Below are 57,671 nucleotides of genomic sequence, written 5' to 3'. Positions count from 1 at the left end.
TTTTGGGAAAACTGTAACAAGGAGAGTTGCTTATGCAGATCGCAGAAACTGGAGATATCATCGAATTTAAAGGTGGAATGCAAGGCCGTGTTCAAAAAGTAAATCAAAACTCTGTTATTGTTGATATAACAATTATGAAGAATTTTAGAGAACTAGATATGGAACCTCTTACAGTTGTAAGTCATAAAAACTATACTGTCATTAATCAAAATGCATAATATAATAGAAAGAAAGGGCCTGTATAGTATACAGGCCCTTTCTTTCTATTAACGATTATCAATTGTTTCCGGATATAGATCGTGGTTCATCATGCGGTAGTCAGCCATTTGTTCATACTTCGTACCTGGGCGCCCGTAGTTGCAGTATGGATCAATTGAAATGCCACCACGTGGTGTGAATTTCCCCCATACCTCAATATAACGCGGATCCATTAATTTAATTAAATCGTTCATAATAACGTTCATGCAATCTTCGTGGAAATCACCATGATTGCGGAAACTAAATAAATACAACTTTAAAGATTTACTCTCTACCATTTTTTGCTCTGGAATATAGCTAATATAAATTGTTGCAAAATCTGGTTGTCCTGTTTTCGGGCATAAACTTGTAAATTCAGGACAATTGAATTTTACAAAATAATCACGGTTTGGATGATTATTATCAAATACCTCTAATATTTCTGGGCTATATTCAAATAAATATTTTGTATTTTGATTCCCTAGTAATGTTACATCTTTTAAATCTTCATCTAATCTTCCTGTCATTTTAAACATCCCTTCTCGTTATACGCCGCGCTTATTTCCCCATACTAACGCATGAAGCTGAGGCAATACTTTGGCATCATTCATCTCTTTACAATTTACAGCTTTATCAATCAGCCATTCATACTTATCTAATAAATTTTTTATAAGCATCGCATCATCCACTGTTTTTGTATCATCGTTTCCTACTTGTAAGAAAAATGGTACCTTTGGATAACGTTCGTGCATCTTAACTGCATATTCAAAATCATGATCATCGAATACTACTACTTTTAAACTAATATCTTTTCCTGCTAGTTTCTCAATAATAGCATCTAACTTATGAAAATCTGTTTTCATCGTTGAACTTGGTGGTTTTGGAGAAATTGTTACCTCATCAATTTGAAGTAACCAATCTTGCCATTTACTCCCTTGCGTTTCAATTGCCGTTCGCATTCCATTTTCTTTTAATATAGAAAGAAGAAACTCAATATTTTTCAGCAATGCCGGATTTCCACCTGAAATCGTAACATGAGAAAAATTTTCTCCTCCAATTGCAACAAGCTCATCCCAAATATCTTCTGGTGTCATCTGTCTAATTTGATCTTTAGCTGATCCATCCCACGTAAAAGCAGAATCACACCAAGCACAGCTATAATCACAACCAGCTGTACGAATAAACATTGTTTTTTGCCCTACAACCATTCCTTCACCTTGAATAGTCGGACCGAATATTTCTAAGACAGGGATTTTACTCATCAAGCATCCACTCCCGTCTTACTTCCGCATAACTAGTCGGCGTCTCAAATAGACGAACAAATTCAACGCGAGCTCCTTTATATTCGTTCACTCGATTCTCTTTTGTTAGTGCTTCTGCCATCTTTTCATAAATCCAAACGACCATATTTTCAGCAGTCGTATTCATTGCAGGTAACGTTTCGTTTAAATAACGATGATCTAGATAAATTTCGATTTCATTTTTCCAAATTTCTTTTATATCTCCAAAGTCAATTGCAAGACCTATTTCATTTACATATCCACTAATTCCAAATACAACTTTATATGTGTGACCGTGTAAGTTTTTACATTTCCCTTCATAACAGTGTAAATGGTGTGCTGCATCAAATGTAAATTCCTTGCTGACCATTACTCTTTTATTATGGTATTTGAGTTGTTTACGCTGAATATCCTTGTCCATTTTTTGCAAATTCTCTACGATGCGAAATCCAAAAAAGTTATCCATTAGTTATTCGCTCCTTCGCGTTCTTGTAGGTACGTATCTAATCCTGCTTTACGAAGTTGACATGCTGGACATTCACCGCAACCATCACCAATGATTCCGTTATAACATGTTAATGTTTTTTCTCGAACAAACTCAAATGCTCCAAGTTCATCTGATAATTTCCATGTTTCAGCCTTATCAATCCACATAAGTGGCGTGTGAATGACAAACGGGTAATCCATAGATAAATTTAAAGTAACATTTAACGATTTCACAAACACGTCACGGCAGTCTGGATAACCACTGAAATCAGTTTCACATACACCCGTTACAATATGACGTGCTCCAACTTGTTTTGCTAATACAGCAGCAAATGATAAGAAGAGTAAATTTCGTCCATCTACAAATGTCGATGGCAATTCACCTTCTTCATGTGTAATCTCCATATCCGTTCTGGTTAACGCATTTGGAGCAAGTTGATTTAATAGACTCATATCTAGTACCGTATGCTTTATTCCTAGTTCTTTTGCAATTTCCGCTGCACAATCAATTTCTAGCTTATGACGTTGATTGTAATTAAACGTTACAGCTTCTACCTCTGCAAACTGCTCTATTGCCCAAAATAAACATGTCGTACTATCTTGTCCTCCACTAAAAACAACAACTGCTTTTTCTTTTTTCATTTCACTCATTCTCCTTCTCTACTATAAATAAGAAGAAAGAACGTTCTTGAACTGTCACAATAAAAAAACAAAACAATACCTAAGGATATTGTTGTTTCCATAGTTTTTTATAGAGGGAGTTCGCGAACCTCTCCCGCGCGATGCACGGAATTTCTTCTTTCATTGACACAGCTTATTGTAACATATTGTATACTAGCGTAAAAATTTCTGATTTTTCCGCTATTTATTATTTCATTTCTTTCATTTTATAGTATGATTAATTTAATCTAAGAAGAGAGGAGGCATCCCACTGAAATCCTTTATTATTTATCTCTTTTTAAATATATTATTCATCCTGATTACAATGCTCGTATATCATTTATTTTGGAATCAAAAAGGGAAACGCTCTCCTAAATTAAATTCAGCTATATTCATTGTACTCTGTTGCCTTGCTACCGTACTCTGTATTACATTTGCAGCAAAAACAAATAATGGTTTTCAATTTGATATGCGCCATATTGTATTAATTGTCGGTACATTAACGGGAGGGCCTATTGCTGGTGGTTCTATCTTAGTTGTATTAAACATATATCGCTTATTATTAGGTGGGGTAGGTGTTTTCCCATCTCTTATCGGTTCTGTTCTTCTATTTATTGTTCTACTATTAACATATAAATTTTTTAATCAAACTTCTAATCGTATAAAAATAACACTTGCTATTATCTACAGTCTCACATACGGATTTAGTTGGATACCCTTCTTCCTTTCAAAGGTTACAAATAAGACTGATTATATACTGCATATTATTGTGTATGAGTTATGTTCAATGCTTGGTACGATTCTAATTTTATATTTACTGCACATATTACAAACTCAAGTTCGTCTCCAAAACGAACTTATAAATGCTGAAAAGTTTCATTTAATTGGTGAAATGGCAGCGTCTATCTCTCATGAAATTCGCAATCCATTAACTTCAACGAAAGGTTTTTTACAACTGTTACAATCAGATACCTGTACTGAGCAGGAACGAAAATTGTATATCGACATTGCCATTAACGGCATCGAACAAGCAAATCATGTTCTTACAGATTATTTAACCTTTGCTAAACCAAGCATTGAAAAAGAACAAACATTACAGTTAGAAGAAGAATTACTACATGCATTGTCGTTAATTACACCGCTTACTAATTTAACAAATGTACGTACTCATTATATAAAGCAAAGCACTTCTTTTTTTATCGCTGGTGAAAAGCAAAAACTAAATCAATGTTTATTAAATATTTTAAAAAATTGCATTGAGGCTATGCCAAAAGGCGGTGATCTTTATTTCACATTAGTTCCTGATCATAAGCATATTCAGTTATATATAAAAGATACAGGAGTCGGTATGGATTCAGAACAAGTAAAACGTCTTGGCTCTCCTTTTTATTCAACGAAAGAAAAAGGTACTGGACTTGGAATGATGGTCGTATTCAGTGTTGTTCAAGCTATGAATGGAAAAATTGATATTATAAGTGAAAAAGGAATCGGTACAACCTTTTTATTAACTTTTCCACTCATACAAAAAACGTGATGAAATACTCATCACGTTTTTTCTGTTCCTTCAACTAATTCAGCAAAAGCTTTCACTTTTCCGTGCGGTTGTTGATTTTCTTTACGTGCTTTCCAGGCGCGCTCTTCTTCTCGCTTCTTCTTAGACATGTTTTTTCAACTCCTTCTTTTCTTTCTCCATGTAGTATTCCAAAATAAGAAAGAAAACTATGCACGTATCAAAAAAGAAGTGGTTTCCCACTTCTTCCACTTTAGCGTTGCAAAATTGCATGTTTCGCCTCTTTTAACTGCGTAAGATGTCTTTGTTCATGCAAATCAAGAAATTGAACCCATTGATACAAATTCAGATCATTAAAAACAGGATGCTTTAATCCATTTTCAAATAAATCTTTTTCATCTATAACACTATGAAGCGCGTGTAATAGTTCTTGGCGTGAATGTTCTAGCAATTGAATTCCTTGCTGTTTTTTCATTAAAGTTTCTGTTGGTTGCATTTGCTGAGGAGCTTCTCGTTTATGTGTGCGATCAAGCGTAAGTTGGAGGTCTTTAAATGGAGTCATGTTTCTTTCCTTTTTTTGTAAAGCATATACAAGGGCAGACGTGACAGATTGTTCAACTAAATGCAAGTGGTGTAAAATTTGAATAATGCTCCATTTATCACGGCGTGGCTTTACATTCACTTCTGTGTCATTTAACATTTCAATTTCTGATAATAGCGTGCTTCGAGTAGACTGTAATGAGTTTACTAAACTTTCTAAACTTACATCCATATTAGATTGAAGCATACTTGTTCCCCCCTTTTGTTTGTGAAAAGAGGTGCTCCTTATTAGAAACACCTCTTTAGTATTCTGAATTTTCTTTTATTATCTCATCATTTTCCCATTATGTCGATGTTAAACATGTGAAAAAAAGCGCATGTTTTTTACAATTTTGTGTCGTCAATCGCATGTAACCATGCTTCAATTTCTGTAATAACACTTTTCACACAGCCTTCAGCAAATGGTGATGTTAAATTTGCAACTTCTACTAATTCTAAGAACGATTTACTTCCACCTTGTTGGCACAGATTCACATAATCTTCCCAAGCCTCTTGTCTATTATCTCTTGCACGTTTCCAAAATTGTAGCGCACAAATTTGAGCAAGCGTGTAATCAATATAATAGAACGGTGAGCTATAAATATGCCCTTGACGTTGCCAAAAACCACCGCGCTCTAAATAATCATTATCCTCATAATCACGATGTGGTAAATATTTCTTCTCTATGTTACGCCATGCTGTCTTACGCTCTTCAGGTGATGCTTCAGGATTTTCATATACATAATGTTGATATTCATCAACAGATACACCATAAGGTAAAAACAGAAGTGCTGAACTTAAGTGAGAGAAGTAATATTTATCTGCATCTTCTTCAAAGAATAGCTTCATCCATGGCCATGTAAAGAATTCCATACTCATAGAGTGGATTTCACATGCCTCATATGTTGGCCAATTATATTCTGGAATTTCAAATTTACGACTTTCATATACTTGGAAAGCATGACCTGCTTCATGTGTTAATACATCAATGTCACCAGATGTTCCATTGAAGTTTGAGAAAATAAATGGCGCTTTATAATTCTCAATATATGTACAATATCCGCCACCAGCTTTTCCTTTTTTCGCAACTAAATCTAATAAATCATTATCTAGCATGAAATTGAAAAATTCATCTGTTTCAATCGATAACTCTTTATACATTGTCTTTCCATGATCAACAATCCAATCCGCATCTCCTTTTGGAGTTGGGTTACCTGTAGCAAACTCAAAGTTTTCGTCGTAATAAGCTAACTTCTCTACACCGATACGTGCTTGTTGTCGCTTTCTTAATTCCGTTGTAACGGGAACGATATAATCTAGCACTTGCTGACGGTAATTAGCCACCATCTCCGCATTATAATCTGTACGGTACATTCTTGCATATCCAAGTTCAACAAAGTTTTTGAAACCTAAAGATTTTGCGATTTTCGTTCTCACTTTAACAAGCTCATCATAAATACGATCTAGTTCTTCCTCAATTCCAGCTAAAAATCCGTAGTATGCTTCACTTGCTGCTTTACGTTCGCTTCTTTCTTTTCCTTGCATAAACGGAATCAGTTGCGATAACGTTCTTTCTTCTCCAGCAAAGTCAATTTTTGCAGATGCTAATAACTGTGTATATTGCGATGATAATTTATTTTCTAATTGTAAATCTTTCACGACTTCATCTGAATATGTTTTTAAATCACATTCTGCTAGAGCAAATAATTGTTTTCCATAATACGCCTCTAATTCTTCACGAAATGGAGAATTAATGAGTGCCTTATAATATTTTGTACCATATCCTTGTACAACTGGAGAGAATTCATCAAAGAAATCCTGCTCCTCCTTATAAAAAGTATCCGTCGTATCAACAGAATGGCGAATGTAACAAAGGTTTCCCATTGTACCAAAATCGTTGCGAATCTCATTAATTGAATGAATGACTTGTTTTTGTTCTTCTACAGTTTTTGCGTTATCAAACTTCTCTAAAGCAACAGTAAATTTCTCTTTTAACTCTTCAATATTTGGGCGTTTATATTCATAGTCTTTAAATGACATGAACGAGCCTCCTCTCCATTACATACCTTTATTATAATTCAATACGTATTCTCGAATCCCCTCTTAATTTCCAACAAATTTCGGCAGTGACTGCCATGAGTTCATTACAAATAAAAAAGCCTTGGATTTATTTATCCAAAGCTCCTTTGGAACATATTATTTTTCATACTTCCCAATTTTTTTTAATAAATCAAGTAATTCATCTTTTTCATCTTTCGTTAACATTTCAAAAGACTGATGTATAACTTTCTCATGCCCCGGAAAAATAGAAGCAATAAAGTTCTCGCCAGACTCAGTTAATTGCGCGTAAATAACACGTCTGTCATTCGGACATGGGATTCTCTTTACTAATCCCTTTTTCTCCAACTTATCTACAACATATGTAATGCTGCCACTAGCTATTAAAATGCGCTCACCAATTTGCTGGAGTGGTTGACCGCCTTTATGATATAGCAGTTCTAATACAGCAAATTCAGTTGGATTTAACCCGTTACTTTGTATAGATTTATTTGTAGTATCCATAACAGAACGATGTACACGAGATAATGCAATAAATACTTTTAAAGATTGAGAAATATCTTCTCGTTCATTATTTGATGTCATACAACTTTCAACCCTTCACTTAAATTCTCAGCAATAAAAAGAAAATACCACTTCATACTTCATGTGAATTCCGAATGAGCATTCACTCATCCATTTCCTCTCCCCTAATATATTAAAAATCATTCTTGAATAAAAACATGACAATTTTAACATAGTTTATATATAATGATAATAAAAAAAGAAGGAGTACCACATTTGAAAGTCAAATTCCAAAGCATAATTATATATATATTGCTTGTTATCCTACCGACAATAGGGATTGGTGCTACATTTTATTCGTATCATACATATAAAATGAAACAGGAAAACAAATTATCTGCTCATACAGTTCTCTTTTTATATAGAGATTATTTGGATCATCATCTTGGTGAAGCAATTTCTGCTTTAGACATGCTTGCAAAAGTTGTAGGCACCGAGACTGGTAATATAAATGGCATTAAACAAATTGTACATGATACAGATGGAAACGATGCACGCTTTTCTGGTCTATATTACGCTACACCAGAAGGAGTCATTACAATCGCATCTGAAGATGAATCAAAGCCTATAGATGTTTCAGACCGTAAATATATTCAAGACGCGCTCCAAACTAAAAAAACCACTGTATCATCAGTCATTACTGATCGCGTTCTTGGACATAAAGCTATTATGATTGCTGCCCCCATATTTAATAAACAGAAGGAGCTCTCAGGATTATTATTAGCTAGTTTACGCTTTGATTACATTTCCTCTTCTTTAAATGCCATTAAACCACAATACCATTTTGAGGTAACTGATAAACATGATGTAGTTTTTCTAACCGATGATAATAACGACACAAGTGATACGCATTCTAATATGCTTACTACCCCACTCCAAAGATTAAATTGGAAGGTCTCTGTTTCTCCATTACCCATTCATCAAAAAACCTTATACCAGTGGGTTGCAATAGAGTGTATAGCTACTTTATTTTTAATGTCTATTTTATTTTTGCTTGCTCAATATATGTTGTTAAAACGTCAAACAAAACTTGAAAGACAACAAAATGAACTACAGAAAATTGAATTAGTTGGAACTTTTGCAGCGAGTACAGCACACGAAATCCGTAATCCTCTTACTGGAATTAAAGGACTCGTCGCTCTATTAAAAGAGAAATATAAAGATGAACAAGATCAGTTCTACTTTTCCGTAATTGAACAAGAAATAGAGCGAATCAATGAAATTGTAAGTGAATTTCTTATTCTAGGAAAGCCAACCGCCATCATCGAACAAACATATGATGTAAGAACAATTCTAAATGAGGTAGCATTAATTATTCAATCTGAGGCGAATTTACATAACATTGTATTCCATTTACATTTGCCAGACCATCCTGTTCATATCCGTTGTTCGAAAGACCATATGAAACAAGTGGTTTTAAACATTACCAAAAATGCAATTGAGGCCATGACTTCTAATGATACACTAACCATTGTAGTAAAAAACAATGAAACACACGCACAACTGCATATTACAGATACTGGAAAAGGGATTCCGCAACATATTCAAAAACACCTCTTTCATCCGTTCTTTACTAATAAAGATACTGGAACAGGTCTTGGACTTGTCATATGTAAACGAATTGTAGAGATGTATAATGGGCATATTTTTATCGACAGTACAGAAAATGAAGGAACGACAGTTCATATCGAAATTCCGTTACACATAGTATAATTATCCTTATCCTATAAGGGTAATTATACTTATTTCATAAAACCAGCCACAAGCATTCGCCAAAAATTATTTGATTTTCCTTCATACCCGATTTGGAAAATAGGTATTTTTATAATTGAAAACCATTTCGGTGTTTGTTTTTCTTTATAACATTGATATTGTAAAATAAGCTTGTCCAATTCTTGACTAACTTGAATTGTCTCCCTACTATTTAGCCCACTTGTTAATCCTAGTTGAATCATTTCTTCACGTTTCATATGAATATCACGTGAAAGCTTTTCTAATGTGTACTTCCTTTTTACAGTAAACATCCATATCCCCCTTATTATACTTCCATGCTCTTAACTTCACTTCTCCATTGACTTTTTTTAACTACTTAATCATATGCAAATTTGAAGAATCAGAAAATTTAACATTTTCTCCCTGTAATTTACAAATCTTTACCCTCACTTTGAGAATTATTACAAATTATTCTATCTTTGTAAATACATTCGCAATAATAGACATTTTTTTCATCTTCTTTTTTTATAAATTCTACGTAAACCGGGGATTCTTAATTTTCCACCTACTTTTCTTCGACATTTTTTGTTTAATTTATATAAAAAAGCAAAACATAATGATGATTGATAAAGTGAAACTTTAATCAGTGTTTTTTTGTTCAGCCCCCACTGATAATTAGCATTCACCAATCGGGTAGGCAGTTAATCTCCCACCTATCCAGCCCAATGTTGAGGTGGGAGTCTTACTACCCACAAATAGCAGGATAACAATAGAAAGGAAATATTTATATGCGAAAATATACGATTGCATTATTCATCATTGTTTTGTTTTTACCGTCTTTCTTATTTCCTATTCAAGCAAATGCTCATACGAATAAAGTTGCTATTGTCATTGATGATTTCGGTAATAATATGAAGGGGACTAATCAAATGTTATCACTTCCCATTCCACTCACTGTTGCTGTTATGCCTTTTCTTCCTTCCACAAAAGAAGACGCAATAGCTGCCCATAAGAAAGGCCATGAAGTTATTATACATATGCCAATGGAACCTATAAAAGGTAAAAAAGAATGGCTTGGGCCGAAAGCAATTACAACTGATTTAAGCGATGAAGAAATAAACAACCGACTTGAACAAGCCATTCAAGAAGTACCGCATGCAATTGGAATGAACAATCATATGGGGTCAAAAGTAACAGCGGATGAAAGAATTGTTCGCCTTATACTTGCTGCTTGTAAAAAACACGGTTTATTTTACTTAGATAGTAAAACGAATCCTAATAGTGTCGTCCCAAAAATCGGAAAAGAATTAGGAGTTCCTATTATTGAAAACCAACTATTTTTTGATGATGTGTATACAGCAGGACATATTTCAAAACAAGCCCAATTACTCATCAAAAAAATTCAAGAAAAACCTATTATGGTAGCTATCGGGCATGTGGGCCCCCCAGGTGAAATTACATCACGCGTTATTGAAACTTCTATCCCTAAAATTCGTGAGCATGCAGACTTTATTTTCTTATCTGATCTAGCATTATCCCCGCCTCCTGTTTCAAAATAAAGTTCATTACTCACATATAATCAGCCTCACCAATTGGGCTTTTACAGGTAACACCCGCCCACCTAACTTCTTTGCTTTCACCAAATTTTGAGGCGTGGATTTTACTACCCACAAATAGTGGGACAAAAAAGTACCTATCTATATATAACAGATAGGTACTTTTCTTTTTAACTTAAATATAATCTACGTGACTCACTCTGAATCCTTTTTTCTCTATTTTTCCGATTAATTGCTTTAATTTTGTTTCATCTAACTCATCTGATATATTTACAATAACGCGGCGGATATATTGATCACCGTTATCTAGCGTAAATAGGCCACCGATATTATATGCTTTTAACAATGTCCCAAGCTCTTTAATCGTTCCCTTACAATCTTGTGTTGCAATTGTTAATATATAACCACCTGTTCGCATACCAAATGAATCTTCAATAACATCAAATATATTCGAATGCGTTAACATACCGACAAATTCATTATAATCATTTAGCACGGCTAAAAACGGAAGCCGACGAATTACATAAAAGGCTCTGAAGAAGGAATCCTTTTCAAAAATAAATGCATTGGAATCGTAGAGCATATCCCCTGCACTTACATGCTCTAATCCGCTATTGCATTTTTTTCTAATAAATCTACTTTATAAATAATCCCCGTGAATTTCTTCTCATCTTCTGCTAATACCGGGATGGCTCGAAATCCCGTTTCGTTCATCATTTGCAGTGCCTCTTCACCAGAATCATTTATTTTGCAAAATGTTACTTGCTGCTTTGGCAGAAAATGATATTTAACTCGCAAAATATGTTCCTCCTTACATGTCAACATGTAATCTATATATAATAAGGAGACCTATATTTTATGAGTGAAATTATTTTTAAAACGCTTTCATTTATTTATTAACTTGTAGCTATATCACATCCATTTTTATATAACAGAGCTCCTTGCCCCCTTAATCATTAATAACTTTACATGATAGTTCATTAAATATTCTATACCCTCTAGCCATTTTTTCGCCTCTTCTGGCGTTTTTCCCCACACAATCATGCCGTAATTATGAACAAGAACTACTCCTCCACCTTCAATGAAATTCGGAACATTCCTTTCTAATAAATCAGCGAATTTTTTTTCATCTTCTACAATTGGAATTGTCATTTCTGTTATACCTTCTTTTCCGAAAACACGCTCCACACTGCGTTTATCGAACGTTACTTCTCCTTCTTCCCCATATAACTCTGATATTAAATGACTATCTACAGTCTGCACTTGTAAAATACATCCTGCACTACTTTTTTTATAAATATCCGCATGCATAAATGACTCTGCAGCTGGTTTTTCTTCATTTTCAAATACTGACTCGCACATGCAATTTACGACAATAAAATCTTCTTCCGAAAATAGCCCTTTATCTCTTCCTTCAACATTTACTAAGAATGTTAACGGCTCTTTTGACGTACATAGCGATAAGCTAATTTTGGTACCATAAAACCAATCACGAAGTGCCAATTCAGATTTCACATCTTTTAATTCATTCCATTTCTTCAGAAAAAATAACATTTCGTCACCCCCGGCATAATATTCATATAAGGTTCGAATCCTTTCTATGTAAAAGGAATATTTTTTGATTATTCTAAAAATTAATTGAATTATCACATGAGAACGCTTTTTTGTCAATATAGTTTCGTGGTTCTTCTTTAAAATAGGCTATTCATATGTCTATACTCCTATCTATTTCCTATTTCATTTTGTACATAAAAATACGCTACTCTTTAATTAAAGAATAGCGTATTTTCCTCATTTTTTATTCCGCATTAACGGGCAGCCCGATTAGTGAGGGCTAATAATCAGTGGGGAATGAACAAAACCCCCACTGATTAAAGTTTCACTTTATTTCTTTATTGCATTATATAAAAACTGTGCATATTGTTCACGTGTTACGAAATTATCTCCTAAAAAATTCCCTTCCCCATCGCCTTTTGATATTTTATTATCCACTAAAGCTTTCACATATCCTTTCGCCCAATGGTCATTTGGTATATCTTTAAAATTCTCTGCACTATTTTCATTTTCTTTTAACTGAAATACTCTTTGTAATACTACTGACATTTCATATCGAGTTAATACTCCATCTGGACGGAACATACCATTTCCATAGCCTGTCATAATTCCAGCTTGAACCACTGCATCAATAGCCGTTTCATACATATTTCCTTTCGTATCTGTAAATGCCGTTTTTGGTACTAGATTATTTTCTAATTTTAAATACCTTTGTATTAGAAGAGCTACTTGTCCACGAGTAATGTTATCACCAAATCCAAATTCACCATTTCCATAGCCTATAAATAATTTTTCTTTCGCTAAGTAATTAATTGCTTCTTCTGACCAATGTCCCTTTGGTACATCTTTAAATTCTACCACTTCTGTTTTCTCATCTTCTTTAGACGTATTACCGTCTTTACTTTCTACTACATTTTGAATAACAGACCCTGTAAAGAAAATTCCTGTATCCGCGAATGGATCTTTCACACCAAATTCATATATTTTCTCACCTGGTGTACTCCATTTCACTACACCATTACTATACGTACCGTTATCGCTCTTCAGACGGATTTTCGTAGAAACCTCACCATCTTTTTCATATATAGGTACTTTTACTTCTTTATTTACTTCTGTTTCCTCTAAAAATACTTTTTGATTTTGGACATTAATATAAGCCGTCTTACTTAGTTCTATAACTGGTCGGACATCACGGATTTCATTTGCAACAAAACTTAGAAATACTAATTTTTTCAAATTACTAACTGGTGATAAGTCTGAAATATAATTCGCTTCTAAATCAAGCTTTTGTAAGTTTACTAAACTTGATAATGGCGTAATATCCTTTAACTCATTGTTAGGTAAGTGTAATTGTTTTAACTGTGTCATCTTACTTAGAGGAGTAACATCTTTTATTTCATTTTTCCCGATCCACAATTCTTCTAATTGCTTCATTTGCTCAATGCCGGATAAATCTTTAACTTTATTACGTGTTAATACTAAGTCTGTTAAAGGTAATGAATATAACGCTTTAATATCTTCAATTTGATTACCTGCTAAAGTTAAGTATGTTACATTTTTCAAAGCGCTTAATGGAGCAACGTTCGTAATTTTATTATTTGCTAAATTCAAGTAATCTAGTTGTTCCATTTTCGCTAATGCTGTTACATCTTCTATTTGGTTGCCTGATAGAAATAAACTTTTTACATTTTTCATTTCAGTTAGTGGTGCAACGTTTGTAATTTTATTATTACTTAAATCAAGAGATTCTAAATTATCCATCTTAACAAGTGGCGTTACATCTGAAAATTCATTACCACGCAAAGCTAAATGACTTAATTGCTTTAAGTTCGCAAAGAACGACGGATCTTTTATCTTCGCATTCGCAACTGTTAAAGATTTTAAATTTGGCATATATTTTAATGCACTATAATCAAGTATCTCATTCGTATTTAAAAACAAATCCTTTACTTGTAATAAATCTTCTTTCGTAATTGGTGTATTTAAATCTTTTCTATTAAATACTTTTTTATTAACAAGCTCTCTTAATTTCTTATCTGTTATCATATTTTGATTATCAACTGGATTATCCGTTTCCGTATTGCCTGAATTAGAGTTATCATCTGGTTTCTCTGTTTCTTTGTTACCTAAAGTTGGATCTTTAATTTCAAATTGAACTTGATATTTGTGATCATATCCAATAGCTGGAATAAGTATATGCATTTGCATATTGTGCTTCTTCTCAAACTCACCAATTTCAAATTGAACTACTTTCGTTCCATTCTTCCTCTTATCTTCTGACAAAACCTTCACATCATGAAATACACCAGGCTGGTTTCTATCTTCTATTCTAAGATATTGAAAATAATCACTATCTTGCATTGTTACAGTGACAATTTTTTTGCCAGCTGCAATCGTTACTTTAGGATCTTTTATATATTGAGAAACCATAGATGGCTCATCTTTTTGGTCCTTATATATTTTAATCTCAGTATCATACGTGCGATTACTCGCTGCTGCTACCGATTGATTTGCTTCAACTTTTAATGCCGCTAATGCTGGAGTAGAGTACGTAGCAAATGGAATTGCTAATGTTGTCGCTACTACTAGCGCCTTCATGTAATTTTTTTCAAAATAATATCCCCTATCATATATAATCTTTACAATTGATAAGTATTATCAATTTTCCACAAATAAATGATAATGAATATCATTATCATTGTCAATGAGAATATTACATTAAATTTATATTTTTAAAGATATAAAAATAAAAAAGCCCTTTATTCAAAGGGCTTTTTTACCTATCGTATGAAGAATTTCACTTTTTTCCTTCTCATTGATGACACCGATTTTTTGCAAAATATTCGCGTACAATACAAGTTTATTATATATTCGTTCTGACATGTTCTCCCTTCTTTCCTTCGACCAACTTTTTTTGTATTGGTAAATTATATGAAAGAGGTGAGAAAATGTGTCCACTTTTTGCATAACTGCAAATCTTTTATTTTACGATTTACAGATAATAAAACTCCCTCCTAAAAATTAGGCGGGAGTTTATGTGCTTTCACTGTATTTAACAAACTGTCCACTGAATATTATGCTTCTTAAGTTCTTCTTCAAAGCTATATGGCATTTTTTTATCACAAATTACGTGTTGAATACGCGAAATTGCTGCTATACGATAATTCCCTTTCACGCCTACCTTCGTATGATCACATAAAATATATGTTTTCTCAGCTAATTTCATCATCGCCTCTGACAATTTCGCTTTCTCTAATTCAAAGCTGGAAACTCCAAAACTAGGTAATAACCCATCAATCGAAACGAACGCTTTATGAAAATGAAATTGCTGTATGACTTGCTGAGAAATAGACCCTGATACACGCGAATGCTTTGGAGATACTTTTCCACCTATAAACAAAACTTCACCGTGAAACATCTTTTTATTAATAGAAGAAATTAATTGTGTTGCGACTGGAAATGAACTTGTTACAATCGTTAAGTTTTTACGATGAACAAGGTATGGAACCATTTGAAGCGGTGTACTTCCATCATCAATTGCAATGACATCACCGTCTTCTACAAATGTCGCTGCTTTATAACCAATTCTTTTCTTCTCTTCTATATGTAGCATTTCTCTTTCTAACATTGGTGCCTCTACTCCAGCGCCTGGAAGTTGAACAGCTCCACCATACACTTTTTTCAGCTTCTTTTCACGATCTAATTCTTCTAAATATCGACGAATCGTTTCTGTTGATACAGCAAATTCTCTCGCTAATTCTGAAACCTTTACTTTCCCTTTAAATTCTACCTTTTCAAGAATGGTTCGCTTTCTTTCTTCTCCTACTACAGACATAGCTTCACCTCATTTATATCTCCCTTATAAACGTCCTTACTTATACAAAGCTATAATTTTCTTTATAAGTAGAAACTTCTTCATGAATATGAATACCGCGCTTTGCTAGCTCATCAAAAATCAATTGTGGATTTTCAAAGGCTTCTTCAGGCGTAACAACACCCACCCTATTTACATTTCCATTTGCAATTAACTCTGCAGCAATCCCAAATGGAATACCGACGTTTCTCGTATACGCTCTTAATTTTTCCCATCCTACAACAGAACCATCAGATAACGGATGTGTATGATATAACACATGTCTTTGCTTCTCATTATTTTTCATACCTATTACTTCTACATGAAGTGCATAACCATAAAGCTCTGTTTCTTGCCCTTCTTTCGATTGCAATAAATACTGTGAAATACAATCCATAATGCCTATTTCTTTCCCGTTTATTTCAATCTGATCATTACGCAATATGCCGTAATCATATAAAGCACGTACAAGTTGCATATTTTGCTGTGGCCAAGTTCCTCTCGTCTCTATCAGTTTGACACCTTTATTTTCTAATGCCTTTGCTAGCGTAATCGTTTCAGAATGCGGAATGATATACTGCGTTGCCTTACCATAAGGCTCTGGCAATTCTATTTCTCTCGGACGCGCAAACGGAGGTACTTGCTTAAATTCACCATCTTCATACACTGTACGCGATGGTAAATATGGATCATATTCATATGTCGTTGTCTCTGTAATTGATGCAGAAAAAGCAATCGGACGATACGAACCGTGACTTACACGGACAGACTCTACAGTATCCAATTGATTTGCTGCATGCATTGCCATCATTTGCGTTACACCCGGCGTCATGCCAAATCCAGGTAAACATATCTTTTCATTTTCAACAAATATAGCATGCGATTCATTTTCTTCACCAAATCCATTTAAGTTCACACCGTGACATCCTGCTTCTGCAATACAGCGGGTCGACAATCTGTTTAACTTTATCGTCGTACCGTCCATTACAATGTCATAACCAATCATTTTTGCAACCGTATCCTCGTGATCCGTTACATCTACTTTTACAAAATCAACACGAGGGTCGTTGAGCCATTCTACTACTTTACGGCCCTCTACCTCGTTAAAATCAGCTACTGTAATTGTCTCAAAAGATGAAAATTGAACTAAATCCAAAATAGCTTCGCGACAAATTTTACCTGCTCCACCTAAGCAAAATACTTTCACCCAATAACAGCTCCTTTAGCAATACTATCAACTAAGCGATTAATATCTTGTTCATGTACATCACCGATATTTCCAATGCGGAACGTATCTACTTTCGAAATTTTCCCAGGGTAAATAACAAATCCATAACGCTTTAATTCGTTATATAACTGTTGAAACTCGAATCCCTCTTTTGGATAAATGAAAGATGTAATAATAGGAGATTGGTATTCCTCATCTACTAGTGGCTTAAATCCGATTTCTCCCATTCTATTTACTAGTAGTTTTTGATTGTTGTAATATCGATTGTAACGCGCTCTTACTCCTCCCTCTTTTTCTAGTTCAAGTAGTGCTTGATAAAAAGCATGTACAACATGTGTAGGTGAAGTAAAACGCCATTTCCCATTTTGTTTTTCCATCGTTTCCCATTGATCATATAAATCAAGAGATAAAGAGCGTCCTTGCCCTTTACACTTCAATAATTCATCACGTTTTGCGATTACAAATCCGAATCCAGGAACCCCTTGAATACACTTATTCGCACTACTAATTAAAAAATCAATTTGTAAATCAGCAATGTCTATTTCAATCCCGCCGAAACTACTCATCGCATCAACAATTGTAACCTTTCCATACTGTTTTCCTAATTTACATACATCTACAATTGGATTTATAATGCCTGTCGTCGTTTCGCAATGAACAACTGCAATATGCGTAATCTCTTTATCTTCTTGCAATAACTTCTCTACTTCTACAATATTAGTAGGTTCCCACTCTTCTGTTTGACTGACCACTACATCAATCTGTAACATCTCTGCCATTTGCACAATGCGCTTACCGTACGCACCATTTGTACAAACGAGAATCTTCCCATTTGCCGGAATAACAGAACCAATTACTGCTTCAACTGAAAACGTACCGCTTCCTTGCATTAACACTGTTGTATATTTCTCTTCTTCCTTCGTCGCTAACGATACAAGTTTAGCTCTTACTTCTTGCACCATCGTATTATATTCATCATCCCACGTACACCAATCGTATAGCATAACTTCTTTTACTGATTTTGTTGTCGTTAATGGTCCTGGTGTTAATAATAAGTAGTGATTTTCAGTCATGATCCTATTCCCCTTTTATGAAATAATAAGTTCTTGTTTCTCGATATGTTCCATTACGCTTTCGAGTTCCTGCATCGTTTCTATCGTAAAGTGCGCCCCATTTTCAACGAAACGATTGCGAACTACTTCTATTTTTTCACGAAGTTCTACCGAATCCATATTCTCCACTTCCTCTTCCGTTAAACCGAGCTCGCTACTGCCAAGAATTACACCAACTGTCCACATTCCAGCATTTCTACCTTCTTTCATATCTGATACTGTGTCCCCAACTTTTATCATATGGTTCATCGGATACACACCAAGTTCCATTGCATTTTTATAGCACATCCATGGATATGGACGGCCTGCTGGAACATCATCTGGCGTAACAAGAAAATCAGGTTTATATCCTTGTAACGCTGCTTCCTTTGCTACAATATCCATCATTTCTCTCGTATAACCAGTCGTTGAACCAATTTTAATTCCTCTTTCACGTAAAGAAGCAATCACTTCTTTTACTCCATTAATCGGCGAAGCATAGCGCGGTAAAATAGCGAAGAGAATCTCTTCAAATTCTTCATACATCTCCTGAATGTCTGCTTCTGTTGGTAATTGTCGGAAAACACGATTCCACTCACTCGCAATACGAGGCATCTCAGTAAGTGCCCTTACATGATCTATTTTTAATAACCCCATTGGCTTACGAGCTTCTTCTGCTGTAATTGCTACACCCCGTTTATGAAAAATCTCCATGAATACTTCTAGTGGTGCAAAACATCCGTAATCAACTGTTGTCCCTGCCCAATCAAAAATAACTGCTTCAATTTTCATTCTGTCCATCACCTTTCTTACTTATCTTTTTTGCCATTGTGAAGTTCGGTTACGAAGTGCTTTCGTTCCCCATTCATATACAACTCTTACTACAATATTTGTAACAACAATAAGCACACTCATTGCAGCTGCTGGCGCCACATTTCCTGCATCATCCATATTTACGATTGATACGGCAGCTAGTTTAAAATCAGCTGCATATAGGAATACAACTGCCGATACAGTTACCATTGAATTTACGAAGTAGTACATTACCATTTCTAAAATTGCTGGTAAACACATTGGTACCGTTACTCTAAAGAATGTTTTATAAAACGGAATACCCATCGACTGCGAAACAAGCTCAAACTCTCGATCTAATTTCTTTAAAGCAGTCGTTGCCGTGACAAATGTTACAGAATAAAAATGAATGATATTTACTAGTACTAACACAGCGATTGTTCCGTATAAAGAATGAAACGGGTTCGTTACTGATAGTCCCAAAATTTGAATCGTTGGTTGACTAAAGAAAAAGACATATCCTAATCCGAGTACTAAACCTGGTATGGCTAAAGGAACGATAGAGAAAAAGTAACCTGTTTTTCGGAAGAATTGTAGCTGGTCTATTTTCTCAATTGCATATGCAAATACAAATGTTAAAATCGCCCCAATAACTGCTGTAACTGCTGAAACAATTACGCTATTTTTAAATGCTTCAAGTCCATCTCCTGTTAAACTCGAAAAATTAAAATGCTCAAATGTAAAACTCATATTATATGGCCATACTTTCACACTTGCAGCAATACCAACTGCCACAAATAACAGAATGATCATAAATGTAATCACACTACAGTATATGAATGAGATGACATCTCTTTTCTTATTAGCTATTATTCTGTATGGTACTGCTTTTGAAGATAAGAAATTCGCCTGCTTTCTTTGCGTAATACGATCAACTGCAAATGCGAATATAGCTGGGATTAATAAAATCATTCCAACTGTTGCACCCATCGACATATTTTGCTGTCCAATTACTTGTTTGTATACGTCAGTAGCAAGCACATTATATTGTCCACCAACAATTTTTGGTGCCCCAAAATCAGTGAAACTAAGTGTAAACACAACAAACATTGCACTAATTAATCCGTACTTTACACTAGGTAAAGTAACCGTGAAAAATTGTTTTGTTTTACTCGCCCCTAGCATATTAGAAGCTTCATATAAACGATAATCGGATCCTTGAAAGGCAATTAGTAATATGAGAAAGGCTTGCGGAAATGTATACATAACTTCAGCTATTACAATTCCTACTGGTCCATATAAAGGGATTTGTATACCTTCAAATAACCCAAACATTCCTTTCGTTACTAGCCCTTGATTACCAAATAAATATGTAAGTGCTATACCGTGCATCATCGTTGGTGCAAACAATGGTAATAACGCTACATACTGAAATACACGCTTTCCAAAAACATTCGTACGGGCAATTGCATATGCGTAAACGAATGCAATTGAAACTGAAATAATTGTTGTTGCGCCCGAAATCCATACCGTATTTTGTAAAGACTGAACTAAAGTTGGTGTTGTAAAATATTTACTGAAATTCGCTAAACCAATGAAAACTCCATCTTTATTATAAAAAGCTTGTGTAAATAGTTGTAATAGTGGTAATACAAGTATGACAAGGAAGGAAAGAATCATACCGATAATTACAAGCCTTTGGATCCATTCCTCTTTCCCTATACTTCTCTTAATCTTTTTTTTCGCACTTTCTACCTTGTAGTTTTCTAACATCTCCATCTATACAATGACCTTCTTTCCATATGACAACATATGATTTTCTGAGAAAGAGATTTGAATCGGCTTTCCTTTTCTAATATCAGCTACTTCTACTTCTGATGCTAATATATCCACTACAATTTTCTCATTATAAAGGTGTGTGTTTTCTTCTACGACTCGCACTTCCGTTCGATATACAGATCCACGAAATTCCATACTTTCCACAACTGTTTTAATACCGTCCTTTTGTACAATTGTTACATGTTCAGGACGAATTGCATGCTCTTCGTTATTTTTCGAAAAGAAATTAATAGAACCAATAAAATCTGCCACAAACGGATTGGCTGGTCTTTGATAAATCTCCTCTGGTGTTCCAATCTGCATAATTTCCGCATGATTCATTACAACAATTTTATCAGCCATCGTTAATGCCTCTTCTTGATCATGCGTGACCATAATAGTTGTTACTCCTACTTTCTCTTGCAAATCACGCATTTCTCTACGTAACTTTTCACGTACTTTCGCATCTAAAGCAGATAACGGCTCATCAAGTAACAAAATATCTGGAGACAGAGCGAGCGCACGTGCAAGTGCCACTCGCTGCTGTTGTCCACCAGACATTTGAGCAGGATATTTATCTTTTACATTCAGTAAATCTACAAGTTTTAACGCCTCTAGCGCTTTCTCTTTTACTTCTGCTTTTCCATATTTTTTTGTCTTTAAGCCGTATTCAATATTTTCAAGTGCTGTTAAATTCGGAAATAATGCATACGATTGAAACACCATTCCGAAGTTTCTCTTTCCAGGAGGTAATGCTGTAATATCTTTTCCATTCACAGCTATACTACCTGTTGTTGCCTCTTCTAGACCTGCTAAAATTCGAAGCAATGTCGTTTTCCCACAACCACTTGGGCCTAATAAACATACAAACTCATTTTTGTTCACAGTAAAAGAAATATCTTTTAACGCTGTAAATGCATCAAACTGTTTTTGAATGTGTTGAATTGATAAATATTCGCTCATTTTTTCTCTCTCCCACTCACTTACTTTTTCGGTTCTGCTTTTTGGCCAAACTCTTTTTCCCATTTTTCTAAAATTTTGTCACGATTTTCTGCTGCCCACTTAAAGTCATTTTTTTTGTATAACTTTTCTGTTACATCTTTAGGGAATCCATCTGGAAGTTTATAATCATTTTTAATTGTCGCAAATCCATTTTTCTCGAAGTATAACTTCATTACATCATCAGTAATCGCCCAATCTAAAAATGCTTGCGCTAATTTTTCATTTTTTGCATTATCTTTTTTAATAAGTGCGTTCGCTTCTACTTCCCAACCTAATCCTTCTTTCGGCAATACAACTTCAACTGGTGCACCTTTTTGTTTCTCTTTCAAAGCACTATAAACCATTGATACGCCAACTGGATATTCACCCGCTCCTGCTAATTTCGCTGGTTTTGATCCTGAATGCGTATAACTTGCCATATTATCATGAAGTTTCTTCATGTAATCCCAGCCTTTATCTTCACCCATGATTTGTAGCCATGCAGAAACTGTTAAAAATCCTGTTCCAGATGATGCTGGATGTGGCATAACAAGTGTTCCTTTATACTCTGGTTTCGTTAAATCTTCATATGATTCTGGCATCGGTAAATTTTTCTTCTTTAACTCTTCTTTATTTACAGCAATCCCCGTCATAAATGCAGTATTTCCTACCCATTTTTCAGGTTGCTTATCATCTTTAAATTGTGGAAGAACACGATCTGCTCCTTTTGGAGAGTATCCTTTTAACATATCTTTTTTATCTAAAGCTAATAGACTTGATGCCGCAGTTCCCCATACAACATCGGCTTGTGTATTTTTCCCTTCAGCTAGTAATTTCGCAGTAATAACTCCTGTTGAATCACGTACAATGTTCAATTTCACATCAGGATATTTCTTTTTAAAGGAATCAAGATAAATTGGTACAAGCTCTTCTTCAATTGCTGTGTAAACAGTTAATGATCCAGATAATTTGTCATCTTTCACTTTCGCTCCAGCACTTTCTTCCTTCTTTGCACCACACCCCATTAATAACGAAAATACCATTCCAGTCGCTACAGCTTTAAAGATTGTTTTTTTCACTGTTTCTCTCTCCTTTTACAAATCTTATGTACAACTCAAATATAAACAACTAGTGTAAAAGCAGTATTAAACCAACATTAATCTTTTGTTTGTTGTTTGTTTTTGTGTAATACGTTGCTACTTCTATGTTTTTTCGCATTTTTCTGCTAATAGAAAACACTAAATTTACAAATAATTAAAAAAACCTTTATAATCCCACAAAAAAATGAGGCGTTTGTAAAAAACGCCTCATTTTTGTTTCCCTTTTTTTGAATTACGATTCGCATACTTTGCGCTATTTTCTCCTTCATACTCTAATGCAAATTCTGCATCTGGTAAGCTTTCTTTCGGAGTTTTATTATTATTGATTGCCGCATTTTGTTTCACTTTTCTTTTTACCAATACATTCACCTGCTCTCAAGAAATCACTTTCTACTCTAGTTTGAAACAACTTAAAATAATTATTACTGGCAAGTGTTAACAAGTACATAAGAGGCGTTAGATGGAAATACTACATATGAAGAAATCATTATAAAAAGGAGCGATAATTTTGAAGAAAAAAGAAAAGATTCAATCACCCATTTTAGACGAAACGCTCCCGCATCAAATGAATTTTCCATCTTTTAAAGGAACAGGAAAAACGATGCAACAACCTTTTGTGAATCAATATAATGTTGTAATTGGAGACAGTAAATATAATTCCGAGAACAGTCCGCTTAACAATTGGAGTGATGAAGTAGATCCTGCCATTATGGCTGGCGATGAGTGGATCCATCCGACAAATGATATTGGGTGGATTTCAGAAGAAAATCAAGAGTTACTAAAAAACGAAGTGGATAATAAAAATGAAGCTTTTATGCATCCACAATTTGGCATTAACGACTAAAAAACCATTCTACCTAACGTAGGTAGAATGGTTTCATACTATCCAATAATAATCCGCTCTTTCGGGTATTTATAGCGAGGTGGTTGTTCCCTTCCACCACTAGCTAAAATAAATGTTAAAATACCAACGCGTCCGATAAACATAAGCACAATAAGTACAAGTTTCCCAACAGTTGTTAAATCAGGCGTAACACCTGTTGATAGTCCCGTCGTTCCGAAAGCAGAACAAACTTCAACAATTAAGCTCATAAGCGGTACATTTTCCGTAATAGATAAAATGAATAGCGCAGTAGCACATAACAAAATCCCCATCGTCATAACGACAGATGCTTTCAGTACATCCTCTTCATGTAGCTGACGTTTGAAGACTCTAACTGTTCTACCGCCCCTTGCAAAGGTGTATAGTGACAATATACTAACAGCAAATGTAGTTGTACGTATTCCGCCCCCAACCGAACTTGGAGATGCCCCTATAAACATTAATATACTCATAAATAAAAGCGTCGGTTGTGATAATTCACGTATATCCATTGTTGCAAGTCCACCACTTCGCGTCGTCACAGATTGGAATAATGTATAAAATACAGTTTCATGCCATGACTTTCCTACTAAAAAATGATTTCTCTCCAGTAAAAAAATCATAATTGTACCAACAACAACGAGTGCAAAAAATGTTGTTGTCGTCAATTTTGTAAATAATGAAAAACGGAATAATTGTTGTCTCCTTTTACTAAGGAATTGTTTCACTTCCATTAGCACAGGGAAACCAATCGCTCCTAAAATAATTAGTAACATATGAATCATTTGAACAATATAATCTTTTTTATACGGAATTAATGATTGTCCTGTTAAATCAAATCCGCCGTTCGTAGTGGCACTAACAGCTGCAAAGAAACCGTGAAAATAAGCTTCTTGCCAAGTCGGAAAGTAAAGTAAAAATCTTGTCCCCAATAAGATTGCTCCAATAAGTTCTATTGAAATAATTACAATTAAAATAGAACGCATCAATTCTACGAGACCCGATAAATTTCCTTGATTATGGTCTGCCATAATTAATCTTCTTCTTTGCAAACCAATCTTTTTCCCCGTAATGATCCAAACAAATGTCCCAAGCGCCATAATTCCTAAGCCGCCTAATTGTAAAATAAGGGCTAAAACAATAATTCCTGCTGTAGTAAACGTATCTGAAATCGTAATAACAGACAGTCCCGTAACACTTACCGCACTAACCGATGTAAAAAGCGCATCTATAAATGTCCATTTCACACCAGGCTTCGTAACAAACGGTAAACTAAGCAATATCACCGATACAACTACCGCTAATAAATAAAACAAAACGATGAGTTGTACAGGACGTAATTTTTGTAAAAACTTTTTTATATCTCTCATTCCATCACTTCGCTACCTTTTTTCTATCGATTAAATAAAGAAAAATCTTTACTTTCTTTATTTGTAAATAACTGCTCAAATAATTTGGCAAAGACCATTCCATATACAGTTCCATTACCTCCATACGGCAATGCATAAAACAAATTATGTATCTTTTCGTCTTCTTTTAAAATGGGGAGACCATCATGAGTACCACCAAATGCGGCTGCCCAATAGTAGTCTGCCTGTATATTTTTATACTGCGGGAACATCTCTTTTACAATATTAATAAGGATATCACGCTTATGCAATAATTTCGTATCACCAATTGTTTGAATTTGTAGCGCTTCATCTAATCCGCCTACAATAATGCGGTTTCGATACGTTCGAAAATATAAGTAAGGCCGTGCCGTTTCCCAAATTAACGATCGCTCATGCCAGCCTTCAAATTGATCTATTTCATTTGTTACAATTGCATAAGAGGTGTCTACTGTTGTATTTTTTTCTTTCTTTCCAAAAAGCGCCTCATAACCTGTCGCCATAATAATATTCTTTGCTACAATTTGATTTCCTGTTTTCGTGTAACAAATTAAATCATTTTTGCGTTTTTTTATATGTATTGCCTCTGTATGTTCATATATATTAGCTCCCATTTGGTTTGCTTTATGCAAAAAACTATACGCTAGTAAATACGGATTCACCTCAGCATCACCTTGCGTATATAACGCTGCTTGTTTTGCAAAAGAATAACGTTTCTTAATATCAGCTTCTGTAAAATATTCAACTGGAAATCCATAATTCTGTAACGTATTATATTCCTCTTGTAAAAATGAGACATCCTCACTTTTACTTGCATAATATAAACTATTTCGCGGAATAAAATGGGGATTAATATCAAGAGTCGGTATAACCTCTTCCATTGTTCTTAGCGCTTCATAACAAAGCTTATATGCTCGTACCCCTTTTTCTTTACCAAATGTATGGATAAGAGAGGTTAACGATTTATCATGAAGAAATTGTAGTAAACCTGTATTAGCAGCTGTGCTACCACACGCAATTGCTCTTTTTTCAATAAGTGTAACACTCATGCCAATTTTCGCTAACGAATGCGCTATATGAGCACCGGCTTCGCCGCTTCCAACTACGAGCACATCACATATCATATCATTTTCTAACAGTGGATAACAAGGTACAGAAACTCCTGTATTCCAAAACAACTTACCCATCATAAGTTTCATAATTATACTCCTAAAATATAAATTTCTCCTTTCTATGTTTTGTTATTTTTCATAAAAAAATCCAACTAACATAGGCTAGTTGGATTTTTTTATTTTTAATTAGAACGCTCTTCAAGCCAATTTCCAATCGTCGGATATGTTTGTTTTACAGCTGTTCCACCGTAAACGATAGACATATGCCCTGTTGGTAAACATACATATTGTTTATCTGTGCTAGAAATATGGTCTAGTAATGCTTCTACTTGACATGGCAAAGCGATATGATCACGTTTCCCGGAAATATTTAAGACATTCGCCTTAATATTTGCAAGGTCTACCTTTTGTCCGCGAATAACGAGTTCACCCTTAACCAACTTATTATTTTGATAAAAATCACGAATCCACTGTCTGTATGATTCACCTGGGAACGGAATACCATCACCAACCCACTTTTGAACCAATCTCCAGCTTTCGACGAAGCGCTCATTCTCTGAACGATCTACTAAAGCAACATATGGACCAACAAAGTTCGTAATTGGCTTTAACATTTTGTTTCCGAAATCAATCATTTCTGGCGGAATATTTCCAAATGTATCAACCGCTTTATCTAAATTGAAGTATTTCTCATCTAATAAAGGGCCATACAATCCTGTTTCAGAGAAATCAAAAGGACTTGTCATGAAAATTAAATTACGAATTGGCATGTGCGGATGAAGTGCTGCATAAATAGAAGTTAGCGTTCCACCCATGCAATAACCAAGTAAAGAAATCTCGTCCGATTTTGCAGTTCGCATTACTTTTTTTACTGCTTTTGCAATATAATCAAACACGAAATCATCAAATTTCAAATGACTATCTTCTAAACCAAATGTGCCCCAATCAAGCATATACACATCAAAACCACGATCCACTAGATATTCCACTAAACTATTTCCAGGAGTTAAATCCATAATATATGGTTTATTAATAAGAGCATATATTAATAGAATTGGAACTCTTTGTGTTTTTTCTTGTTTTGGAATGTAGCGATAAAGCTTCGTCTTATTCTTCGTCCAAATAACCTCTTTCGGCGTTAATCCGACTTGGGGCTCTGGTTCACGTAATAAAATTTCACTCGCCCTTTTCACTCGGCGGTATGCTTTTCGGTACTCTTCTGGGTATAGCTCTAATTGCTTTTCCCATTCTGTTGCGAATGTAGTCATTTTTCTATCTCCTTTTTGGTCGATTTCCTTCTAAAAAAAGAAGTGCATTCCTGCTATGGATATGCACTTTTTTCTTACTTCATTACATATATAATCCGCCGTTAATGTTTAATTGTTGACCTGTGATATACGCACCGTCACGGCATAGGTATACTACACCTTTTGCAATTTCATCAGCTTGACCAAAACGTTTTTTCGGGATTTTTGCAACGATTTTTTGACGTACTTCTTCTGGTACTTCTGCTACCATTTCAGTATCAATAAATCCTGGGCAAATAGCGTTTACAGTGACATTTGTTTTTGCAAGTTCTAACGCTAATGATTTTGTAAATCCTAACATACCCGCTTTTGCTGCTGAGTAGTTTGTTTGGCCAAATCCACCTGCTTGACCAATAATAGAAGAAATGCTAATAATTCTTCCTTCTTCTGCTTCCGTTATGTATGGAAGAACCGCGCTTGTCGTATTAAATACGCTACTTAAATTCACGTCAATTACGCGCTCCCAATCTTCACGATTTAACTTTTTGAATGTACGATCTCTTGTAATACCAGCATTATTAACAAGAATATCAACTTTACCAAAATGATTCACAGCTTCTTCTACAAGTCGGTTTGCATCTTCTACTTTAGAAACATCCGCTTGCACTGCATAAACGTCATGTCCGTCTTTTCCTAATTCATTTACTAAATTTTCAGCTGCTTCTTTACTGCTATTATAGTTAATAACTACTTTCGCTCCCTCTTGTGCTAATGCTACTGTAATTGCTTTTCCAATTCCTTTTGCTCCACCTGTTACGATTGCTACTTTTCCATTTAATTGAACCATTTCTTTTCCCCCTTAAATGAATTTGTGAACGATTGTTATGAATCATTTTGGTACTCATACTATAGAGTCCATATATAATTATGTTTCGCTGTTTATACACGAAAAGAGATTCTCCCTCTCTCTTTTACATGTTATAAACAAGCGCTTTTATCATTTTTTATTTTCTGGTTTATTCGCAGGCTTTACCTCTTCTTTTACAGGTACTTGTAGTTTAGCTAGTTCTGCATTTTGCTTTTCTAGCAATTCTAAAATTTGATCTACTTTTGTTTCAAGCGTACGAATATCTTGTTTTACTTTCGTCACATCACGCTTTAATGTAGGAGCTTGTCCTAAAGAATCTACTTTCTCCTCTAGAAACTCCTCAATGTTATCTACTTTATTTTCTAAGTTAATAACAAGCGTAGCCACTCTTGCGATATCCTCTTTCGTCGGCACATTTACTTGTTCTAAATAGCTTTTTGTCGTATCATTTAATGCTTTTTGATAAAACAAATTCAAATCTAGAACGCTGCCCATCCAAGCAGAATATTCTTCTGTTTTAATTGTTTCATTGAGCGCTTTTCCCCAAAATGTTTCGGTTTGTTCATAAGCATTTTTCCATGCTTGTAGTGGATCGAATTTTTGATCAATCACTTTACCTACACTCCTTTTTTCGTTTTTGAAACAATTCAACCTATTCACTATTTTCTAATATTCTGAATAAAACTTCAAGTCTATATTTTATTTTTTTCTATTTTCTAACAAATGTGTTGACTTTAAAAACAGATAGGTGTAAATTGCACTTATAAGCAAAAAATTCCATCTAACTGATTCATGAGGTGATGCACAATCATGCTACAAAATGAACCAGAACAACGCGAAAGTTTGGAGAGCAACCAAGCGAAACAACCAAACTCCATGCCAAAAAACTTCTTAGTTCCCTTCTTACTTCTCTGTCTAAAAGACTGGAGTCTTCATGGTTACAAACTTATTCAAATGCTAATGGATATCGGCTTTTCTTCTGTTGACCAAGGTAATGTTTATAGAACACTACGCAAGTTAGAAAAAGAAAACCTTATTTCTTCTACTTGGGATACAAGCGATGGAGGGCCAGCAAAAAGAATTTATTCTTTAACTGAATATGGAGAGCAATATTTAACAACATGTGCGACTTCTTTTGAACATTATCAAAATATGTTGCGAACGTTTTTCACGTTATACACCAATGCATTCTTTCCATTTTCTACTTCTCCAGAAAAGGATGAAAAGGATTCTTCATCTTCACCTGGTGGTACAGCAGAGTAATCTGCGTTCACAATATGCAAAAAAACATTTGGGGGTCAAACAATGGAAACTAAACCATACGAATTAGTCGATGCATTTTGGAAAAACTGGTCTCAATCACTTTCCCTTTTCTCTTCAGCTGGGAAACAGTTAGAGCAACTTACTTTAGAAACATTAAAACAACAACAAGACGCTTTGCATAAGTTAACATCAGGAGTAGATGAACTAGAAAAAGAACTACAACAACTCACTGCTCAGTTCAATAACCAATATACAGATTACGTGAAACAATTAACTGGAAACTCCTTAAATGATCAAATTAACGAGTGGCAAGACAAATGGAAAGAACTTTCTGCTCATATGCATCAGCTTACCGTTTCTCCTACAAAAACTTCTTTGTCAATTCTTACACAAACAAGCGGTCAATTTGAAGAAACAACAAAACAATTTATTGAACAACAACAATTACAACGTGAAGAGGCTCAAAAACAGTTAGAGGGTTTTTTGGAAGAGTTCAAGTCAAAACAGTTGGAACTCGCAAAAAAGTTCGAGGAAAACTCAAAAAATCTATTTACTTCCATCAAGTAAGAAAAATGTGGGAGCTAACCGCAGCACAAACAAAACTCTTTCTTCCTCCTACTACATCAAGATGGCTAACATTTTTCGATATGGAAAAGAAGGAGGACAAAATGAATCCATTTCAAGAAGCACAAACTGTTCCGGAGCTTCGCTATGATGAGATTCAAGTCGGTGATCAAGCATCCCTTACAAAAACAATTACAGATGAAGATGTTATCAATTTTGCAAAATTGACTGGAGATGTGAATCCTATTCACATTTTAGATTCTTTTGCGAAAACGACAATGTTTAAAGAACGTATTGCCCATGGTATGCTCGTTTCGAGTTTTATTTCTACCATCCTTGGAACGAAACTCCCAGGCAAAAATACGATTTATTTATCCCAAAATGTTTCATTCCGTGCCCCTGTCAAAATCGGTGATACACTTCGCGTTGTGGCAGAGGTTATTAAGAAGCGTGACGATAAAAAAATCATTACGTTGCAAACAAATATATATAATCAATCGGATGATATTGTCGTGGAAGGTACAGCGACAATACTAAAAAAAGAGTAGCAAATTTGCTACTCTTTTTTCTATCCAATAACTTCTAATCACACCGATTACTTCCGCGTATGAGCACGCCGGTTCCACATAAAATAACAGTACCAATTCAGATAAGTACTTATCTGGACTGGATTACTCATAAGGATGTGTATCATCATGGCAAAAACAAACAAATTACTAGTTCCAGGTGCTGAACAAGCACTTGATCAATTTAAATATGAAATTGCACAAGAATTCGGCGTAAGCTTAGGGTCTAATACAGCATCTCGTTCTAACGGATCAGTTGGCGGTGAAGTAACAAAACGTCTTGTTTCTTTAGCTCAACAACAATTACGTGGATAATAATATAACATATGGCTTAGAGGCAGATATTCTCTGCCTCTTTCTATTTTTCACATACATAATCGGACTTTTTCACATACTAGTAAGAGCAAACAGAAAGGAACGATATATAACATGAAACGGATTAACATTCGTATGAGTCCTCCCCGCGTTCTTACTTTGTCTTTTATCATGTTATCAATTATAGGTACATGCTTATTAAAGCTTCCAATTGCTACAACAACGTCTATTTCATGGCTCGATGCTTTATTTACAACAGTTTCTGCTTGTACGGTTACAGGACTTGGTGTTGTGGACACTGGAAAAGTATTTACTTTGTTTGGACAATGTATCATTTTAACGCTTATACAAGTTGGCGGGCTTGGTATTATGAGCTTTGCTGTCTTAATTGCGATTATGCTCGGAAGAAAAATCGGTCTTCAAAATCGGATTTTACTGCAACAAGCATTAAATCAAACGAATATAGGCGGCGTCATCCGTCTTGCCAAAGCATTATTTTTATTCTCTTTTACAGTCGAATGTATCGCTACTTTAATTCTTTCTTTTGATTGGGTACCAAAATACGGGGTTACCAAAGGGATCTATTATAGTTTTTTCCATTCAATCTCAGCCTTTAACAATGCTGGTTTTTCTGTGTGGAGCGATAATTTAATGTCCCATTCTCATAGCATTATTGTCAATTTCGTCATTTCCTCTCTCATCATTTTAGGTGGAATTGGTTTTACAGTGATCGTAGACATAAAAAGAAAGAAAAACTTTAAAAACCTTACACTACATTCAAAACTTATGCTCTCTTCTACTCTAATCATCAACATTATTGCTACCCTTTTTATTTTTATATTCGAGTTCCATAACTCCCTTTCTATGAGAGGGTTTACCCCATTTGAAGAAGGAATGGCCTCTTATTTCCAAGCAATTTCAACGCGAACTGCCGGTTTTAATACAGTTGATATTTCTACATTGTCAAAACCTTCCCTGCTATTAATGATGCTACTTATGTTTATTGGTGCTGGTAGTGCTTCAACGGGTGGGGGGATTAAGTTAACAACATTTTTAATCATATTTTTTGGCGTATTTAAATTTTTACAACAACAAGAAGATATTGTCGTATTTAAAAAATCCATTAAAGATACTCTCATTGTCAAATCATTAACCATTACTATTATTTCTATTTCATTTATCTTTTTTGCTATTTTAATTTTGAGTATTACTGAACGAGTTTCTCTATTGATGAGTGCTTTCGAAGTATTTTCAGCATTTGGGACTGTTGGCCTCAGTATGAACTTAACACCCCACTTAACTATAATTGGAAAAGCGATTATTATTTTTATGATGTTTTTTGGGAAAATGGGTCCTTTAACATTGGCATTTTCATTTGCTCGTAAAAAGAACCGAAAAATAAAATATCCGAATGAAGATATTTTAACAGGTTGACAACCGTATAAATTATCCATATAATGAGAATACAATAACATATCTCCAAAGGGGAGTAGCGTCCAAGAATATATCTTGGAAACAAAGTCGTCATTACGTAGAACTTAGTTCTTCCGGCTTTGTTGGCATTTTTATTACATATGTCTAGCAAGACCTTTGCCTATTAACGGCAGAGGTCTTTTTTGCATTCATTTCCAGATTCTCCCAAAGTTAATAGGCAGGAGTATGGGGAAACTAAATAGTGGGGAAATTCTTCACTTATTTAGAAGTTATAGAGATGAGAGGAGAATGTACATGGATGTATCATTATTATTGGAGTATGGTTGGGTATTACTCATCCTAATTGCACTTGAAGGGATTTTGGCGGCTGATAACGCTCTTGTTCTTGCAATTATGGTAAAACATTTACCAGAAGAAAAACGAAAGAAAGCACTATTTTACGGATTAGCGGGGGCATTCGTTTTCCGATTTGGATCGTTATTTATGATTTCGTTCTTAGTCGATGTATGGCAAGTGCAAGCAATCGGTGCCATCTACCTTATGTTTATCGCTGGTAATCACTTATTTAAAACATATGTTAAAAAGAATACAGATGAAGAAACTGAAGAAAAAGAAGCAAAGAAAAAACAAGAGAACTTTTGGTGGACTGTATTTAAAGTTGAGGTTGCTGATATCGCCTTCGCAGTTGATTCAATTTTAGCTGCTGTTGCACTAGCAATGACTTTACCAAAAACAGGACTAGGTACAATTGGTAGTCTTGATACTGGGCAATTCGTTGTTATCTTTGTAGGTGGACTTATCGGATTAATCATTATGCGATTTGCAGCAACTGCTTTCGTACAAATCTTAAAACGTAAACCAGGGCTTGAAACTGCAGCATTCTTAATTGTAGGTTGGGTTGGTGTGAAGCTAGCAGTTTATACATTAGCACATCCTGCATTAAATGTAATTCCACATTCATTCCCAGAATCCACTCCGTGGAAGCTTACATTCTGGATTGTATTAGTCGGAATCGCAGTTGGTGGTTGGTTCTTCTCAAAAGAAGTAGAAGTAAAAGTGGAAAAGAATTTAGACGAAAAAGCGCTGTAATTACAGCGCTTTTTCTTTTTCCTTTCTTCCTCGCAATGTCCAGAAAAAATTCCATTATACTACCTTTTGTAAACGTTTTCTTAATGTATGTATGTCCTTTTTGTGAAACATTGCACAAACTTATTGAAAGTAAGAACAATTCCATGTACTTTATTCATATAAGGAGTATTTATAGAAGATTTACTAAAGGAGCGTATTACTCATGCTAGAACAAGGACTAGATTATGTTGTCAAACTGGCTAAAAGCAAAAAGAAAATACTAGATACAAACCCAATGCAATATTTCATTCGTGCTGCACTTGCTGGTATTTATATCGGTTTTATTATTGTACTATGTTTTAAATTAGGTAACTTTTTTCACATTGCAGATTCACCAGCAACTTATTTAGCCGCTTCTATGTTTTTCGGGATTGCTCTCGTACTTATTATATATGGCGGTGCTGAATTGTTTACTGGGAACACAATGTACTTTACTGTCGCAACTTTAAGAAAAGAAACAACGATTTCTGATACACTTCGTAACTGGGTTGCTTGTTATGCAGGTAACTTAGCCGGCGCATTATTCTTTGCCTTACTATTTTACGCAACTGGAATTTTTGAAGCAATTGATCACGGTCACTTAATGAGTAAAGTCGTTGAAGGAAAGATGAATACACCTACGATGCAGTTATTCTTTAAAGCCATTTTATGTAACTGGCTCGTATGTCTTGCTTGCTTCTTACCTTCTCAGGTTAAAGGTGACACAGCAAAAATAATGGTCATGATGCTACTTGTTTTCACATTCTTCTTATCTGGTTACGAACATAGTATTGCAAACTTATCACTCTTTGCTTTATCTTTAGTTTCACCGCATCCTGAGACAATTTCTTTTTCAGGTGCTATTCATAACTTAATTCCTGTTACAATTGGTAACATTATTGGCGGATCAGTATTTGTCGGTATGGTATACCACTACTTAACAAAGAAAACCCCTGAAGTTCAACAGGAAGAAACTGAAATCGCAACAGCTCAACAAGAAGAGATTATTCCTTTACAAGCCCATATGAAACATTAAAAACTCCAAAGTTTTACTTTGGAGTTTTTAGCTTCCCACGTATTTAATAACAAGGTGAGGAGTAATTTCTCCTTCTTCCTTTCCCTTATCCATTCTCTGTTTCATCTTGTACATACCGATGACATCATTCGTATGAAAGTGAATTTCATTTACATATAACCCCTCTGTACAAAAAGCTTCTACAAAATCCAGTCCATTTTTCGCTCCCCATCCCATATTAAAATCAAGAGAAAGAATATTCACATCATAATCCTGAACCATTTGCAAAGCACATTCTACTGTAGTTGCGGGCACATACCCGAACGGGCAACTTCTTTGATCATCCATATATACGTTCATTTTCGATTCCCTCTCTAATTTGAATATGCGGCCAATACATAACATATTGCCCCGAGACTAATAAAAGGACCAAATGGAATTGGCTTTCGTACTTCTATACGTTTTAATCCGATACCAATCCCGAAAAAACAAAGACTAAAACAAGATGCTAAAAATAAAACGATAAAAACTCCTTTCACTCCTACTATAAATCCAAGTAACGAAAGTAGTTTTATATCTCCTCCGCCAAGCCCTTCTGGATATATCTTTTGCATGCAATATAACAAAATAAATATAACACCACTACCAGCTATACTATCTGTCCAAGTAACTAATTGTACAAAAACACTTTCGAGAATGAGTAAAAAGGCAAACGAAATTAAAATACAATCAGGAATTAACATATATAAGTAATCTGTAACTGAAATAATAAGAAGCAGCGAAAAAAGGGATAAAATAATAATAAGCTCTCGTTCTATTCCAATCATATACACTGTAAGAAGAAATATACCTCCTGTTATACATTCAAATGCTACATACATAATTGGAATTTTCCTCTTACAATTCGTACAACAGCCTCTTTGTATATAAAATGAAATGATGGGGATTAGTTCTTTTGTCCTTAGCACATATTTGCAATAATCACAATGTGAACGCGGGGTAATAATAGAAGCACCTAATGGAACCCTCATCGCAACTAGCATAAAAAAAGAACCAAACACCATCCCTGCTAACAGTGCATATAAATAAGTGAACATCCCTTCCTCTCCTTTCCCAAAAAACATAGCAAAAAAAGGAGAGAACTTCTACTTCATATTATCCTTTATTCTACTAAAAAGCAGGCCATTTCCTGGCCTGCTTTCCCCTCTTTTATACGATGAAATAAACTGCTTTTAATGGTCCATGTACTCCGACAACAAGATTCATCTCGATGTCAGCCGAGTTACTTGGCCCTGTAATAAAGTTAATACAAGATGCCGCTGTCTCCCCATTTTCTACGCGTGAGTTCATATCCTGAACTGCTTGTGTAATACGAGGCACAAGTGTTTCACGTGGAATAATAGCAAAATATACAGTCGGTAAAAAGTGTAAAGAACGCCCTTGACCTTTATGACTTTGTACAACAATTGTACCAGATTCAGCTAATGTATAATCACTAAATGCAATACCAATATTCGCTTTTTCAGCTAAACGCATATTTTCGTCTTTTCTCTCTGGATCCCATACATTTACTTCAACATCTCGTTTTGGAAGTTCTTCTTTAAATAAAGATGTTAAACCATATGCATCAAAACGCGCATCTGCTGATAATAAAATAGGTCCCCCGCCGTTTTCCATGATTACTTTTTGAAGGTCTTCACCTAAACGGTCGTTTGTCGTTTCTACTACAGTTGTATGAATGTTTGTACATTGCTCTTTAAACACTTCTAGTAATTCTTCTTGTGAATAATCTTTTAACGTTTCTATATTCACATTACTTTTCCATACTGGACGCTCTACACCTTCTGTTTTACGCGCGCGCCCAAGTTCTTTTGCAATGTTATCTAGAAAGGCATCACGGTTTTGAATTAATCCTGTCATTATTTATCCCCGCCTTTCTTATGATCTTTATACCAATCACGGAATCGTTCTTTACTTGGAGCTGGGAATTCACGAATATCCGTCCAGTTTTTAAGTGGTCCAACACCTTTTGATACACGATTACCAGATGTAAATGGACTCATTGCCGCTGGTGCCATTTTTGAACCCATTTTATATAAAGCAGCTGAAGAAGCACCCATACTAAACATTTTCATAGCCAGTTTTTCTGCAAGTGGTGCACGACCTTCTTGCTCAACGATGACTTGACGATGTTTTAATAATAAATCATGCAATGGAATTTTTACTGGACAAGCTTCTGTACATGCTCCGCATAAACTAGATGCATAAGGAAGCTCTTTGTAATCATCATATCCACCTAGAAGCGGTGTTAATACCGCACCGATTGGTCCTGAGTAAATCGATCCATATGAATGTCCACCAACGTGACGATATACAGGACATACATTAACACAAGCAGCGCAACGAATACATTGTAATACTGAACGGAATTCAGATCCAAGAATTTGAGAGCGACCATTATCAACAACAACTAAATGAAATTCTTCAGGTCCATCAACTTCCTCTTCTTGAATTGGCCCCGCTACTGTTACATAACTTGTTAATTTTTGACCTACTGCACTACGACATAGTAAACCAACTAAAACATCTAATTCTTCCATTGTCGGAACCATACGTTCCATACCCATTACCGCTATTTGTGTTTTAGGAATTGACATAACAAGATCTGCATTACCTTCATTCGTTACTAAACAAAGAGAGCCAGTATTTGCAACAGCAAAGTTACAACCAGTTACACCAATTTCTGCATCCATAAATTTCTCACGAAGTTGTTTACGAACAAACTTTGTCATTTCATACGGGTCATCAGAATTTTCATAACCTAGCTTTTCTTTAAATACATCGCGAATTTGCGTTCTATTTTTATGAAGTGCAGGTGCAATAATATGTGAAGGTGGATCGTTATCTACTTGCAAGATATACTCTCCTAAGTCACTCTCTAACACTTCACAGCCAATCTCTTCAAGCGCATGGTTCATACTGATTTCTTCTGTTACCATCGACTTTGATTTTACTATCTTTTTTGCCTGCTTCTTTTTTGCAACGTCTTGAATATACTTTGCTGCTTCCTCTTTCGTTTTCGCAAAGTACACGTGTCCGCCTCTTTTTGATACATTTTCACTTAACTGCATTAAGTAATAATCAAGATTTTCTAACGTATGTTGACGAATTTGTTCACCTAGTTCACGCCACTCTTCCCAGTTTCCTAGTTCATCTGCGGCTTTTAAGCGATTCGTATATAAACGCGTTTGTGCAGAAGATACTGCTCCGCGCATAAACGAATCTTGAATTCCATCACCAACGCGATCATTAAATTTTTTCTCACTGATTTTCATAGACATAGCTTATGTTCCCCCTTCATGAGCGACTATTCAGTACCTCAGCAATATGCATTACTTTTACTTCTTTTCCTAAACGCTCAATACGTCCGCCAATGTTTAACAAACACCCACAATCTGCACCGATTAAATAATCTGCACCTGTTTCCATTACACTATCTACTTTTTCGTCTACCATTTGCTCAGAAATTGGAGTCATCTTAACTGAAAACGTTCCCCCAAACCCGCAACAATTTTGCACGTTTGGCAAATCTCTCACAGTTAATCCTTTTACATTTGATAATAAAATTCCTGGTGCTTCTTTTATTCCAAGCATACGTGTCATATGACATGATTTATGAATAGTAGCGACCCCTGGTAAACTTGCACCAACATCAGTAACCTTTAAAACATCCACAATAAACTGTGTAAATTCATAAGTTTTATCAGCAACTTTTTGTGCACGTTTAGCCCACTTTGGATCATCTTTGAAAACATGTGGATACTCATGAAACATTGTCGCACAAGAACCAGATGGCGTAACAATATATTCTGCATCTTCGAAAGTTTCAATCATATGTTTCATTGCTTCTTTTGCTGCTTCTACATGGCCGCTATTATAAGCAGGCTGACCACAACAAACTTGCGCTTCTGGAAATTCAATTTCACAACCTAAACGCTCCAACACTTCAACCGTTGCTTTACCGACATTTGTTTCAAACATATCGACTAAACAAGTAACAAATAAAGTAACTTTCATAACTATTACTCCCCCTTTTTACAACTTCACCAACAAACATATGGTCATCAGATGACTTAGCAGAGAAGAAATAGGCTCAACCATGGCCTATCCTCTCCCTCTTCTAAAGAAAACGCTTACTTAACCTTTCTCTATTTTATCAGAAAATTAAATTTTTAAAAGATTAAATTACGAATTTATATCGTTTTTACCTGTGACAATATGTTCTACATTTGTTAAGTGATCTAGCATTGCTTGCTGCGCTAATTCTACATCTTGTTTTAACACCGCATCATATATAACTTGATGCTCTTCTATAAGTCGTTCTGATGTCGTTTGTTCACCATATAAAATAATGCGTCTTGATTCACCAATCGTTTCAGCAATCATCTCTGAAACATGATTCATGAGTTCAAGCAAAATGCTATTATGCGAAGACTCTGCAATTCCCATATGAAATTGAAAATCGGCTTTTTCGCCAGCCTTTTCATCTCCAATGCTCTTTGCCATTTCATCTAACCAATGTTTCATATTTTGTAAATTATCTTCCGTACGTTTTGCCGCCGCTACTCGAACTGCCCCCACTTCAAGCACCTTTCGTACTTCTAATAAATTCAAAATATCTTCTTTCTTCATTAATAATCTATTGTTTAATGATTTCGTTAATGAAGAAGAATCGAAGTTCTTCACATATGTACCTTCTCCTTGTTTCATCTCAATTAAGCCCATCGCTCTTAGCGCACTTAGCGCTTCACGAACAGCAGATCTGCCAACTTGAAACTGCTCAGCTAATTGATGCACAGGGAGTAGTTTGTCACCAGGTTTTAACGTACCATTTTTAATCATTGTTAAAATAGCTTCAGATACTTCTTCGTAAATTTTTTTCGGTTTAATAGATTTGTACTCCAGTTAAATCACCTCAGTATCTTCCAAACAACAATTGAAACGATTTATAAGAACTTTGCATCATAACTATTTTAGACCGAATTGATAAGAAGTACAAATGTTTTGTTCATAAAATAGTCAAATTTTCGATATTTATTACATATTAATTTATATTTTTACGTATAAAGTGAAACTTTAATCAGTGAGGGTTTTGTTCATCCCCCACTGATTATTAGCCCTCACCAATCGGGCTTTTACGGGCAGCAGTGCCTCCACCTAACTTCTTTGCTTCCGCTGAATTTTGAGGTGAGGGTCTTACTGACCGGAGAATAGCGGGATAAATATTTTCTTCAATATAAAGAACATGCCCTAAAAATTAGAACATGCCCCCTCATCCTGTACATTCAGTTTAATAATAACCGTTGTTCCCTTATCTTTTTCACTTTCAATTTTCCACTGTCCACCATGTATATGAACAATTTGTTTCACAATAGCAAGGCCTAAACCTGTTCCACCATGTTGACGACTTCTCGCTTTATCAACTCGGTAAAAGCGTTCCCCAAGATTCTCCAAATGCTCTATATCAATGCCAATTCCTGTATCTTTTATTTTTAATTCACAGTAATCATCGATTTGCTCTAAAGTTATAACGATATTTCCTTTTTGATTTGTATACCGTATCGCATTATCTAACACATTATGAAGCACTTGTTGCATACGATCCTCATCAATCATGACAATGACCTCTGGATTTAAATTGGTTGAAATATGAATTTCCTTTTCTATAAACTTAATCTCATACGTATCTAATACGTCTTCAATCAGCTGTGAAAAAACGATAGGTTGCTTCTTTAACGGAAAGTGCTCACCTTCTAATTGTGCTAAGTCTAACAAGTCATGAACGAGACGCTGCATACGACCTGCTTCTTTATGAATTAGCTGAGTTACTTTTTCCTGCTGAGCTCCCTTTGCAACACCATCTAAAATAGCCTCGCTATACCCTTTTATATAACTAAGTGGTGTTCTAAGTTCATGCGAAACATTTGCTAAAAATTCCTTACGCTTTACATCTTCTGTTTCTAATGAATTTGCCATTTTATTAAATGCTTTTCCTAATCGTCCAATTTCATCCTCTGAAGAAACTGTAATCCGCTCCGAAAAATCTCCCGTAGCCAAATGATTTGCAACCCGCTCCATTTGCGAAAGTGGCTTCGTAATTGCAATTATAATTTTTCTTCCAACCCATATCGTAATTAAAATCATAGCAATTGCTAGCGGTGCTAAAATAAGACCCATATCATAGATTAAATCTTTTATACTTTTTAAAGGAATATACGAATAGACAATTCCGACTAATTTTTTATTTTCCAATACAGGAATGACAACCCCCATAATATTACGTTCAAAATGTTCTTCATATCCTATTTTTGTCACAGTTTTCCCATCTAATAGCGTTTGCCTATCTCCTTCACTTATAAGAGAATGATGATGCACATCAAAAGGCAAACATGCGCTTAAATCACGCGGATTAGATACGAAAATAACGTCTGAACTAGATATTTGATCAAACGATCTTACTTTCTCTTCAAAAGTTGATATTCCTTCACGCTTATCATATTGAGCAGCAAGACTTTTCCCTTCCATTACTAACGAAGTTTTTAAATTATCAACGTATAACTTTTCATACGAGTATAAAGATACGAAATAAAGAAAGGACACTGTTACACATACTGCACATACTACTGTAAGCCAAAGTTTTTGTACCATCGTAAACATATGTTACACCTCAAATTTATAGCCTACACCCCAAACAGTTTGAATGTAGTTTCCACTTTCTCCAAGCTTCAAGCGCATCGTTTTCACGTGCGTATCTACTGTTCTTGTACTTCCGGCATAATCATATCCCCATACCTTTTCAAGTAATTGCTCCCGGCTAAATACTTGTCCTGTATGCTGACAAAGAAAATATAGTAAATCAAACTCTTTTACAGTAAGAGAAATCGACTCACCATTCGCCTCAATTCGTCTGCTTTTTTCATTGATAAGAATTGGTCCAAATTGAATCTCTTCTTGCTGTTCTTGCTTTGTATATCTTCTTAGTACAGCTTCCATACGGGCAACCAATTCACCAGGACTAAACGGTTTTACAATATAATCATCTGCTCCCATACGTAAGCCATTCACCCTATTCCACTCTTCACCTTTTGCGGTTAAAAATATAATCGGCACATCTGACGTTTTTCTAATTTCTTTACAAACTGAAAGTCCATCCATTTCTGGCATCATTATATCTAATACAACGAAATCATAATGATCCGTTTCTAGTTTTTTAAGAGCCTCTTTTCCGTTTTCAGCTTCTCCCCACTCATATCCAAAGTTATCCAAATACATTCCAACAAGCTGCCTCATATCACTTTCATCATCTACAACTAGCACTCTATATTTATTCATTGTCCTTCCCTTCCCTCTCTATGAGTTGAAACGGTCCTTTTCCGACTTTAATTGTTTGTTTTATTTTCATACTCTTCATATCCATGACGCACACTTCATCACTATCATAACTTGCTACATATCCTTCTGCTCCGCTTTTCAAAAATGCAAATGGATTTGAGCCTATTTCAACGGAAGCTACCTCTTTATACGTACTAATATCAAATTTTCTAAGCATATTCGAACCGTGGCTTAATGCATATACGTACTTATTATCTTTCGTTATGTTCACAGGCATAAATGGAGCGTGTAAAGAACGTACCATTTCACCGCTCTGTAAAGAATACACTAATACTTTCTCATTCACTTGATTTCCATCACCATGCCCGCCAATCCATATTTCTTTCCCATCAGGACTAATCGTCGCTCCTGTTGATGCTGGCGGAATCATAAAGGATTGAACAACTTCTTTTTTCTTCGTATCAATTGTCGTTAGTTTCGTATCATAAAAGTTTAGTACAGATAACCGATTCTGATACTCTACCATCGTTATAGGCCCTTTTCCTGTTGAAACATTTCCTGTCTCTTTCCCATTTATCGTAAAGAACCTTACCTTTTGAACATTTTGATCAGCAGCAAATAATTGTTTTTTATCTGCTGATACGACCACATTTACAATGCCCTTTCCAGTTTTATATTTTTCCACTTGCCTTCCTTCCGCTAGTGAATATACATACATATATTCTAATTGCTTACCGTATACAAGTATTTCATCGCCATTTGGAAGCAGTGTGATTCCAGCCATTGGCTCATTTAGTTCCCATGTCGTAATTAACTTTTTATCTTTTTTATCAATAAAACTAATACTGCCTTCTTTTATATTCGTAGTTATAATAACATTTTTATCTTTAGCAATTGGTGTATATGAACTTCCTTGACACCCTACTAATAGAAATAAAAAACAGAGAAGAAAAACATACTTTCTCAAAAGATTCCCTCCACCTTCAGATGATTTCGTTATAATTGTAAAATAACAAATAAATGTGTGGAAAGTGTGAAATTCCCCTTTCTTACTCAATTTACATATATAATGTACAACAAATAGAATTTGAGGTGTGTCAATTATGCTATTTCCTGATTTAGCGAATAAAATTGTACGAGAAGTACGCAGACTAATTACAGAAAATATAATTATCATTAATATAGAAGGCGTTATTATCGCAAGTACAGATACAGAAAGAATTGGCCAATTTCATGAAGGTGCACTCCGCTGCGCTAAACAAAAGAAAACCGTCATCATTACAAAAGAAGATGAAAGGCGATTGCAAGGTGTAAAGGCTGGGATGAATCTTCCTCTATTATTTCATGATGAAGTAATCGGTGTCATTGGGATTACCGGAGAACCTGAAAACATTTCACGCTACGGAGAAATATTGCGTAAGATGACCGAATTATTAATTCATGAAAACTACTTTTTAGAGCAATTAGAACTTGAGCACCGTTCTTATGAAGCTTTTGTCTTTGATTGGCTTCAAAATACAGAGTGGTCCCCGAGTTTTCTTGATCGTGCCAAAACACTTGGCATTGATTTATATAAGAAAAAACAACTTGTTTTGTTTTCTATTGGCAAAAATGACACAATGCTCCAGCGTAAAATATGGCAACATGTACGAAATATTTTAACAAAAGAGCATCTATTTGTTCGCTGGGGAAATGATCGTTTTATTTTATTTACAGCGATGAGCTCCAAAGAACAAACTTATCAGTTTTTAAAACGGTTAAAACAAGACTGCGAAGCTTTATTTTCTATTCCTTTATATATCGGGATTGGGCAAACAGTTACCCCAAACAATATGAACATATGTTACGAACAAGCATTACGTGCTCTTTCTGTATCATTGGAAACGAAAAAAATTGTATTTAATGAAGATTTACGTTTAGAAATGTGTTTACAAGATATTTCTGCCGAAACGCGTGAACAATTTCTAGAGCGTACCATCGAAAGCTTACTATCATCTCCTGAGCTTATGCACACTTTACGCTTATTTATCGATTATAACCAATCTTATAAACAGACAGCTAAACAATTACATATACACATTAACACCTTACATTATAGGCTAAAAAAGATTGAAGAACATACAGGACTTGATCCAAAACAATTCAAAGACTTAAACGTTTTATACTTCGCACTCCTCCTATTAGATAATCATACAAAAAAGAACGATAAAACAGATTAATCTTTAGATGATTATACATAGAAAGAATCCCTCGACTTTTTTATCATTATAATGAAAGCACTGTTACCACGTTGTTTATTATAACTAAACACGTTAACAGTTTGAGGGGGATTTCCAATGTTAGAAAAACAAATTATTCATTCATTCGTATCTATTGTTGGCGAAGATAATGTAGATACATCCAATATGGGGCGTTTAACTTATAGTTATGATGCCACTCCAAACTTCCAAGCAATGCCTGATGCAGTCATTGCTCCTCGTAATACAAATGAAGTAGCTGAAGTGTTAAAAGTATGTAACACTTACAAAATCCCTGTGTATGTGCGCGGGTCTGGAACAAATCTTTGCGCAGGAACATGTCCACTTGAAGGCGGTATCGTCCTTATTTTCCGCCATATGAACAATATTTTAGAAATTGATGAAGAAAACTTAACAATTACTGTACAAGCTGGTGTCATTACACTTGATATTATTAAAGCGGTAGAAGAAAAAGGTTTATTTTATCCACCAGATCCAAGCTCGATGAAAATTTCTACAATCGGCGGTAATATTAATGAAAACTCAGGTGGATTACGCGGTTTGAAATATGGCGTAACACGTGATTATGTAATGGGGCTTGAACTTGTCTTACCAAATGGTGATATTATTCGCACTGGTGGTAAATTAGCAAAAGATGTAGCTGGTTACGATTTAACTCGTTTATTTATCGGTTCTGAAGGAACACTCGGCGTCGTAACAGAAGCCATATTAAAACTTGTTCCTATGCCTGAAACAAAGAAAACAATGCTTGCATTATATGAAGATATTAATGAAGCTGCACGTGCTGTTTCTTCTATTATTGCAAATAAAATCATTCCAGCAACACTGGAGTTTTTAGACCAACCGACAATTGAAGTAGTAGAAGAGTTTGCACAAATCGGTTTACCTACAGATGTAAAAGCAATTTTATTAATCGAACAAGACGGTCCGCCCGAAGTAGTCAATCGAGATATTGAAAAAATGGCTAACGTTTGTCACTCTATGAATGCGGTTGATGTTCGTGTTGCAAAAGATGAAACAGAAGCAGATGCGCTTCGTACCGCTCGTCGTAGTGCCCTATCAGCGCTTGCAAGATTAAAACCTACTACAATATTAGAAGATGCAACTGTACCACGTTCACAAATAGCTCCAATGGTTGAAGCTATTAATACCATTGCAAAAAAATATAATATTCCTATTTGTACGTTTGGGCACGCTGGTGATGGTAACTTACATCCAACTTGTATGACAGACGTTCGTAATGCAGAAGAAATGCACCGAGCTGAACAAGCTTTTGCTGAAATATTTGCGAAAGCAATTGAACTTGGTGGCACAATTACTGGTGAACATGGTGTTGGTGCGATGAAAGCTCCATATTTAGAAATGAAATTAGGTAAGGAAGGTATTGCAGCTATGCAAGGAATAAAGCAAGCTTTCGATCCAAATAACATTATGAATCCTGGAAAAATGTTCGCGAAAGACACTCGAAAAAGAGTGGTGGTTGAGCGATGACGACATTGAATAAAGAAAATATTCAAAAAGAATTTAAAGAACGATTAAGTGAAGATGAATTACTAAACTGTATGCGATGCGGTTTTTGTTTACCTACTTGTCCTACCTACATTCAATCCGGATATAAAGAGTCACATTCACCGCGCGGACGTATCGCATTAATGAAAGCTGTCGTTGATGGTTTAATCGAACCAGATGAAGATGTTGAAGATACATTAAACGTTTGTCTTGGTTGCCGTGCTTGTGAACCTGTTTGTCCATCTGGTGTAAATTATGGCCATTTATTAGAAGAAGCTCGTGATATTATTAATCAAAATAAAAAATTCTCGGTGCCAGTGAAAGCTGTTCGAAAAGTCGTTTTTGAAGGATTATTCCCCCATCAAAATCGAATGAGAACATTAACTGGACTAATCGGATTTTATCAACGTTCTGGTTTACAAACGCTAACACATAAAACAGGGATTATGAAGTTATTCCCTGAAACACTTGCAACGATGGATCTCGTTTTACCAAAAGTCCCTAAAATGAAAGCGATGAAAGATCGTCCTTCATTTTTACCTGCAGAAAGTACAAAGAAAAAACAAGTTGCATTCTTCACAGGCTGCTTAATGGATACGATGTTTTTAGAAACAAATAACGCAACGATGAAACTTCTTCAACTAGCTGGTTGTGATATCGTTATTCCAAAAACACAAAGTTGCTGCGGTGCATTACATGGACATGCTGGTGAAAAGAGTGGAGCAAAAGAATTAGCAAAGCGAAATATAAAAGCATTCGAAGATTTAAACATCGACTATATTATTACCAATGCAGGTGGTTGCGGGGCTTATCTTGTAGACTATGATTATCTTTTAAAGGATGATCCGGATTGGGCTGAACGTGCTAAGCAGTTTGTTTCTAAGATTAAAGATATTACTGCTATACTAGTAGAACTAGACTTCCATAAGCGAACTGACTTACGACTCACGCCGCAAGTTATTACGTATCAAGACTCTTGTCATTTACGCAATGTTATGCGCACATCTTCTGAACCTCGTATGTTACTAGAGGCTATCCAAGGTGCAACATATCGAGAAATGAAAGATGCCGATCGTTGCTGTGGCTCTGCTGGTATTTACAATATTGTTCATTCAGAGTTATCAATGGAATTTCTAGATTACAAAATGGACCGTGTGCATGAAACAGAAGCAGCAACCATTGTTACTGCAAATCCAGGTTGTTTATTACAAATGAAATTGGGCATTGAGCGAGAAGGGCTTTCTCATAAAATGAGAGGAATTCACATTGTGGATTTATTATTAGAAGCAATTGAAACTAACTCGTAATAACTCGTAACATACGTAATAATAGGAAAACGGCTATCTCCTTCGTCTATGTAAAGAGATAGCCGCTTTTTTGTCTGCTACAACATTAAAAATATGTTACTTTATTATAAAAAAGAACAACAGAAACATTACAGTTTTGTAAAAATCAATCCATTATATTCCTCAAAAAATCGTTCAAACCATTGATACAATAGGATTCTTCATTTTCTATTTAGGTAACTTTATCCAAAAACCCCCTCTTAAAACCAAGTATAAAAACACTATAAATTCCTTTTATACTCTATATTTCTCTTATTTTTGCTCCCTTCTTCTCTTAGGATAAATTAGGTAATTTTAAAGTCTATGAATTTTTTTCCATCTTTTTTCTCGCAAATTGTATGCTACGATGAATTTGTCAGTCAGACAGGCTGTCAAAAACAAATCGTGTGAAAACAAATTAAAACTTTATATAGGGGGACACACATCATGAAAAAGCGTGTTTTATTATCTGTAGCTGCTGCAACAGCTCTTACTTTAGGAGTATCTTCTCTAGATGCACAAGCTGCAACAGTACAACCATCTAACGTAAAGGTTCAAAATATTCAGCATTCAAAAGTGATGATGAAACAAATGAACCAACAAGAATTACAAGCATTCTTACAATCTATGGGAGTTGAATCATTAGCACAATGGCAACAAGGAAACTTCCAACCAAACTGCTTCATTCCTGGTCAACAACCTACTGAAAATGTTGTAACTGAGCAACCAACAGCTAAGCCAGAAACTCAAAAGCCAGTTGAACAAAAACCAGCCGAGCAAAAGCCTGCTGAAGAAGTTCAAAAACCAGAAGCTCAAAAACCTGCTGAAAACAACAATACTCAAAAACCTGCTGAACAAAAACCAGCTGAGCAAAAGCCTGCTGAAGAAGCAAAATCTTTAAGTGAGTTCGAACAACGTGTTGTTGAATTAACAAACGCTGAGCGTGCAAAACAAGGCTTACCAGCACTAAAAATCGATACTGAATTAAGCAAAGTAGCACGTATTAAGTCTGAAGATATGCAAAAAAACAACTACTTTGATCATAACAGCCCTACATACGGATCTCCGTTTGATATGATGAAGAAATTTGGTATTTCTTATACATCTGCAGGTGAAAACATCGCTCAAGGCCAACGTACACCTGAAGAAGTAGTACAAGCTTGGATGAACAGCGCTGGACACCGTGCAAACATTTTAAATAACGGCTTCACTCACATCGGTGTTGGTTATGTAGAAAGCGGCAACTACTGGACACAACAATTTATTACGAAGTAAATAGATTAAAAGAGTCTTCTCATAATGAGAAGACTCTTTTTTAAGTTTCATAGCTTTCTATTATGTATGAATAGAAAATATATAACATAAACAACATAGATCCACAGCTTATTATACTAAGCAATACATAAAATCCCCACTCTAAGTTCAAAAACAATGAAAACAATATGCCCCATGCCATCACTTGAAAAATTCGTCTACTCACTAAACGAATTTTTTGTAATTTAATTGGGTCTTTTTCTTTTTCTTTTTCTTTGCCTTTTATGTTCTTAAATTCTTTACTCAGCATAAAAAGAAACATACTAATCCCAATCGTTAATCCTGTTTGAAAGGATATCACCTTCCTAAAATTAATAAAGAGGATAAGCATATGAATAAACAACATAAATAACGTAATTTTCTTTATAAAGCCGCCTATAATACCATGCCCTCTTTCATTAAACTTAAATATATTATGTGAAATAATATACAAAAATCCATATGAAAAAATAATAAAACAGGGAATAAATGCTACAACAACTTGTTTACTCATAAACTCGTTTGGCTCACCATTTACATTCCAATGTACTGCCATACGATTTGGTAAATAGGGATAGAGAAATAGAGTAAGTAAAAGACAAGCGAAAAATATTCCAAGTACATACTTATATTTGATCAAGTGATTCTCACCTCTCTTTTCTCTTAACGGCTTCGCTTCTTTTAGAGAAATCCCTGCAAAAATCTACTTTTTTCAAGTTAAAACTTATACTTTACGCATTTTCTTTTTGAAATTCTTTTATTTTTTTATTTAACTTTGTAGGAAACGGCACATCAACTTCAATTGCTTCTTTCGTAATTGGATGCAAGAAATTTATCTTCATCGCATGCAATGCTTGACTGGACATATATTTTGTTTGTCCACCATATAATACATCCCCAACTAGTGGATTACCATTATGACTCATATGAACACGAATTTGATGTGTTCTACCCGTTTCTAATTGTAACGTTACGAAAGTCGTGTTTTGCTTCTTAAAATACTTTTCTACTTTATAATATGTGATAGCTTGGTCACCTTTTGGAGAAATACGACGCCTTGTAGCATGATGGCGATCCCTTCCGATAGCAGCATCAATCTTTCCTTGTTTCTTCTTTACTTTCCCTTCAACGAGCGCTGCGTACGTTCTTTTAATTTTTCTTTCCATTAATAGACGATCCATAATTGCACCAGCAATTCTATGCTTAGCAAACACGACACCACCTGTCGTATCTTTATCTAAACGATGAATATGACGCACCTTCGTCTCTAAACCTTGCATTTGAAAATGAAAAGCAACAAGATTTGCAAGCGTCCCGGTTCCACCTCTTTCAGCAGGGTGTGTGTCCATTTGCTCTGGTTTATTTACGATAAGTACGTGATCATCTTCGTATACTACATGTAATTCACCATATTCTGGATCTACACCGTACTCTTCCTCCGCAAACATATGGACTTGTAACTTATCGTTCTCTTTTAAAAGCTCATTCCATCTTCTTTGTTCCCCGTTAACCGTAACACCTTTTTCCATACGAAGCTGATGTAATAGCTTTTTCGGTATTTCCCATTCTACTTTTAATACCGATTCAATACTTATACCATTCCATTTAGCTGGAACGATAATTTCACACCATTCGCCCTTTTTCTTTGTTTCCATACTGTTTATCACCTTATTTCTATTGATTCTCTCATTGTAACGGAAAACACACTTTGATGCACTGTCAAAAATAGAGGACAGTCTTATAATAGACTGCCCCTCAAGCTCTAAGTCTTTTCATTTCTAATAATACTTCTTCAGCTTTTTGTTCATACGATAAATCTTTAAAGAAATCCGCCAACCTTTTATAATCATTGTAAGCATCTAATAAATCGTCCATCTTTTCTATTTTCATCACTTGTTGTTTTTGTTTCATTTTTACTGGATAGCGATAACCTGATACTTCTTGTATTTTGTAATACTCATCCTCTACTTGAACGACCTTTACAAGTTCTTCCTCTTCTGCATCCATCGTATACCCGTCAAATTCTCTAAGTAGTTCATAAATGATATGAGTCCATTCATCTTTTGGATAAAATCCTTTTTCTAACCGATAACCGACAATGCGATACATATGCCCATCGTTCTCGGCAAACTGTACTGTATCATTTAACTTAAACTTAAAATAACGAAACATTGCCTTCACCTACTTATTATGTAATGTTCTTATCACATACTATTTGCAAAATGTAGGCTTTGCTATTCATAAAAAATGTTCATCATATTGATGAGCATTTTTTACGATGCTTTTTCTCGTTTTTTTCGAAATGGTAACCACCAGTTCCAGTCTCCAAATAACTTCATTAAGCTTGGTACGAGCATAAGACGAATAATTGTTGCATCAAGAAATATTGCTAATGCAACGCCAAGACCCATCTGCTTTACTGGTAAAATATCAGTAAATGCGAATGCACCAGTTACAACAATCATTATTAAAGCAGCTGATGTAATAATTCTACTTGTTGAAACGAGCCCTTCTAACGTTGCTTGATCGTTATCTCCTGTTTCTTCATAGAGCTCATGAATACGTGAAATAAGAAATACTTCATAATCCATACTAAGCCCAAATACGAGGCCAAAAATGAAGATTGGTAAGACAAACAGAACCGGACTCGCTTCTAAACCGAAATGACCACCTTCAAATAACCAAACAACAATTCCAATGGTTGCACTTAAACTAAGTATATTCATAACAATTGCCTTAATTGGAATGAGCATAGATCGGAATGCAAATAATAATATAACAAAGGTCGATCCAAATATAACAGACATACCAATTACAACTTTATCTTTAATTTCATCTTCTAATTCTTGTTGAAACGTCGTCATTCCGCCTAGATAATACGTAACATCCGTTTCTTTATAGTTCTTTTTAAAGTCACGTACCCACTGTTTTGCAGTCTCTGTACGTGGTTTTGTTTTCAAAAAGATTTCTATCGTCGTCTTATTCCCTTGCGTGTATGCTTCAAATACAGGAGTTAGTTTCGCTGATTCTGGCGACTGCAATATTCCAACAACTTGATCTGCTTTCATTCCAGTTAACCCGTCGTATAAACTTCTTACTTCATGTACTTTCTTATCATCTTTTAACTTTTGAACGACTTCTTCTATCTTTTGTAGACTTTCTTTTTCTTTCATATCTTTTTTCGTCTCTACAACTAACGTAACATCAGCGTGTGTTTTGACAGTTTCATTAAATGCTTCTTCATACTTTTCATATGCAATCCTTGTATCACTCTTTTCAGGTAAAGCTTCAATACCAGGGAACTGCAAATTAGCTGTACGTAACGGTAATAAGCAAATAACAATAAATGTTGTAACAACAATAATCATTGCAATTGGATGTTTCATCACAAATTGTGCAAATTTACGCCATGCTTTTGCCGGCGTATGTGCTACTTGATTCTTTTTTAATATTCTTTTACCGATTAACGATAATAGTGCTGGAAGAAGTGTGAGTGAGAATAAAATGCTCATAATGACAACAATCATTCCGCTAATCGCGACAGATTGAATATAATCTATCTTAAAGAAAAACAAACCAGATAATCCAACAAATACGCATAATCCTGAAAATACAATCGCACGTCCTGCCGTTTGATATGTAATTGTTATCGCTTCTTTTACCGTTCGTTTAGCAACTTCCTCTCGAAAACGGTTCACAAATAATAGCGCAAAATCAATAGATAATGCAAGTCCAATCATCGGTGCAACATTTAACACGAAAATAGATAGTTCTTTATCAACACCGATGAAATACAATATCCCCATCGTACTAATAACACTAAGCGCCCCATTCAAAATCGGTAAAATTGATGCCAAAAGACTACCAAACGAAAATAGTAATACAAGAAACGCAATTGGTAATCCAATCATTTCTGCTACTTTTAAATCATTTTGCGTTCTTTCATTAATCTCTTTATTAATTTTCGGAAATCCTGTAGGTGTTACTTTTAATGCTACATTACTTTCTTTCTCAATCTCATCAGCAAATTGTAATGTCTTTTCCATTCTTTCTTTATTTGTTTTCCCGGAAAATAAAATTGTCGCATAACCGATGTCATCTTGTAGCATTTCTTTATTTTGGATTGGGTGATGGAAAGATTCATAGTTCTCTTTCTCTTGAACATTCTTTACAATTTCATTTATTCGCTTTTTAAATTCCTCATGCGAAGCATCTTTATTTTTCTCAAAAATGAGCAGCAGCGTATCTTGAGACTTCTTAAAATCTTTATCTAAAATTTCTTTCGTTTTTTGATAGTCGCCTTCCGTTTGGAAACCGTCACCACCTAATACTCCCGGTAGCTTTGGAGCAAAAATCCCAAGTGCGATTGCGAGCAACAGTAACGTTACAATTACGGTATAACGAAACTGATACAAAAAGGCTCCTAACTTCCCCCACTTATCAACTTTATGTACATTTGTCTTCACACATTTTCACCTACTTTAAATAATTCAATTGTCACTTATACTGTATCACATCTTGATATAAACAAAAAACGTCTGGAAAAACTATAATAATAGTTTTTCCAGACGTTTTTCTATCTCTCTTTATTAAGCCCTAATCTCTCAGTAAGTAAACGATGGTAGTAAATCGCGATAATTAACAAAATACCACCTACGCAGTAACCAGCTAAAATATCAGTTGGATAATGTACATTTAAAATGACTCTACTTAATCCAATCGATAAAATTACTATACCCATCAAAATTGTTGTGACACATTTCCCAGCTACACTTTTCAAATTAGCAGCAATGATATAAGTAAGAAATCCAAATGTCATAATCGATAGCATTGCATGTCCACTAGGAAAACTATATCCAAGTGCATCTAGCGCTTCATTTAATGACGGACGTTCTCTCTTTACACTCTCTTTTATCCCTTTATTCACAAGATGTGTTATTAAAATTCCCATTGGATATACAATCATCGCAGCATAATAACGCTTCTTCCAAAAAACAAGCAAACTTATAACGAGCGTAGCGACTATCCCAATTGCTGATCCCAATTTTGTAAAGTACGAGAAAAATGTAAGAGAACTTTCCGTTTGTAGCCCTCTTACTAATCCACGGACATATGTATCCATCACTGTAACGCCACCTGCATGTACGCGCCAAGCAACAATACCAAATACAGCAAATAACAAACCGATACACATTACCTCATACTGATGTAACTTCTTCTTCAAACGATTTCCTCCTACTATGAAAAAATGCGATTTCTACTTTAGAAACCGCATTTCCTTACTTATTTACCTTTTGTTTTTAGCTCTGTCCAGTAACGATCATAGTCTTTTAACTTATCGTCTACATCAACAAGCCATTCTGTACGATCTAACTCTTCTTTCGTTAAGAAAATCATGTGATTATCACGGTATTCTTTACTATGAAGAGGATGAGCTTTTTCATTTGGATTACTGTAACCAATTGACTCGTAGTTTTTCACACTTACTTTTTCATCTAGTAAGTAGTTCATAAATTTCTCAGCAAGCTCTTTATGTTTTGCACCTTTTGGAATTGCTAACGTATCAGCCCAAATTGTGCCGCCTTCTTTCGGTACAACATATTCTACATCTTTATTATCTTTTGCGATAAATGCTGCATCTCCAGACCAAACTGTTCCGATCCAAGCATCTTCTGTAATGAATTTTTGTTTAATGTTATCTGTATCAAATGCTAATAAGTTTGGAAGCAGCTTCTTTAAATCATCTGCTGCTGTCTTTAATTGTGCATCGTCTTTCGTACTGTTTGAGAACCCGTGCTTCTTAAGACCCACTCCTAATACTTCACGAGAATCGTTCAATAACGTTACATGTCCTTTATATTTCTCATTCCATAAGTCCGCCCAGCTTGTAGGTGCTTCTTTCACATACTTTTTATTGTATGCAATCCCTGTTACACCCCAAGTGTACACTAAAGAATATTTATTCTCTGGATCAAACGCAGGTGTTTTGAAATTAGAAACCATATTTTCGATATTCGGGATATTCTTTTTATCTAACGGCGCTAATAAGTCCATTTTCGCCATTGTTTTAACCATGTAATCCGACGGCTGGATTAAGTCATACTTTGCGCCACCAGCTTGTAATTTCGCAAGCATTTCTTCATTACTTGCGTACTTGTCATAGTTAATTTTCACATTATATTTCTTTTCAAAATCTTTTAGCACTTGCTCATCAAAATTGTCAGCCCAGCTATAAATATTTAATTCTTCTTTCTTTTCACCACAACCAGCAAGCACACCAGCAACAAGGCTAAAACTAATTGCTGCGCCAGCTATTCTTTTCATTAATTTCATCGGTTTATTACCCCCTTGTACTTTCTATATCGTTCGTATTATAAAGGAAGGTGTCCTCCAGAGTTTTCTTCACCATCTGCACCTTTATTCCGGAAGATTTCAGATAGAACCATTAATCCTACGATAGCAACAATTAAAATTGTAGAAAGAGCATTGATTTCTGGTGATACTCCGCGCTTAACCATACTGTAAATGTATAGTGGCAATGTTGTTGATCCTGGTCCTGATACGAAGAAACTAATTACAAAATCATCAATTGATAATGTGAATGTTAATAATGCTGCCGAAATAACTCCCGGTGCAATTGCTGGGAACGTTACATAACGAAACGTTTGCCAAGGCGTTGCTCCTAAATCATTTGCAGCTTCTTCTAAGTCACGTCCCATACTTGAAAGACGCGCAGCTAAAATAACAACAACAAACGAAATACTAAATGTAATATGTGCAATAATAATCGTTGTTTGTCCAAGTTCCATTCCTAACTGGCTGAAAAGAATTAGTAAAGATAATCCCATTAAAATATCAGGAATTAAAATTGGTAAATATACAAGGCCATTAATAGCCCCTTCAAAACGATATTTATAACGATGTAAAGCGATTGCAAAGAATACACCAAGTACCGTTGTCACAATCGTTGTTATAACTGCAATCGTAATACTATTTACAAATGCATCAATAACATCTTGTTTTTGAAATAAATCTGTATACCAATGGAATGTAAAACCTTCCCACTCCGCATTAATGCGAGAGTCGTTGAAAGAATAGACCATTAAAACCATCATTGGAAAATACAAGAATAACAAAATTAACCAAGAATAAGAAACTAAAAACTTCTTCATCTTTGCCTATTCCCCTCCGTTCTCATTATATTTATATACTTTCGTTGCACGATAATATAAGTAAATTAACAGAACAGAGAATAGAACAACGATAATCGATAACGCAGATCCAAACGGCCAGTCACGTGCACCTAAGAATTGATTTTGAATAACGTTTCCGATTAATGCTACTTTCGATCCGCCCATCACGTCTGATACAACAAACATTCCGATAGAAGAAACGAATACTAAAATAGAACCAGTCGCAATTCCTGACATCGTCATCGGCACTGTTATATTCCAAAATGCCTTTATTGGTGTTGCTCCTAAATCATAAGCAGCTTCTAGCTTACGCTTATCCAGCTGCTCAATTGCTGCATACACTGGTAAAATCATAAATGGTAATAAAGAATAGACCATTCCGAGTATTACAGAAGGAGTATTATATAATAAATTTAACGGTTCACTAATAATGCCAAGCTTTAATAACAACGTATTCACAAGACCTTGTGAACGTAAAATAACAATCCATGCGTATGAACGAACAAGAAAGTTAATCCAAAACGGGATCGTTGCCAATAATAAAAGAATAGAGCGGTATTTGCGGTCAACAATTGTAATTGTATACGCAAACGGATAACCAATTAATAAACATATTACTGTTGTAATAACTGCAATTTTAACAGTTTCCCATAACGTTCCTAAGTATAATGGATCAAACACACGGGATATATTCTCCAGCGTAAATTGCATTTCTACTGTCCCGTAAGCTCCGCGCTGCATGAAGGCGAATCCTAATACGAATACGAGCGGGATTAGGAAGAAAATTAACAGCCACGCGACTGTAGGTAGTGCGAGTAATTTCCCTTTTTTCAATTTAAGGTCACCTCGTCCTCTTGCTCCCAGCCTACATATACATTATCTCCAATGCTCCACTGTGCTGCCTCTTCAGCAGTTTGATATGCCATTAGTAATTCTGATGTTTTCTCATCACGTACATAAAGCTTCTCCATATTTCCGACAAACTCGATATCTTCAATATGTCCAAGATGGTATTCTTTTAAAATTGACTCTTCAACCGAACGTACTTTTACATTTTCAGGGCGAATTGCTACATAGCCTTCCCCGTTTTTCACAATATTATTTTCACCGATGAATGTCGCAACGAACAATGTTTTCGGCTTATTGTAAATTTCTTTCGGTGTTCCGATTTGTTCGATATGTCCTTTATTCATAACTACAATACGATCGCTCATGCTCATTGCTTCTTCTTGATCGTGCGTTACGTATATGAACGTAATTCCTAAATTACGTTGTAAGTTTTTCAATTCACGTTGCAAGTCTTTTCGTAACTTAAAGTCAAGCGCTCCAAGTGGCTCATCTAATAGTAATACACGCGGATTATTTACAATCGCTCTTGCAATTGCAACACGCTGCTGTTGTCCACCAGAAAGCTTCGCAGGTTTACGATTACGGAACTCAAGTAACTGCGTTAAACGCATTGCCTCTTCAGCACGCTCTTTCTGCTCTGCTGCTGATACTTTCTGCATTTTCATACCAAAACAAATATTCTTCTCTACTGTCATATGTGGGAATAGTGCGTAATGTTGGAACACTAGGTTCATATGACGCTTATATGGCGGCAAATCGTTAATTCTTTCATCATCTAATAAAAGATTCCCTTTAGTTGGAGTTTCAAATCCTGCGATCATACGAAGTAACGTCGTTTTCCCGCAGCCACTCGGCCCTAAAATTGTTAAAAACTCTCCCTCTTTAATATCTAAAGAAAGAGGTGGGATAATCACTTGATTTCCAAAATGTTTTTCAACTGCTTCAACTTTAATAATCTTTTTCATTTTCCCGTCCTATCTACCTTAAATTTTAAATTTTTATATTCATGAATAAATATTTATGTTCTATAGACTATTTTTTGTTTCGATCC

58 protein-coding genes, 1 pseudogene and 2 riboswitches are annotated in these 57,671 nt (G+C 35.1%); of the genes and pseudogenes, 16 read left to right on the top strand and 43 right to left on the bottom strand.

Translation table 11 applies throughout. The features are described 5' to 3' along the window. The first annotated feature begins 32 nt into the window (after positions 1-32). The gene (locus ACXKY9_RS06170; protein WP_001165082.1) at positions 33-218 is read left to right on the top strand and encodes a YkvS family protein; all 186 of its coding nucleotides are present in this window, start codon (positions 33-35) and stop codon (positions 216-218) included. 48 nt (positions 219-266) lie between these two features. Here the strand turns inward: ACXKY9_RS06170 and queF are convergent, their stop codons facing one another. The 4 genes from queF to queC are packed head-to-tail and all read right to left on the bottom strand — an operon-like array spanning position 267 to position 2,645. Then, positions 267-764 (bottom strand): preQ(1) synthase, encoded by a 498-nt coding sequence (gene queF, locus ACXKY9_RS06165; protein ID WP_001986050.1) that lies wholly within the window; start codon positions 762-764, stop codon positions 267-269. A gap of 18 nt (positions 765-782) precedes the next feature. Next, positions 783-1,499 (bottom strand): 7-carboxy-7-deazaguanine synthase QueE, encoded by a 717-nt coding sequence (gene queE, locus ACXKY9_RS06160; protein ID WP_000036296.1) that lies wholly within the window; start codon positions 1,497-1,499, stop codon positions 783-785. Further along, positions 1,492-1,983: a 6-carboxytetrahydropterin synthase QueD gene (gene queD, locus ACXKY9_RS06155; RefSeq protein WP_000368414.1), complete on the bottom strand. Its 492-nt coding sequence runs from the start codon at positions 1,981-1,983 to the stop codon at positions 1,492-1,494. Before queD ends, queE begins: the two co-directional genes overlap by 8 nt. Continuing rightward, positions 1,983-2,645 (bottom strand): 7-cyano-7-deazaguanine synthase QueC, encoded by a 663-nt coding sequence (gene queC / locus ACXKY9_RS06150; RefSeq protein ID WP_000711595.1) that lies wholly within the window; start codon positions 2,643-2,645, stop codon positions 1,983-1,985. Before queC ends, queD begins: the two co-directional genes overlap by 1 nt. 93 nt (positions 2,646-2,738) lie before the next feature. Continuing rightward, a riboswitch (PreQ1 riboswitch) is annotated at positions 2,739-2,782 on the bottom strand. Between the two features lie 206 nt (positions 2,783-2,988). Between queC and kinB the strand changes: the two genes are divergently transcribed. Next, entirely contained in the window at positions 2,989-4,197 is a 1,209-nt protein-coding gene (kinB, locus tag ACXKY9_RS06145; protein ID WP_000964152.1) for a sporulation sensor histidine kinase KinB, read from the top strand. Between the two features lie 11 nt (positions 4,198-4,208). Here kinB and ACXKY9_RS06140 read toward each other — a convergent pair whose 3' ends face one another. The 4 genes from ACXKY9_RS06140 to ACXKY9_RS06125 form a co-directional block, all read right to left on the bottom strand. Beyond that, positions 4,209-4,325 (bottom strand): DUF6254 family protein, encoded by a 117-nt coding sequence (locus ACXKY9_RS06140; protein ID WP_000038355.1) that lies wholly within the window; start codon positions 4,323-4,325, stop codon positions 4,209-4,211. Positions 4,326-4,426: 101 nt separating this feature from the next. After that, positions 4,427-4,960, bottom strand: a complete 534-nt coding sequence (locus ACXKY9_RS06135) for a DinB family protein (protein WP_000941970.1) — start codon at positions 4,958-4,960, stop codon at positions 4,427-4,429. A gap of 137 nt (positions 4,961-5,097) precedes the next feature. Next, positions 5,098-6,792 carry a M3 family oligoendopeptidase gene (locus ACXKY9_RS06130; RefSeq protein WP_000008572.1) on the bottom strand — a complete coding sequence of 565 codons (1,695 nt, stop codon included), beginning with the start codon at positions 6,790-6,792 and terminating at the stop codon, positions 5,098-5,100. 156 nt (positions 6,793-6,948) lie between these two features. Further along, positions 6,949-7,395 (bottom strand): MarR family winged helix-turn-helix transcriptional regulator, encoded by a 447-nt coding sequence (locus tag ACXKY9_RS06125; RefSeq protein WP_000203336.1) that lies wholly within the window; start codon positions 7,393-7,395, stop codon positions 6,949-6,951. A gap of 195 nt (positions 7,396-7,590) precedes the next feature. On the opposite strand from ACXKY9_RS06125, the gene ACXKY9_RS06120 reads away from it, so the two are divergent. Further along, entirely contained in the window at positions 7,591-9,087 is a 1,497-nt protein-coding gene (locus tag ACXKY9_RS06120; protein WP_000865053.1) for a DUF3149 domain-containing protein, read from the top strand. Between the two features lie 29 nt (positions 9,088-9,116). Here the strand turns inward: ACXKY9_RS06120 and ACXKY9_RS06115 are convergent, their stop codons facing one another. After that, entirely contained in the window at positions 9,117-9,398 is a 282-nt protein-coding gene (locus tag ACXKY9_RS06115) for an aspartyl-phosphate phosphatase Spo0E family protein (RefSeq protein WP_000495536.1), read from the bottom strand. A gap of 477 nt (positions 9,399-9,875) precedes the next feature. Here ACXKY9_RS06115 and ACXKY9_RS06110 point away from each other — a divergent pair, with 477 nt between their 5' ends. Continuing rightward, positions 9,876-10,646 carry a divergent polysaccharide deacetylase family protein gene (locus tag ACXKY9_RS06110; RefSeq protein ID WP_001234107.1) on the top strand — a complete coding sequence of 257 codons (771 nt, stop codon included), beginning with the start codon at positions 9,876-9,878 and terminating at the stop codon, positions 10,644-10,646. A 172-nt stretch (positions 10,647-10,818) separates the two neighbouring features. Here the strand turns inward: ACXKY9_RS06110 and cbpA are convergent. The 11 genes and pseudogenes from cbpA to ACXKY9_RS06055 form a co-directional block, all read right to left on the bottom strand. Next, positions 10,819-11,441, bottom strand: a pseudogene (gene cbpA / locus ACXKY9_RS06105) (cyclic di-AMP binding protein CbpA). A gap of 126 nt (positions 11,442-11,567) precedes the next feature. Further along, positions 11,568-12,197, bottom strand: coding sequence for a class II aldolase/adducin family protein (locus ACXKY9_RS06100; protein WP_000896005.1), 630 nt, complete (start codon positions 12,195-12,197; stop codon positions 11,568-11,570). A gap of 330 nt (positions 12,198-12,527) precedes the next feature. Beyond that, positions 12,528-14,795, bottom strand: coding sequence for an NEAT domain-containing leucine-rich repeat protein (locus tag ACXKY9_RS06095; RefSeq protein ID WP_000646267.1), 2,268 nt, complete (start codon positions 14,793-14,795; stop codon positions 12,528-12,530). A gap of 454 nt (positions 14,796-15,249) precedes the next feature. Next, positions 15,250-16,032 carry a DeoR/GlpR family DNA-binding transcription regulator gene (locus ACXKY9_RS06090; RefSeq protein WP_000117667.1) on the bottom strand — a complete coding sequence of 261 codons (783 nt, stop codon included), beginning with the start codon at positions 16,030-16,032 and terminating at the stop codon, positions 15,250-15,252. Between the two features lie 40 nt (positions 16,033-16,072). Further along, positions 16,073-17,257 carry a saccharopine dehydrogenase family protein gene (locus ACXKY9_RS06085; RefSeq protein WP_000862174.1) on the bottom strand — a complete coding sequence of 395 codons (1,185 nt, stop codon included), beginning with the start codon at positions 17,255-17,257 and terminating at the stop codon, positions 16,073-16,075. Next, positions 17,254-18,351 carry a 2-aminoethylphosphonate--pyruvate transaminase gene (gene phnW, locus ACXKY9_RS06080; RefSeq protein WP_000138230.1) on the bottom strand — a complete coding sequence of 366 codons (1,098 nt, stop codon included), beginning with the start codon at positions 18,349-18,351 and terminating at the stop codon, positions 17,254-17,256. The genes ACXKY9_RS06085 and phnW overlap by 4 nt, the downstream gene beginning before the upstream one ends. Positions 18,352-18,366: 15 nt before the next feature. Next, entirely contained in the window at positions 18,367-19,161 is a 795-nt protein-coding gene (gene phnX, locus ACXKY9_RS06075) for a phosphonoacetaldehyde hydrolase (protein WP_000687366.1), read from the bottom strand. A gap of 21 nt (positions 19,162-19,182) precedes the next feature. Continuing rightward, complete coding sequence (locus ACXKY9_RS06070; RefSeq protein ID WP_000425518.1) at positions 19,183-20,940, bottom strand: putative 2-aminoethylphosphonate ABC transporter permease subunit; 1,758 nt, start codon at positions 20,938-20,940, stop codon at positions 19,183-19,185. Then, the gene (locus ACXKY9_RS06065) at positions 20,941-21,942 is read right to left on the bottom strand and encodes a putative 2-aminoethylphosphonate ABC transporter ATP-binding protein (RefSeq protein ID WP_000006190.1); all 1,002 of its coding nucleotides are present in this window, start codon (positions 21,940-21,942) and stop codon (positions 20,941-20,943) included. It lies immediately after the preceding gene. Positions 21,943-21,962: 20 nt separating this feature from the next. Continuing rightward, the gene (locus ACXKY9_RS06060) at positions 21,963-23,039 is read right to left on the bottom strand and encodes a putative 2-aminoethylphosphonate ABC transporter substrate-binding protein (protein ID WP_000750895.1); all 1,077 of its coding nucleotides are present in this window, start codon (positions 23,037-23,039) and stop codon (positions 21,963-21,965) included. Positions 23,040-23,267: 228 nt separating this feature from the next. Next, a complete protein-coding gene (locus ACXKY9_RS06055; RefSeq protein WP_000240799.1) occupies positions 23,268-23,420 on the bottom strand; it encodes a hypothetical protein in 153 nt (50 codons plus the stop codon). A 148-nt stretch (positions 23,421-23,568) separates the two neighbouring features. Between ACXKY9_RS06055 and ACXKY9_RS06050 the strand changes: the two genes are divergently transcribed. Further along, positions 23,569-23,904 carry a DUF3905 domain-containing protein gene (locus ACXKY9_RS06050; protein WP_000726028.1) on the top strand — a complete coding sequence of 112 codons (336 nt, stop codon included), beginning with the start codon at positions 23,569-23,571 and terminating at the stop codon, positions 23,902-23,904. Positions 23,905-23,942: 38 nt separating this feature from the next. Here ACXKY9_RS06050 and ACXKY9_RS06045 read toward each other — a convergent pair whose 3' ends face one another. From ACXKY9_RS06045 to phaR, 5 genes are all read right to left on the bottom strand, one after another. Next, entirely contained in the window at positions 23,943-25,292 is a 1,350-nt protein-coding gene (locus ACXKY9_RS06045; RefSeq protein ID WP_001204707.1) for a TrkH family potassium uptake protein, read from the bottom strand. A 23-nt stretch (positions 25,293-25,315) separates the two neighbouring features. Further along, positions 25,316-26,509: an NAD(P)/FAD-dependent oxidoreductase gene (locus ACXKY9_RS06040; RefSeq protein ID WP_000772518.1), complete on the bottom strand. Its 1,194-nt coding sequence runs from the start codon at positions 26,507-26,509 to the stop codon at positions 25,316-25,318. A 95-nt stretch (positions 26,510-26,604) separates the two neighbouring features. Continuing rightward, a complete protein-coding gene (gene phaC, locus ACXKY9_RS06035) occupies positions 26,605-27,690 on the bottom strand; it encodes a class III poly(R)-hydroxyalkanoic acid synthase subunit PhaC (protein ID WP_000206336.1) in 1,086 nt (361 codons plus the stop codon). Between the two features lie 82 nt (positions 27,691-27,772). Beyond that, positions 27,773-28,516, bottom strand: coding sequence for an acetoacetyl-CoA reductase (locus ACXKY9_RS06030; RefSeq protein ID WP_000250407.1), 744 nt, complete (start codon positions 28,514-28,516; stop codon positions 27,773-27,775). 150 nt (positions 28,517-28,666) lie between these two features. Continuing rightward, the gene (gene phaR, locus ACXKY9_RS06025) at positions 28,667-29,149 is read right to left on the bottom strand and encodes a polyhydroxyalkanoic acid synthase subunit PhaR (RefSeq protein WP_000566957.1); all 483 of its coding nucleotides are present in this window, start codon (positions 29,147-29,149) and stop codon (positions 28,667-28,669) included. Between the two features lie 198 nt (positions 29,150-29,347). Between phaR and phaQ the strand changes: the two genes are divergently transcribed. From phaQ to ACXKY9_RS05990, 7 genes are all read left to right on the top strand, one after another. Next, positions 29,348-29,800, top strand: a complete 453-nt coding sequence (phaQ, locus tag ACXKY9_RS06020) for a poly-beta-hydroxybutyrate-responsive repressor (protein WP_000939955.1) — start codon at positions 29,348-29,350, stop codon at positions 29,798-29,800. A 42-nt stretch (positions 29,801-29,842) separates the two neighbouring features. Beyond that, the gene (phaP, locus tag ACXKY9_RS06015) at positions 29,843-30,367 is read left to right on the top strand and encodes a polyhydroxyalkanoic acid inclusion protein PhaP (protein WP_000448594.1); all 525 of its coding nucleotides are present in this window, start codon (positions 29,843-29,845) and stop codon (positions 30,365-30,367) included. Positions 30,368-30,468: 101 nt separating this feature from the next. Beyond that, on the top strand, positions 30,469-30,912 hold the full coding sequence (locus tag ACXKY9_RS06010) for a MaoC family dehydratase (RefSeq protein WP_001067916.1): 444 nt from the start codon (positions 30,469-30,471) through the stop codon (positions 30,910-30,912). 147 nt (positions 30,913-31,059) lie between these two features. Further along, positions 31,060-31,245: an alpha/beta-type small acid-soluble spore protein gene (locus ACXKY9_RS06005; protein ID WP_001140707.1), complete on the top strand. Its 186-nt coding sequence runs from the start codon at positions 31,060-31,062 to the stop codon at positions 31,243-31,245. A gap of 114 nt (positions 31,246-31,359) precedes the next feature. After that, positions 31,360-32,679: a TrkH family potassium uptake protein gene (locus tag ACXKY9_RS06000; RefSeq protein WP_000822327.1), complete on the top strand. Its 1,320-nt coding sequence runs from the start codon at positions 31,360-31,362 to the stop codon at positions 32,677-32,679. Positions 32,680-32,717: 38 nt separating this feature from the next. Further along, positions 32,718-32,891: riboswitch (yybP-ykoY riboswitch) on the top strand. 82 nt (positions 32,892-32,973) lie between these two features. Further along, positions 32,974-33,768, top strand: a complete 795-nt coding sequence (locus ACXKY9_RS05995; RefSeq protein ID WP_000383326.1) for a TerC family protein — start codon at positions 32,974-32,976, stop codon at positions 33,766-33,768. Positions 33,769-33,970: 202 nt separating this feature from the next. Continuing rightward, positions 33,971-34,822, top strand: a complete 852-nt coding sequence (locus ACXKY9_RS05990; RefSeq protein ID WP_000893027.1) for a formate/nitrite transporter family protein — start codon at positions 33,971-33,973, stop codon at positions 34,820-34,822. Between the two features lie 27 nt (positions 34,823-34,849). Here the strand turns inward: ACXKY9_RS05990 and ACXKY9_RS05985 are convergent, their stop codons facing one another. The 9 genes from ACXKY9_RS05985 to ACXKY9_RS05945 form a co-directional block, all read right to left on the bottom strand. Next, positions 34,850-35,161 (bottom strand): cyclic-phosphate processing receiver domain-containing protein, encoded by a 312-nt coding sequence (locus ACXKY9_RS05985; protein WP_001103758.1) that lies wholly within the window; start codon positions 35,159-35,161, stop codon positions 34,850-34,852. Between the two features lie 14 nt (positions 35,162-35,175). Further along, on the bottom strand, positions 35,176-35,898 hold the full coding sequence (locus tag ACXKY9_RS05980) for a prepilin peptidase (protein WP_000495716.1): 723 nt from the start codon (positions 35,896-35,898) through the stop codon (positions 35,176-35,178). 112 nt (positions 35,899-36,010) lie between these two features. Beyond that, positions 36,011-36,721 (bottom strand): LutC/YkgG family protein, encoded by a 711-nt coding sequence (locus tag ACXKY9_RS05975; RefSeq protein ID WP_000147183.1) that lies wholly within the window; start codon positions 36,719-36,721, stop codon positions 36,011-36,013. Then, positions 36,721-38,142: a LutB/LldF family L-lactate oxidation iron-sulfur protein gene (locus tag ACXKY9_RS05970; RefSeq protein ID WP_000061922.1), complete on the bottom strand. Its 1,422-nt coding sequence runs from the start codon at positions 38,140-38,142 to the stop codon at positions 36,721-36,723. The genes ACXKY9_RS05975 and ACXKY9_RS05970 overlap by 1 nt, the downstream gene beginning before the upstream one ends. Positions 38,143-38,158: 16 nt before the next feature. After that, complete coding sequence (locus tag ACXKY9_RS05965; protein ID WP_000869150.1) at positions 38,159-38,878, bottom strand: (Fe-S)-binding protein; 720 nt, start codon at positions 38,876-38,878, stop codon at positions 38,159-38,161. A 168-nt stretch (positions 38,879-39,046) separates the two neighbouring features. Then, positions 39,047-39,736, bottom strand: coding sequence for a FadR/GntR family transcriptional regulator (locus ACXKY9_RS05960; RefSeq protein WP_254904472.1), 690 nt, complete (start codon positions 39,734-39,736; stop codon positions 39,047-39,049). A 375-nt stretch (positions 39,737-40,111) separates the two neighbouring features. After that, positions 40,112-41,518: a sensor histidine kinase gene (locus ACXKY9_RS05955; protein ID WP_000494819.1), complete on the bottom strand. Its 1,407-nt coding sequence runs from the start codon at positions 41,516-41,518 to the stop codon at positions 40,112-40,114. Between the two features lie 3 nt (positions 41,519-41,521). After that, complete coding sequence (locus ACXKY9_RS05950; protein ID WP_001046400.1) at positions 41,522-42,193, bottom strand: response regulator transcription factor; 672 nt, start codon at positions 42,191-42,193, stop codon at positions 41,522-41,524. Beyond that, on the bottom strand, positions 42,186-43,160 hold the full coding sequence (locus ACXKY9_RS05945) for a YncE family protein (protein WP_001234146.1): 975 nt from the start codon (positions 43,158-43,160) through the stop codon (positions 42,186-42,188). The genes ACXKY9_RS05950 and ACXKY9_RS05945 overlap by 8 nt, the downstream gene beginning before the upstream one ends. A 127-nt stretch (positions 43,161-43,287) precedes the next feature. Between ACXKY9_RS05945 and ACXKY9_RS05940 the strand changes: the two genes are divergently transcribed. The 4 genes from ACXKY9_RS05940 (at position 43,288) to ACXKY9_RS05925 (ending at position 48,560) form a co-directional block, all read left to right on the top strand. After that, positions 43,288-44,412: a CdaR family transcriptional regulator gene (locus ACXKY9_RS05940; RefSeq protein ID WP_001999325.1), complete on the top strand. Its 1,125-nt coding sequence runs from the start codon at positions 43,288-43,290 to the stop codon at positions 44,410-44,412. Positions 44,413-44,529: 117 nt separating this feature from the next. Next, positions 44,530-45,942: a glycolate oxidase subunit GlcD gene (glcD, locus tag ACXKY9_RS05935; protein ID WP_000890763.1), complete on the top strand. Its 1,413-nt coding sequence runs from the start codon at positions 44,530-44,532 to the stop codon at positions 45,940-45,942. Further along, positions 45,939-47,267 (top strand): (Fe-S)-binding protein, encoded by a 1,329-nt coding sequence (locus tag ACXKY9_RS05930; RefSeq protein WP_000209617.1) that lies wholly within the window; start codon positions 45,939-45,941, stop codon positions 47,265-47,267. Before glcD ends, ACXKY9_RS05930 begins: the two co-directional genes overlap by 4 nt. A gap of 465 nt (positions 47,268-47,732) precedes the next feature. Continuing rightward, positions 47,733-48,560 carry a CAP domain-containing protein gene (locus ACXKY9_RS05925; RefSeq protein WP_000747593.1) on the top strand — a complete coding sequence of 276 codons (828 nt, stop codon included), beginning with the start codon at positions 47,733-47,735 and terminating at the stop codon, positions 48,558-48,560. A gap of 40 nt (positions 48,561-48,600) precedes the next feature. On the opposite strand, the gene ACXKY9_RS05920 is transcribed toward ACXKY9_RS05925, so the two are convergent. From ACXKY9_RS05920 to potA, 9 genes are all read right to left on the bottom strand, one after another. After that, complete coding sequence (locus tag ACXKY9_RS05920) at positions 48,601-49,218, bottom strand: DUF1648 domain-containing protein (protein WP_000598998.1); 618 nt, start codon at positions 49,216-49,218, stop codon at positions 48,601-48,603. A gap of 91 nt (positions 49,219-49,309) precedes the next feature. Continuing rightward, on the bottom strand, positions 49,310-50,233 hold the full coding sequence (locus ACXKY9_RS05915) for an RluA family pseudouridine synthase (protein ID WP_000448324.1): 924 nt from the start codon (positions 50,231-50,233) through the stop codon (positions 49,310-49,312). A gap of 100 nt (positions 50,234-50,333) precedes the next feature. Beyond that, complete coding sequence (locus ACXKY9_RS05910; RefSeq protein WP_000490301.1) at positions 50,334-50,750, bottom strand: hypothetical protein; 417 nt, start codon at positions 50,748-50,750, stop codon at positions 50,334-50,336. A 101-nt stretch (positions 50,751-50,851) separates the two neighbouring features. Next, complete coding sequence (locus ACXKY9_RS05905) at positions 50,852-53,044, bottom strand: MMPL family transporter (protein ID WP_000856440.1); 2,193 nt, start codon at positions 53,042-53,044, stop codon at positions 50,852-50,854. Positions 53,045-53,154: 110 nt separating this feature from the next. Beyond that, the gene (locus ACXKY9_RS05900; protein WP_000727794.1) at positions 53,155-53,802 is read right to left on the bottom strand and encodes a phosphatase PAP2 family protein; all 648 of its coding nucleotides are present in this window, start codon (positions 53,800-53,802) and stop codon (positions 53,155-53,157) included. Positions 53,803-53,861: 59 nt separating this feature from the next. Further along, a complete protein-coding gene (gene potD, locus ACXKY9_RS05895; protein WP_000772485.1) occupies positions 53,862-54,911 on the bottom strand; it encodes a spermidine/putrescine ABC transporter substrate-binding protein PotD in 1,050 nt (349 codons plus the stop codon). A gap of 38 nt (positions 54,912-54,949) precedes the next feature. After that, on the bottom strand, positions 54,950-55,750 hold the full coding sequence (gene potC, locus ACXKY9_RS05890) for a spermidine/putrescine ABC transporter permease PotC (protein ID WP_000714192.1): 801 nt from the start codon (positions 55,748-55,750) through the stop codon (positions 54,950-54,952). Positions 55,751-55,756: 6 nt separating this feature from the next. After that, complete coding sequence (potB, locus tag ACXKY9_RS05885) at positions 55,757-56,605, bottom strand: spermidine/putrescine ABC transporter permease PotB (RefSeq protein ID WP_000715500.1); 849 nt, start codon at positions 56,603-56,605, stop codon at positions 55,757-55,759. Further along, positions 56,602-57,585 (bottom strand): spermidine/putrescine ABC transporter ATP-binding protein PotA, encoded by a 984-nt coding sequence (potA, locus tag ACXKY9_RS05880; RefSeq protein ID WP_000720336.1) that lies wholly within the window; start codon positions 57,583-57,585, stop codon positions 56,602-56,604. Before potA ends, potB begins: the two co-directional genes overlap by 4 nt. Positions 57,586-57,671: the final 86 nt, after the last annotated feature.

This window comes from Bacillus sp. 2175 (assembly GCF_057812155.1).
The sequence above is the reverse complement of the archived record's forward strand: the minus strand, read 5'-3'. Positions and strand labels throughout refer to the sequence as shown.

Excerpts from the sequence above, each read along its gene's own strand:
- ACXKY9_RS06170 (WP_001165082.1), top strand. The coding sequence starts at position 33 with ATGCAGATCGCAGAAACTGGAGATATCATCGAATTTAAAGGTGGAATG.
- queF (WP_001986050.1), bottom strand. The coding sequence starts at position 764 with ATGACAGGAAGATTAGATGAAGATTTAAAAGATGTAACATTACTAGGG.
- queE (WP_000036296.1), bottom strand. The coding sequence starts at position 1,499 with ATGAGTAAAATCCCTGTCTTAGAAATATTCGGTCCGACTATTCAAGGT.
- queD (WP_000368414.1), bottom strand. The coding sequence starts at position 1,983 with ATGGATAACTTTTTTGGATTTCGCATCGTAGAGAATTTGCAAAAAATG.
- queC (WP_000711595.1), bottom strand. The coding sequence starts at position 2,645 with ATGAAAAAAGAAAAAGCAGTTGTTGTTTTTAGTGGAGGACAAGATAGT.
- kinB (WP_000964152.1), top strand. The coding sequence starts at position 2,989 with ATGCTCGTATATCATTTATTTTGGAATCAAAAAGGGAAACGCTCTCCT.
- ACXKY9_RS06140 (WP_000038355.1), bottom strand. The coding sequence starts at position 4,325 with ATGTCTAAGAAGAAGCGAGAAGAAGAGCGCGCCTGGAAAGCACGTAAA.
- ACXKY9_RS06135 (WP_000941970.1), bottom strand. The coding sequence starts at position 4,960 with ATGCTTCAATCTAATATGGATGTAAGTTTAGAAAGTTTAGTAAACTCA.
- ACXKY9_RS06130 (WP_000008572.1), bottom strand. The coding sequence starts at position 6,792 with ATGTCATTTAAAGACTATGAATATAAACGCCCAAATATTGAAGAGTTA.
- ACXKY9_RS06125 (WP_000203336.1), bottom strand. The coding sequence starts at position 7,395 with ATGACATCAAATAATGAACGAGAAGATATTTCTCAATCTTTAAAAGTA.
- ACXKY9_RS06115 (WP_000495536.1), bottom strand. The coding sequence starts at position 9,398 with ATGTTTACTGTAAAAAGGAAGTACACATTAGAAAAGCTTTCACGTGAT.
- ACXKY9_RS06110 (WP_001234107.1), top strand. The coding sequence starts at position 9,876 with ATGCGAAAATATACGATTGCATTATTCATCATTGTTTTGTTTTTACCG.
- ACXKY9_RS06100 (WP_000896005.1), bottom strand. The coding sequence starts at position 12,197 with ATGTTATTTTTTCTGAAGAAATGGAATGAATTAAAAGATGTGAAATCT.
- ACXKY9_RS06095 (WP_000646267.1), bottom strand. The coding sequence starts at position 14,795 with ATGAAGGCGCTAGTAGTAGCGACAACATTAGCAATTCCATTTGCTACG.
- ACXKY9_RS06090 (WP_000117667.1), bottom strand. The coding sequence starts at position 16,032 with ATGTCTGTAGTAGGAGAAGAAAGAAAGCGAACCATTCTTGAAAAGGTA.
- phnW (WP_000138230.1), bottom strand. The coding sequence starts at position 18,351 with ATGACTGAAAATCACTACTTATTATTAACACCAGGACCATTAACGACA.
- phnX (WP_000687366.1), bottom strand. The coding sequence starts at position 19,161 with ATGAAAATTGAAGCAGTTATTTTTGATTGGGCAGGGACAACAGTTGAT.
- ACXKY9_RS06070 (WP_000425518.1), bottom strand. The coding sequence starts at position 20,940 with ATGGAGATGTTAGAAAACTACAAGGTAGAAAGTGCGAAAAAAAAGATT.
- ACXKY9_RS06065 (WP_000006190.1), bottom strand. The coding sequence starts at position 21,942 with ATGAGCGAATATTTATCAATTCAACACATTCAAAAACAGTTTGATGCA.
- ACXKY9_RS06045 (WP_001204707.1), bottom strand. The coding sequence starts at position 25,292 with ATGAGAGATATAAAAAAGTTTTTACAAAAATTACGTCCTGTACAACTC.
- ACXKY9_RS06040 (WP_000772518.1), bottom strand. The coding sequence starts at position 26,509 with ATGAAACTTATGATGGGTAAGTTGTTTTGGAATACAGGAGTTTCTGTA.
- phaC (WP_000206336.1), bottom strand. The coding sequence starts at position 27,690 with ATGACTACATTCGCAACAGAATGGGAAAAGCAATTAGAGCTATACCCA.
- ACXKY9_RS06030 (WP_000250407.1), bottom strand. The coding sequence starts at position 28,516 with ATGGTTCAATTAAATGGAAAAGTAGCAATCGTAACAGGTGGAGCAAAA.
- phaQ (WP_000939955.1), top strand. The coding sequence starts at position 29,348 with ATGCTACAAAATGAACCAGAACAACGCGAAAGTTTGGAGAGCAACCAA.
- phaP (WP_000448594.1), top strand. The coding sequence starts at position 29,843 with ATGGAAACTAAACCATACGAATTAGTCGATGCATTTTGGAAAAACTGG.
- ACXKY9_RS06010 (WP_001067916.1), top strand. The coding sequence starts at position 30,469 with ATGAATCCATTTCAAGAAGCACAAACTGTTCCGGAGCTTCGCTATGAT.
- ACXKY9_RS06005 (WP_001140707.1), top strand. The coding sequence starts at position 31,060 with ATGGCAAAAACAAACAAATTACTAGTTCCAGGTGCTGAACAAGCACTT.
- ACXKY9_RS06000 (WP_000822327.1), top strand. The coding sequence starts at position 31,360 with ATGAAACGGATTAACATTCGTATGAGTCCTCCCCGCGTTCTTACTTTG.
- ACXKY9_RS05995 (WP_000383326.1), top strand. The coding sequence starts at position 32,974 with ATGGATGTATCATTATTATTGGAGTATGGTTGGGTATTACTCATCCTA.
- ACXKY9_RS05990 (WP_000893027.1), top strand. The coding sequence starts at position 33,971 with ATGCTAGAACAAGGACTAGATTATGTTGTCAAACTGGCTAAAAGCAAA.
- ACXKY9_RS05985 (WP_001103758.1), bottom strand. The coding sequence starts at position 35,161 with ATGAACGTATATATGGATGATCAAAGAAGTTGCCCGTTCGGGTATGTG.
- ACXKY9_RS05980 (WP_000495716.1), bottom strand. The coding sequence starts at position 35,898 with ATGTTCACTTATTTATATGCACTGTTAGCAGGGATGGTGTTTGGTTCT.
- ACXKY9_RS05975 (WP_000147183.1), bottom strand. The coding sequence starts at position 36,721 with ATGACAGGATTAATTCAAAACCGTGATGCCTTTCTAGATAACATTGCA.
- ACXKY9_RS05970 (WP_000061922.1), bottom strand. The coding sequence starts at position 38,142 with ATGTCTATGAAAATCAGTGAGAAAAAATTTAATGATCGCGTTGGTGAT.
- ACXKY9_RS05965 (WP_000869150.1), bottom strand. The coding sequence starts at position 38,878 with ATGAAAGTTACTTTATTTGTTACTTGTTTAGTCGATATGTTTGAAACA.
- ACXKY9_RS05955 (WP_000494819.1), bottom strand. The coding sequence starts at position 41,518 with ATGTTTACGATGGTACAAAAACTTTGGCTTACAGTAGTATGTGCAGTA.
- ACXKY9_RS05950 (WP_001046400.1), bottom strand. The coding sequence starts at position 42,193 with ATGAATAAATATAGAGTGCTAGTTGTAGATGATGAAAGTGATATGAGG.
- glcD (WP_000890763.1), top strand. The coding sequence starts at position 44,530 with ATGTTAGAAAAACAAATTATTCATTCATTCGTATCTATTGTTGGCGAA.
- ACXKY9_RS05930 (WP_000209617.1), top strand. The coding sequence starts at position 45,939 with ATGACGACATTGAATAAAGAAAATATTCAAAAAGAATTTAAAGAACGA.
- ACXKY9_RS05925 (WP_000747593.1), top strand. The coding sequence starts at position 47,733 with ATGAAAAAGCGTGTTTTATTATCTGTAGCTGCTGCAACAGCTCTTACT.
- ACXKY9_RS05915 (WP_000448324.1), bottom strand. The coding sequence starts at position 50,233 with ATGGAAACAAAGAAAAAGGGCGAATGGTGTGAAATTATCGTTCCAGCT.
- ACXKY9_RS05910 (WP_000490301.1), bottom strand. The coding sequence starts at position 50,750 with ATGTTTCGTTATTTTAAGTTTAAGTTAAATGATACAGTACAGTTTGCC.
- potD (WP_000772485.1), bottom strand. The coding sequence starts at position 54,911 with ATGAAATTAATGAAAAGAATAGCTGGCGCAGCAATTAGTTTTAGCCTT.
- potC (WP_000714192.1), bottom strand. The coding sequence starts at position 55,750 with ATGAAGAAGTTTTTAGTTTCTTATTCTTGGTTAATTTTGTTATTCTTG.
- potA (WP_000720336.1), bottom strand. The coding sequence starts at position 57,585 with ATGAAAAAGATTATTAAAGTTGAAGCAGTTGAAAAACATTTTGGAAAT.